This is a genomic window from Pseudomonas sp. CNPSo 3701 (assembly GCF_028674975.1).
Lineage (GTDB): Bacteria > Pseudomonadota > Gammaproteobacteria > Pseudomonadales > Pseudomonadaceae > Aquipseudomonas > Aquipseudomonas straminea.
This window is the reverse complement of record NZ_JAQZSI010000009.1, coordinates 54873-110857: the sequence shown is the minus strand read 5'-3', so window position 1 is coordinate 110857 and position 55985 is coordinate 54873. Positions and strand designations below refer to the sequence as shown.

Here is a 55985-nt window from a genome sequence, read left to right as displayed (position 1 = left end):
AGTACGCGGTCCAGGGTGCGTCGGCACAGGTGTACAGACAGCTGATGCACCAGGCCCTGGGGGCACATTTCGAAGGTTTTTGCCGAGTCCAGCAGGGCGATATCGCCGGGCTGCAACACGAACTGCTGCTGGTCATGGTTGATCGCCATGACGCCCTCGCGCTGCATCACCAGAAAGTAGAACTGATCTTCGCCGCGATCCTGATTGGCGTGTTCGCGGCAGATCGACCGGGCGTTGACGTGGATGTCGGCAACGCTCAGGCCGCCCAGGTCGCGATGGCTGATATCGCCGATGAATTCGCTGTGCGCACGCTGGGTAACGAAACGGCCACACACGGCGCTGACGGCCTGGTTCCAGTGATCGAAATCGTGGGCTTTCTGCACGTTCAAGGTGCACCTCGAGGGCTTCTTCTAATCGTTATAGTGCGTATTGTGCAGAAACTGCACACATTACTAATCACGAGAATATTCAAGCATTTCTCGGGCCAGAAATGGTGTCTGATGCCACCGTGGTTGCGGCTGGAGTGCGCGGCAGAGTACGCGCGCATGGTGAGTGGAGGCGTTGAGCGAGGCGCCTTTCGTGCCGGGTGCAATCAGCTAGGCCAGGCGGAGATTGTCCCGGCCAATCTATTCAGCGGCTCTCCCGCTAGATGCGCTTCGAGGTTGCTGGATGAATGAGAAGCGTGCGTGCAATGCCTCAGTCCCCAGCAAACCTCCAACCTCGCCGGACAGCTATTTGTCCGCTGCCGGCGCCTGGAGCCAGATCCTCAGAGTGGAATGGCGATGTTCAACCAGAACTTGTCACCTTCGGGGCGGTTCTGCACATCGAACTCGTGCTGATAGTGGCTCTGGATATTCACGCCGTTCGCCGCGGTGTAGGTCAGCTGCGGGCCCAGGCCGATGGCGCGGCCCTTGAAGTCGCCGAATACCGTGCCCTCGCCGCTGTCACCGCTGATCTGTTTGTAGGCATAGCCACCCAGGCCCACGCCCCAGTTGCCAAAATGCTTGGCGACGACGAAATCGGCATGCAGCTCATTGCCGGAGCGGTAGTCGGTGTCACGGTTCTCGTAATTGTGGTCGAACATGGTTTTCATCGAGAACTCATAGCCGGCCGCGTTGCGGTAGGTGAAGGCGAACAGCGGTTCGAGGGTGACGTAGTTGCGGCCGATATTGGCCAGCTCGTTTTTGTCGTAACGGCCGGTGGGCAGGTAGATGTCCATGCCGACGATCCAGTGCCAGTTGCCGCTTTGCCAGCCGATGGCGAGCGGGTCGAAGATGAAGTCGCCCATGCCGGCGCGGCTTTGCCGGCCGCCAGCACCCAGGTTGACGTCCACGTCGGCGGCGACCAGAAACGCATGCATCGCCCAGTTGCCACCGAGGATCTGTTTGTCGGTGACGTGGATCGCGCGAAGGATGGTGGCGGCGGTGCTGACCTTGAAGTCGTCGAATGCCGGGTTGTCATTGGCGAATTTATCGGCGCTGTAATAAGTGTTGTAGCTGATCAGATAGGTGCCGGGCGGCGGCAGTGCGCCGGTCATGAAGCCCTCGCTGCCATTGGCGTAGGCGCCACCGCCACCTTCGGTGGCCAGGGCGTTTTGGCCGAGGGCGAGCAGGCTAAAGAGGCCGGGAACGATCAGGTGCTGTTTGGAGAGAATGCGCATGAAAAGGAGTTCCTCGAACTGATGTTCAGGCGAGCGTCAGCCTTGGCGCACGGTTGGCGCCAAAGCTGACGCGGGCAGTCAGGAGCGGCTGGGCTCGGCGAGCGAAGTGCTGTGGGCGCCGAGCAGCTGAGTGAGATCGAGCGTCTGCGCAGCTGGCGCATCGAGTGCCAGGGGCGCCTTGCCGAGAATGAAGTCGGCGCCGCGCTCACCCAGCATGATGGCCGGCGCATTGGTGTTGCCGCTGGCGATCTGCGGGCACACCGAGAGGTCGACCACCCGCAGGTTGGGCACGCCGTGCACGCGCATCTGCAGGTCGACCACCGAGTCGCCTGGCTCGATGCCTAAACGGCAGGTGCCGCCTGGGTGGTAGACGGTCTTGATGGACTTGCGCACGAAGGCTTCGATGCCGGCGGTGTCGCCCCAGTCGATGTTTTCGGGCGCGGTGATCTTCTTGATCAGGCTGCGCAGCGCCGGCTGCTGCATGAGCCTGAGACCTGCCTGCACGGCGCGAATCTGGCCTTGCAGATCCTCCGGATCGCCCAGGTAATTGGGGTCGATCAAGGGCAAATCGGCGGGGTCGGTGCTGCGTAGGCGCACCTCGCCACGGGCCTTCGGGCGCAGGTGGCCGACCTTGACGGTAAAGCCGTGCTCGGCGGCCGGGGCGACTTCGCCCGGGGTGTTGTCGAAGTTGTCCATCACCGGCAGGAACATGAACTGGATGTCCGGGCGGCCAATACCCTGAGTGTCGATGAAGCCGCCGCCTTCGAGAATGTTACTGGTCAGCAGGCCACTGCGAAACGCCAGCCACTGCGCCATGTGCTTGATGCCGCGTAAGCCCTTGTCTTCGCCAAGGATGCTGTTGGGCTCGTGAGTGGTGGCGTTGAGCGACAGGTGCAGGTGATCGTGGAAGTTCTCGCCGACCGGCAGGTCGACGAGCGTCTCGATACCGTGCTCGGCGAGATGCTCCTTGGGGCCGACCCCGGAGAGCATGAGAATCTTCGGGCTGCCGAAGGCGCCGGCGCTGAGGATCACTTCTTCACGCGCTTTGGCGGTGGTGGGTGCGCCGCCTTTCTCGCTGAAGATCACGCCGGTGGCGCGGCCGTGCTCGATCACTACCTTGTGCACCAGGGCGTCGGTCACCACGCGCAGCTTGCTGCTGTCGCGCACCGATTTCAGGTAGGTGCGCGCGGTGCTGGCGCGGGCGCCGTTGCGGGTGGTGGTCTGGTAGAAGCCGACGCCTTCCTGAGACGCGCCGTTGAAGTCGTTGACGTAAGGCAGGCCCATTTCCTGGCCGGCACGCACGAAGGCCATCGTCATCGGGTGCCGATAACGGTTCTCGCTGACCGGCAGCGGGCCGTCCTGGCCGTGGTATTCGCTACCCAGGCTCTCGTTGGCTTCGGCACGCTTGAAGTAGGGCAGTACGTCGCGGTAGCCCCAGCCCGGGCAATTCCAGTCGCTCACCCAGTCGTCGTAATCCTGCTGCTGGCCGCGGATGTAGATCATCCCGTTCACCGAGCTGCCGCCGCCGAGCACCTTGCCCTGGGCGATGATCATCTCGCGGTTGTTGCAGTGCTTTTGCGGCACCGTCATGTACGGCCAGGATTTTTGCTGGAACACCTGCACCACGGTGGCCGGCATGGTGTGGAAGGGGCTGCTGTCCTTGCCGCCTGCCTCCAGCAGCAACACGCTGCCGGCGCTTTCCTGGATCAGCCGGGCGGCCACTACGCAGCCTGCCGAGCCTGCACCGATCACGATGTAGTCATATTCCTTCATGGGCGAATCTCTCTCTGCTGGCCCGCTCAGCGGGTTATGCAGATCATTCAAACTGCTACGGCCAAGTAAAAATTGTTCCTCGCAGTCAGTTTTTTGCACCTGCTTGCCAACCGAAACCCGCCGCGGGTGCAAGGGTTCACCAGGGCAGCGCGCGCTCGGCGCGCAGCTTGCGCACCATGGCGGCGAAGAAGGTGTCGGCGAAGCCGCTGTCGCGGATCAGCATGGCGGTGAGATCTGCGCATTTCTCGGCGACGCCTTCTTCCAGCGGGTGGTCCTCGCCACCCAGGGCGCCGGCGGCGCACTGGTTCTCGGCGGCGCGCTGCACGGTCCAGAGCAGGAAGAAGGTCTTCTCGATGCTGCTCTCGCCCACTGCGATGCCGTGGTTGCGCAGCACCAGAATGTGCTTGTCGCCGAGGCTGTCGATCATCCGCGTCTTCTCGTCATCGAACAGGGTGATGCCTTCGAAGGTGTGATAGCCGATGCGGCCGTAGAGCTGGGCGCCGTAGAAATCATCATGGGTGAAGCCGCGCTTTTTCTGCACCACGGCGGAGATCGGTGTGGTGTGGGTATGGATCACGCACTGGATGTCATCGCGGGCGCCGTGCACGGCGCTGTGCAGGGCGAAGCCGGCCGGGTTGCCATGGTAGTCCGAGGGCTCCAGCTTGTTACCGTGCAGGTCGACCTTGAGCAGGTTGGCCGGGGTGATTTCGCTGTAGTTGAGGCCGAATGGATTGACCAGGTAGTGGTGCGCCGGGCCGGGCAGGCGCGCGGAGATGTGGTTGAAGATGGTCTCGGTCCAGCCGAAGTAATCCACCAGGTGGTAGCAGTGGGTGAGCTTGACGCGCAGCGCCCATTCTTCTTCGTTGCAGTGGGCGGGCTTGCCGGTAGCGTGAGTGGTGTTCATGGGGCGGTCTCTTGAGTCAGTGAGCGATTGGCTGTTCGCCGCGAAAGCGCGCCAGTGTGAGAATGTCCTGGGTGACCGGCATGCCGAGCCCCTGGTAGCCGGCGAGCTCGATTACTGCATCGCCAATGGCGGCCAGCTCCAGTGGGCGACCGTGTCCGTAGTCCTGCAGCATCGAGGTGCGCACCGCGCCCATGTCGGCGCCCAGCTTCATGAAGGTCTCTGGGTCGAAGGCGATGCGCGCGCCGTAGGCGGCGGCGATCAGCAGGGTTTCCTGGATGATCTTGGCGACCACGCCACGCAGGTCGGCGCGGCCATACAACTGTTCCAGGGTCGCGCCGGTGATTACCGACAGCGGGTTGGAACTGAGGTTGGCGATGATCTTGGTCCATAGCGGATCGCGGATATGCTCGCTGGCGCGGGCTTCGATACCGGCCTGCTCGACCAGCGCGCGAACCCAGTGCAGGCGGTCGCTGAGGCGCCCATCCGGCTCGCCGAGAATCATCAAGTGCGGATTGTCCGAACGAGCCACGCCGGGCGCCTCGCTCTCGGCGGTGATGAACACCACACAGCCAAGAATCCGCTGCAGATCGAGTGCCACGCTGAGCGCGCCGTCCGGATCGACGGCCTGCACCTGGCGCCCGGCGAAACGCCCGGGCAGGCCATGGAAGTACCACCAGGGCACGCCGTTGACCACCGGCACCACCACGGTTTCAGGGCCGATCAGCGGCCCGAGCGTGGGCAGCAGGCCGGCCAGTGCTGGCGCTTTGGTGCAGATGAAGATCAGGTCCTGCTCACCCAGTTCGGCGGCGCTGTGGCTGGCGTTCACCGGGCTGTGGTGGCTGCCGTCGAGGTCAGTCAGGCGCACGCCGTTATCACGCAGCGCAGCCAGGTTTTGCCCGCGGGCCAGCACATTGACTGGCTGGCCGCTGGCACCGAGCCGCGCAGCCAGCGTGCAGCCGATGGCGCCGGCGCCGACGATACATACGCGGCGGTTGGTGGGTGATGACATGGCGATTCCCTTTGGCCAGTGTGTTGAAGTGAGTGGCGCCGAGGGTCTGTACGAAAAGTCTCCGAGCGAAGGTCAGGCGAGGCAAAAATCGGTGAGGACGCGGAGTTTACGAGCTGTAAATGAGCAGTCCGAACCGATTTTTAACGAAGCATCACCGAGCGCAGGTACTTTTCGTACAGAGCCTAGCCGGCGAGCATTTCCTGATGTTTGCTGGCCAGGCCCAGGTAGGCCTCGATCACCCGCGGGTCATCGGCCAGTTCGGCGGCCGGGCCCTGCATGGCGATCTGCCCGGTTTCCAGCACGTAGGCGTAGTCGGCCACGCGCAGGGCGGCGCGGGCGTTCTGCTCCACCAGCAAGATCGACACGCCCTGGCGGCGCAGGTCGGCGATGATCCGGAAGATCTCCCGGGTAATCAGCGGCGCCAGGCCCAGGCTCGGTTCGTCGAGCATCAGCAGCTTGGGTTTGGCCATCAGCGCGCGGCCCACGGCGAGCATCTGCCGTTCGCCGCCGGAGAGCGTTGCAGCCAGTTGCCCGCGGCGTTCGTGCAGGCGCGGGAACAGGCCGTATACCTCGCTCAGGGTCTTGCGCCAGTCGCGGTCGCCCTGGCGCACGCGCTGGAAGGCGCCGAGCTGCAGGTTGTCTTCCACGCTCATGCTGTTGAACAACTCGCGCTTTTCCGGCACCAGGCCCAGGCCGCGGCCGACCAGCACCTCGACCTCGGGGACGGCTTCGAGCGACCCGTCGAAACTGACCTGGCCACGCGAGCCGAGCACGCCCATGATCGCCGACAGCAGGGTGGTCTTGCCGGCGCCGTTGGGGCCGATCACGGTGACGATCTGCCCTTCGCCAACGCTCAGGCTGGCATTGCTCAACGCCTCGACCTTGCCGTAGGCCACGCACAAGTCCTTCACGTCGAGCAGGGTGTTACCGGGTTGATTGCTCATGGTCTTCACTCCGCTCCGCCCAGGTAGGCTTCCAGTACCGCCGGGTTTTTCTGCACGTCATCCGGCAGGCCTTCGGCGATCTTCTGGCCGAATTCCATCACCACCACGCGGTCGACCAGGCCCATCACGAAGTCCATGTCGTGCTCCACCAAAAGGATCGCCATGCCTTCGCCGCGCAGCTTGCGCAGCAGGTCGGCGAGCGCCTGTTTCTCCTTGTGGCGCAAGCCGGCGGCGGGCTCGTCGAGCAGCAGCAGGCAAGGGTCGGCGCACAGCGCGCGGGCGATTTCCAGGATGCGTTGCTGGCCCAGCGCCAGGCTGCCGGCTTCCTCGTAGAGGTAGTCGCCGAGGCCGACGCGTTCGAGCTGACGGCGCGCTTCACGCAGCAGCTCGGCTTCCTCGCCGCGCTCGCTGTGCAGCAGTGCCGGCACGATGCCCTTGTCGCCGCGCAGGTGGGCGCCGATGGCGACGTTCTCCAGCACGCTCATGGTCGGCAGCAGTTTCACGTGCTGGAAGGTGCGGCTCATGCCGAGGCGGGCGATGCGCCGCGAGGCGATGCCGTTGATGCGCTGGCCGAGGAACAGCACGTCGCCTTCGGTGGGGGTGTCCACTCCGGAGATCTGGTTGAACAGCGTGCTCTTGCCGGCGCCGTTGGGGCCGATCAGGGTGAGGATTTCGCCAGCGTGGATGCTCAGGTTCATACGGTCGTTGGCCACCAGGCCGCCGAAACGCTTGGTCACCTCACGGGCTTCGAGAATCAGCTCGCCGCTCGCTGGTAACTGCCGCCGCGGCAACTCTGGCGGCTGTTCATCGGCCTTGGGTGCACCGCCGCCCTGGCGCCAGCGGGCTGGAGTCAGGCGTACCAGCAACGGCCACAGGCCACCCGGCGCGCGCTGCATGAGCAGCACGATCAGCAGGCCGAAGACGATGGTTTCGTAGTTGCCCTGGCTGCCCAAAAGCATCGGCAACCAGTCCTGCAGCCACTGCTTGAGCAGGGTCAGGATGCCGGCACCGAGCATGGCGCCCCACACGCTGCCCACGCCGCCGATTAGCGCCATGAACAGGTACTCGATGCCCATGTGCAGGCCGAACGGCGTGGGATTCACGAAGCGCTGGTTGTGGGCGTACAGCCAGCCGGAAAGGGCGGCCAGCAGCGCCGAGATGACGAAGATCACCATCTTGGCGCGGAAGGTATTCACGCCCATCGACTCGGCCATCACTTGGCCGCCCTTGAGCGCGCGGATCGCCCGGCCTTCACGGGAGTTGAGCAGGTTCTGCACCAGCAGCATGGCCAGCAGCAGGATCACCCAGATCAGGTAGAACATCTTCCAGCCCTTATCCAGCACCAGGCCGAACAGCGAGAAGGGCGGCAGGCCGCTCATGCCGGTGTGGCCGCCAAGGCCGTCCAGGGTGCCGAACAGGTAGTAGAGAGAAATGCCCCAGGCGATGGTGCCCAGTGGCAGGTAATGGCCGGACAGCTTCAGGGTCAGGGCGCCGAGCAGCAGCGCCACCGTGGCGGTCAGGGTGATGCCGACCAGCAGCGCCAGCCACGGCGAGCCACCGGCCCACGCCAGCCAGGCGGGCAGCTGCTCGGTGGCGGTCAGGTAGGCGCTGGTGTAGGCACCGAGGCCGACGAACGCCGCCTGGCCGAAGCTGGTCATGCCGCCGACGCCGGTGAGCAGCACCAGCCCGAGCACCACCAGGGTGTACAGGCCGATGTAGTTGAGCAGAGTGATCTGGAAGGTCGGCAGCGCCAGGGGCGCGATGCCGAGCAGCAGGACGAAAACGAACAGCAGGGCGCGCAGGTTCATTCTTCTTCCTCCACGTGACGGCTGGTGAGCGAGCGCCAGAGCAGGAACGGAATGATCAGGGTGAACACGATGATCTCTTTATAAGTACTGGCCCAGAACATCGAGAAGGCTTCGATCAGGCCGACCGCGAGGGCGCCGAGGGCAGCCACCGGGTAGCTGACCAGGCCGCCGATGATGGCGCCGACGAAACCCTTGAGGCTGATGACGAAGCCCGAGTCGAAATACAGGGTGGTGATCGGTGCGATGAGAATCCCCGACAGCGCGCCGATGAAGGTCGCCATGGCGAAAGTCGCCTTGCCCGCCAACGTCGGCGAGATGCCCATCAGCCGTGCGCCCATGCGGTTCACCGCAGTGGCCCGCAGCGCCTTGCCGTAAATGCTGCGCTCGAAGAACAGGAACAGGCCGATGATCAGCGCCAGCGACACGGCGATCACCCACAGCGTCTGGCTGTTGAGGGTCACCGGGCCAAGCTCCAGGCCGGCTTCGGAGAACGGCTGGGTACGTGCGCCTTCCGGGCCGAACAGCAGCAGGCCGACGCCGACCATGGCCACGTGCACGGCGATGGAGACGATCAGCAGCACCAGCGGATGGGCGCCGGCCACTGGCTGGAAGAACAAGCGGTAGATCTGTGGGCCCAGCGGCACCACCAGGGCCAGGGTCAGCAGCGCCTGCAGGGCCATCGGCAGCTCGGCCAGTGGCAGATTGCGCACCAGCAGCACCATGGCCACGGCGTACAGGAGCTTCACCGGCACCCAGCGCGGCAGGCGGAAGGCGTGGCTGCTGCGCAGCGCACCGATCAGGTCGAGGCTGCAGTCGATCAGGGTCAGACCGAGCAGCAGCCACACCAGCGCGGTCGGCTGACCGGCCTGCAGGGCGGCCATGGTCAGCGCGCCGTAGGTCACGTATTCACCCTGGGGGATCAGCAGAATCCGGGTCACGGTGAACACCAGAAGAATGGAGAGCGCCAGCAGCGCGTAGATCGCGCCATTGGTCACGCCATCCTGGCCGAGCAGCAGGGCTATCTGGAAATTCATGGGGGCAACATCCTTCGCATGCAGGGCTGGGCGCGCGCGCGATGAGCCCCGACCCGCAGGCCGGGGGCGCATCTGACGGCGAGCGTGTTACCGGTGCCGGGCACCGGTCGGGGTTACTTGAGCAGTACCCACTTGCCGCCTTTCACGGTGATCAGCTCACGGCCGCGCACGTCGAAGCCGCTGTGATCTTCCGCGCTCATGTTGTACACGCCCTGGGTACCGGCCAGTTCGTGGGTGCTTTCCAGCGCATCGCGCAGGGCGGCGCGAAACTCCGGGGTGCCCGGCTGGCCTTTCTTCAACGCGCTGGGAATGGCGTTTTCCAGCAGCAGGCCAGCGTCATAGACGTTGGCGCCGAAGGTCGCCGGCGCGCTGCCGTTGAGCTTGGTGTAGTCGTCGATGTACTTGCGGGCCACGGCTTTGGACGGGTGATCGTCCGGCACTTCGTCGATCACCAGCATCAGGCTGGCAGCGAGGATGGTGCCCTCGACCTTGCGCCCGCCGAGCTGCAGGAAGGCCGGCAGCGCCGCGCCGTGAGTCTGGTAGACCTGGCCCTTGTAACCCTGATCGACCAAGGTGGTTTGCGGCATCACCGCCGAGCCGCCGGGTGCGGCGATCAGCACGGCGTCCGGGCGCTGGGAAAGCACTTTCAGGCTCTGCCCGGTCACCGAGGTGTCCTGGCGCTGGAAGCGCTCGTTGGCGACGATCTTGATACCGTTCTTGGCGGCCAGGGCGCTCATCACCTTGCCCCAGTTTTCGCCGTAGGGGTCGGCGGTGCCGATCATCCCCAGCGTCTTCACGCCATTGTTGACCATGTGTTCGGTCAGCGCCTCGGCGATCAGCTCATCGTTCTGGGTGGTCTTGAACACCCACTTCTTCTGCTCGTTCATCGGCAGCACCACGGCGGCGGTGCCCACCGGGGCGAGCAGCGGCGTGCCCGACTCGGCGGCGAACTGGATGACGCCCATGGCGTTTGGCGAGCCGCTCGGGCCGATGATGGCGTCGACCTTCTCCTCGTCGAGCAGCTTCTTGAAGGCCTTGACCGTGGCGGTCGGGTCGCTGCCGTCATCGAGCGCGACGTAGCGGATGGCCTCGCCGCCGGCTTCGCTCGGCATCAGCGCGATGCTGTTTTTCTGCGGGATACCGACCAGGGCGATGGGCCCGGTCGAGGAGCTGATAACGCCGATCTTCACGTCGGCCTGAGCCGTCATCGACGCGCAGAGCGCGCCCAGTAGCAGGGTGGACACAGCTTTCTTGAACAGCATGTCGTACTCCGGGGTGCAGGGCTAATAACGGGCTCAACAGCCGTACCGCGGGGGTAGGGGTATCGCCTTCTCGTAATGGGCTCGGTGGTCTCACCGGCATAGCGCAACCGGTGAACAGCCGGCGGTGCAGCTGAGGGCGAAATTGCAGGTTGCATGCCAGAAATTTTCGGGTGGGGTTGGCGCGGGGGCGTTTGGCCTACAGCCAGGGCGGCCTGCAGAAGGAGGATTTGGCGTAGCCGGAAAACCTGACCGAACGCAGCAAAGCCGGGGGCTTGAGCATCCATTTTTCGGGTCTTTTTTGCGTTGAAAAAATGAGCTTTATTCTGTGTTTTTAGGGGCGTAAATTTTTTCTATCAGTGCTGATTTTATGATTTTTATTTTTGATCAAAAAATAGGCAGGTAACACCGTTGGTGTTGCTAATCTTGCTCGTTTTATAAAATAAATTGCTGTTTTTAAAAGATATTTACCATATTTTTCAGAAAATGCTGGTTTTCGAGGCGTTACCGAAATGCACGCACTTGGTGCTTTTTAGTGGAAAAGTGCACCAAATTACTCACCAATTAATTTTGAATATTCAATTGACAATTCACGTAATTCTGACGATTTTAGATTTACGCGAATCGGCAGCGCTGGCTGCCCGACGCAACGTTCAAGTAGGTGAGTGACATGCAGATGGTCATCGAGCAAATGAAGCTGGGCGGCGCCGGACTGACGGTAATGGTCAAGGACACCATCGATATCGCCGGCTACCCGACCCGCGCCTCCAGCCGTGCCCTGCAGGATGCCGCGCCGGCCGAGCAGCATGCGGCGGTGGTCGAGCGCCTGCTGGCTGGCGACTGCCAGATCCTCGGCAAGACCGTGTTGCATGAACTGGCCTACGGCACCACCGGCATCAATGCCTACGCCGGCACCGCAGAAAACCCGCGCTACCCCGGACGCATTCCAGGTGGCTCATCCAGTGGTTCGGCCGCCGCCGTGGCCGCTGGCCTGTGTGATTTCTCCCTGGGCACCGACACCGGTGGTTCGGTACGCATTCCCGCCTGCTGCTGTGGCGTGTTCGGTTTCAAGCCGACCTTCGGCCGTATCGACCGCCGCGGCACCATGCCCGCCCAGACCAGCCTCGACTGCATCGGGCCGTTCGCCCGCAATCTGTCGACGCTGAGCCAAGCCATGGCGGTGATCGACCCGACATTCGGGCCGGCGCCCGAGCTGGGCGACATCACTATTGGCGTAATTTCCGTACAAGCTGCCGGCGACATTCAGGACGCCCTCGATGCGCTGCTCGACGCTAGCGACCTGCCCCTGGGCCGCGTCGAGCTGCCCGACCTGCAGGGCGCCTATGACGCCGGCATGGTGGTGATCAACCGGGAAACCTGGAACGCCTGCGGGCATTTGCTCGCCACCGGCCTGGTCGGCGCCGATATCGCCGGTCGCCTGGAAGCTGCCGGGCAGACCAGTGACGCCGCCCTGGCGACCGCCGAACAGGTGCGCGAGCGCTTCAGCGCCGAAGTGGACGCTGCGCTGGAGCGCTTCACCGTGCTGGCCCTGCCGACCATGCCCGATTACCCGCTGCGCCTCGAGGAAGCCGCCGACACCCGCGCGGTGCTCGGCATGACCGCTTTCGTACGTCCCTTCAACCTGTCTGGCCACCCGGCGCTGAGCATTCCCTTCGAAGGGCAGGCCGGGCTGCCGGTGGGGCTGCAACTGATCGCCGCCAAGGGCGCCGACGAACTGCTGCTGGCAGTCGCTGGCGAGCTGCTGCGGCGTCTCGATTCCAACCTCCTGTGATCCCGGAGCCTGTCATGAATTCGCTCAATCTGGCCGGCAAGCCGCCCGCCGCTCCCATTACCGACAGCCAGGCCTTCAAGGACCTGCTGGCCGATATCAAGCAGCGCGGCCGTGCCGGCGAGTTCGATCGCCTGGGTCATATCGCACCGGACGTGATCGAGTCGTTCAAAGCCGTTGGCGTGTACCGCGCCCTGGTGCCGCGTCGCTTCGGTGGCGACGAGCGTTCGCCTGGCGAGTTCTGTGCCATGGTCGAGGAGATCGCCAAGGCCGACGGCTCCGCCGGCTGGGTTGCCAGCTTCGGCATGAGCCCGGTCTACCTGGCCTCGCTGCCGCTGGAAACCATCGAGCAGGTGTATGCCGATGGCCCGGACGTGGTGTTCGCCGGCGGTATCTTCCCGCCACAGCCGGCTGACCCGGTGGAAGGCGGCTTCAAGGTCAACGGCCGCTGGAAGTATTCCAGCGGCTGCATGGGCGCCTCGCTGGTCGGTGTCGGTATCGCCCCCAAGAACGGCGACAAGCTCGACCTGCCGCGCTTCGCGGTGATGCCGCAGAGCAAGGTACGCATCGACCAGACCTGGGACACCGTCGGCCTGCTGGGTACCGGCAGCCACGACCTGGTGGTCGAGGGCGTGGTGGTGCCCGAGGCCTGGACCTTCGTGCGCGGCGGCCCGGCCAACCTCGACGAGCCGTTCTTCCGCTACCCGTCGCTGTCGTTCGCCACCCAGGTTTTGTCCGTGGTCGGCCTGGGCGTGGCTCGCGCCGCGCTGGACGAGCTGCGTGACATGGCCGCCGGGCGCATCTCGGTGACCGGCGCACCGGCAGTAGCCGACCGTCCGCTGGCCCAGGTCGAGATCGCCAAGGCCGAGGCCGCCCTGCGCGCCGCCCGCTGCTTCTTCTACGAAGCCATCGACGATGTCTGGCAGCTGGTGCTCGCCGGCGAGCCGCTGCCGGCGGAAAAGATCAACCTGCTGCGCCTGTCCTCGACCCACGCCGTGCGCGTTGCCGCGGAAGTGGCGCGTAGCGCGCAGATGCTCTCGGGCATGACCGGCGTCTACAACAGCAGCCCGCTGGCGCGTTTCGTCAACGACGCCCAGGTGGTGACCCAGCATGCCTTCATGGGCGACGTCACCTACCAGAACGCCGGCGCCATCTTCTTCGGCAAGCAACCCTTGCCGGGCTACCTCTGACCTTTCCCGGAGCCAAATCATGAGCGAGAAAAAACCACTGCGCGTGCTGTTCTGCATGGGCATCAACCAGAACTTCTTCGACGCCGCCCGTGACGAGCAGCTGGAAGTCTGGGCCGCATTCAGCGCCATGTGGAACGGCATCCACGACCTGCCGGGCGTGACCGTGTTCGGCAACATGGACGACGACCAGAGCATGGTCGGCCCGAGCAGCGGCTACCCCTGGACCACCTACCTGCTGGCCGACGTGCCGGACCTGGAAACCGTGCACGCCGCTTGCAACCTGTTGCGCACCACCGCCGTGGGCAGCGGCCCGTACAAGCTGTGGCGCTACGTGAAGATCGAGGCCCGTACCGGCCGCGAACTGATCATCCAGCGCGCGTGAATGCCATGTCGACCATCGCCGAACTTCACGCCCGCCTCGCTCGCTTCGAAACCGAGCATGCCGTGCGCGCCTGCATGAACCGCTACATGGTGCTGTGCGACGCCCTGGATGCCAGCACGCCGCTGGACGAACTGGCCGGCCTGTTCACCCGCGAGGCCGTGTGGGAAGGCAAGGGCGCCAAGTACGCCGCGAGCTTCGGCGGCTACCGCGGCCGTGAAGCGATTCGCGCGATGTTCGCCACCTACATGAAAACCCCGGCGCACTTCGCCCTCAACGTGCACTTCCTGACCAGCGAGCTGATCGAGGTGCAGGGCGAGGGCGCGACCGGCAGCTGGGTGATGTTGCAGACCTCGACCTTCGCCAGCGGCGCTTCGCACCTGAATGCGGCGCGTCTGACCGTGCGCTTCGCCGAGGAAGAGGGGCAATGGCGCATGGCGCATTTCCAGACCGAGAACCTGTTCAGTCGCCCTGTCAGCGCCTGGAACAGCGAGGCGCAGCTGCCGGTGCCGAACAAAGCGGCCGAATGACCCGAGACTTTTTTGCAGTCGGCCAGATAAGCCGACCAGGAGCCAACCGTGAATAACATGATCGATGTCGTGAATCTCGAATGCGACCCCGCCGAACTGGTCAAGGCCGACCGCGTGCACACCTCGCTGTACACCGACGCCAAGCTTTTCGACGCCGAGATGGAAAAGATCTTCTATAGCACCTGGGTGTGGGTCGCCCACGAGAGCGAGATCCCGGACGCCGGCAGCTACAAGAGCACCTTCATCGGCAAGCAGCCGGTGATCGCCGTGCGTGACCGCAAGAAGCAGGTTCACGTGCTGCTCAACCGCTGCCGTCACCGTGGCGCCACCGTGTGCGAACACAAGAAGGGCAAGACCAACAGCTTCGTCTGCCCGTACCACGGCTGGGGCTACGCCCTGGACGGTTCGCTGCGCGGCATTCCGCACCCGGACAGCTACGGCGAGTGCCTGGACAAGAGCGAGCTGCCGCTGGTCAGCCTGCGTACCGAAAGCTACGCCGGGATGATCTTCGCCACCTTCAAGGACGACATCGAGCCGCTGGTCGACTTCCTCGGCCCGGCCAAGAAGTGGATGGACCTGTTCATGAAGCAGGGCGCCGGCTACGGCATCAAGGTGCCGGGCGAACACCGCTTCCGCTTCCCGGGCAACTGGAAGATCCAGCTGGAAAACACCACCGACGCCTACCACTTCCCGCTGGTGCACAAGTCGTTCCTGCACTCGGTCGATCAGCAGACCATGGACATGCTCGACTTCGTCGACGGTTCCGGCTACGTCGAAGACCTTGGCAATGGCCACAGCGTGATGGTGATGATCCCCGATCTGATCGACCTGGAAGCCAACCTCGACGCACCGATCCCCACCCGCTTCGAGAGCCTGGCGCAGGAGCTGCGTGACGAAGGCATCGAGGAGCAGCAGGTGCGCCGCGTCGTGCGTGCGGTCGGCGGCTCGGGTTTCAATCTCAACCTGTTCCCCAACGTCGCCTGCTCGATGGCGTTCTTCCGGGTGCTGCAGCCGATCTCGGTCAACGAAACGGAAATCCATCACTCGGTGATCACCATGGACGGCGGCCCGGCCGTGGCCAACCGATACCGCCTGCGTCTGCACGAACACTTCCAGGGCCCGATGGGCTTCGGTACCCCGGACGATTCCGAGGCCTGGGAGCGTGTGCAGAAGGGCGCCAGCGCTGGCGAAGACCTGTGGATCATGCTCAACCGCGGCCTGCCCGGCGAGAAACCCAGTGAAGACGGCCTGGTCAGCGACGTATCCGCTGAAACCGGCATGCGCGCTGCCTACCAGCAGTGGAAAAAGATGATGTCGGCCTGAGCGACGGAGAACTGAAAATGAATCTGCAATTGCTGCAAGAAGTCACCGCTTTCATCTGGGCCGAAGGCGACATGCTCGACCACAACGAGTACGACACCTGGCTGGCGCTGTGGGCCGACAAGGGCACCTACATCATCCCTATCGACCCCAAGGAAGAAGACTTCGAGAACACCCTCAACTACGCCTACGACGACGCCCACATGCGCCAGTTGCGGGTGCAGCGGTTGATCGGTGGCGAGTCGATTTCCACCAGCCCGCAGCCACGCACCGTGCGCTCGGCGTCGAACTTCCGGGTGCTTGCCGAAGACGGCGACCAGGTGCGGGTACGTTGCTCCCAGCACCTGCGCGATTTCCGCAAGGACTCGCTCAAGCACTACAGCGCCGACCTGACCTATGACCTGGTGCGCAGCGGCGACAGCTTCAAGATCCAGCGCAAGCTGATCCGCCTGATCAACTCCGACGATACCCTCGCGGGCATCGGCTACATCCTCTGAGGGCCTGACCATGACGCAGATCGCACTGGTCACCGGCGCCGCTCAGGGTTTGGGTCTTGCCATCGCCAGCCGGCTGTTCGCCGCCGGCTATGCGGTGGTGATCACCGACCTGTCACCCGAGCGCGCCCAGGCGGCAGCCCAGGGCCTGGACGCCAGTGGCGAGCGGGTGCTGGCGCTCAAGCTCGACGTTGGCAGCAAGGCTGATTTCGAGGCCGCGCTGGCCGCCACCCTGGCCCGCTTCGGCGCCCTGCACGTGGTGGTCAACAACGCCGCGATGACCATGGCCACGCCGGTCATGCAGATCAGCCCGGAAGAGTTCGATCGCGTCATGAGCCTCAACACCCGCAGCGTGTTCGTCGGCTGCCAGGTGTTCGGCGCGCACATGGCCAAGGCCGGCTACGGGCGCATCGTCAACATGGCCTCGCTGGCCGGGCAGAACGGTGGCACCGCCACCGGCGCGCATTACGCCGCGTCGAAGGGCGCCATCGTCACCCTGACCAAGATCTTCGCCAAGGAACTGGTCGCCGGCGGCGTGACCGTCAATGCCATCGCGCCGGGGCCGATCAACTCGCCCATGGTGCACTCGGTGGTATCGGCCGAACGCATGCCGGGCATGCTCGCCAACATCCCGGTAGGGCGTCTGGGCGATGCGGATTTTCTCGGCGACCTGATCGTGCAACTGGCACGTCCGGAAGCCTATTTCACCACCGGGGCGACCTGGGACGTGAACGGCGGCTTATTCATGCGCTAAGCGCTGGACCAACCCATACGACGGCCGAACCAACGACCGCCTTTTACCTTGACGTGCAATGCGGGTGAACCCGAGATGACTGAACAACTCCTGACGGTGCAAGTGCACAAGCGCCAGCTGCAGGGCGACGGCGTCGTCGTCCTCGATCTGATTCCGGTGGGCGGCGGCACGCTGCCGGCGTTCGACGCCGGTGCCCATGTGGATATCCACATCGCCCCTGGCCTGGTGCGCCAGTATTCGCTTTGCAGCGACCCGGCCGACCACGCCGTCTACCGTCTCGGGGTACTCAAGGACCCCGCTTCGCGCGGTGGCTCGGTAGGCGTGCACAACACCTTGCTCGAAGGCTCCGAGGTGCAGATCAGCGCGCCGCGCAACCTGTTCCCACTGGCCAAGGCCGCCAGGCGTTCGATCCTGCTCGGCGGCGGCATCGGCATCACCCCGATGATCGCCATGGCCTACGCCCTGCACGCCAGGGGCGAGGATTTCGAGCTGCACTACTGCGGCCGTTCGCGCAGCCGCAGCGCCTTCCTCGAGCAGCTGCAGAGCGTCGCCTTCGCCGACCGGGTATTCACCCACTTCGATGACGAAGCGCCCGAGCAGAAGCTCGATATGGACGCCGTGCTCGGCCAGGCCGAAAGCGGTGTGCACATCTACACCTGCGGGCCGACCGGGTTCATGGAGTGGGTGATCGGCGACGCGCTCAAGCGCGGTTACGCGGACGATCACATCCACCGCGAATACTTCCAGGTGGAGGTCGACAACAGCGGCGGCAGCTTCGAAGTGGTCGCCGCCCGCAGCGGCAAGAGCGTGCAGGTGGCCGAAGGGCAAAGCATTCTCGAAGCCCTGGCGGATGTCGGCATCAAGATCGAGATTTCCTGCGAGCAGGGTATCTGCGGCACCTGCCTGTGCGACGTGCTCGAAGGCGAACCGGACCACCGCGACGTGTACCTCACCGACGACGAGAAAGCGGCCAACGATCAGATCCTGGTTTGCTGCTCGCGCGCCAAATCCCCAAAACTGGTTCTGGACATCTAGGAGAACGGAGATGGTCGACGTAACCGGATTCCGCAATGCCATGGCCCGTCTCGGCGGCGCCGTTTCTGTGATCACCACCGACGGCCCGCACGGGCGCTTCGGCTTCACCGCCTCGGCGGTGTGCAGCGTCACCGATTCACCGCCCACCCTGCTGGTGTGCATGAATCGCGCGTCCACTTCCAACGCGCACTTCAAGAACAACGGCGTGCTCTGCGTGAACGTGCTCAGCGCCGCGCTGCAGGATATTTCCGGGGTGTTCTCCAACCGCGAGATGAACTCCGAGCAGCGTTTCGCCGCCACCTCGTGGACGACCCTGGAAAGTGGCTCGCCGGTGCTGGAAGAGGCGCTGGTCAACTTCGATTGCCGCATCGCCCAGGTCCATGAAGTCGGTTCGCACAGCATCTTCTACTGCGAGGTGCTGCACATCAAACAGGGCGACGCCGAAGAAGGCCTGATGTACTTCAACCGCGCCTACCACCGCCTCTGCGAGTCTTCCAAGGCCGCGTTCTAAACCGTTTCAAGCCTACAAAAAGCCCGGCGCTACGGCGCCGGGCACGGGCCTTCTCACGCCCGTTTTGCGGATAACCGCGCCGTTCAGAGCGCCCGCAAATTCACTGCCACTGTTGATCTGCTCATACCTACAAGACCCCGGCTCGCCGGAAACAAAGGAGCATCACATGCACCCCAGCACTTCCCCGCTTGCGCGCGCACTGAAAAAAGTCGGCCTGATGGGCGCCGTTCTCGCCCCGATAACCGCCCAGGCGGATCTGGTCGACGACAGCCACCTCAAGGTGGACATGCGAAATTTCTACCTCAACCGCGACTTCACCAACAGCGACGCGCCGGCCTCCAAGGTCGGCAGCTGGTCCCAGGGTTTCGACCTGCAGTTCGCCTCCGGCTACACCGACACGCCGATCCAGTTCGGTGTCGACGTCAATGCCCAGTACGCCATCCGCCTGGACTCCCACGGCGATGACGGCACCCTGCCGATGGATTCGAGCAGCGGCCGTACCGCCAGGGACTACAGCCGCGCCGGCGCCACGCTGAAGATGAAGTACTCCAAGACCGAGCTGAAGGTCGGCGACATGCGCCCCGAGCTGCCGGTGGCCTGGCACGACCCGAGCCGCCAGCTGGACACCATCTACCAGGGCGCCGTGGTGGAATCCAAGGAAATCAGCGGGCTGACCCTGACCGGCGGGCGCTTCTGGTCGGCGGTTACCCGCGAGTCGTCCAACCACGAGAAATTCTACAAGTTCGGCTCCACCGACAACCTCGACAGCGACCGTGGCATGGACTTCGGTGGCGCCACCTGGGACATCACCAATAACTTCCAGGCCAGCTACTTCCACGCCGTGGTGCACGATATCTACCGCCAGCACTACGTCGGCTTCGCCCACACCGCCGACCTGGGCGGCGGCTTCGGCCTGCGCACCGACGCACGCTATTTCGATAACAAGGAAAACGGCGACGCCCTGAACGGCGAGATCGACAACCGCGCCTTCTCCGGCGGTTTCACCCTGACCAAGGGCGGCCACAAGGCGAGCATTGTCTACCAGCGCATGTTCGGCGACAGCATGTTCCCGACCCTCAACGGCTACATCCCGCAGTTCTACCTGCTGAACTGGGCCAACCAGCCGTTCATGCGCCCGCAGGAGCGTTCCTGGGGCATCGGCTATGGCTACAACTTCGCCGAGCTGGGCCTGCCGGGCCTGACCTTCAGCAGCCGCTTCATCAAGGGCAGCGACATCGACCTGGGTCGCGGCGTGAAGGGCGCCGAGAACGAGCGCGACCTGGCCCTCAAGTACGTGGTGCAGAGCGGCGCGCTCAAAGGCGTGGGCATCGAGTGGAAGAACTACCTGGTGCAGCAGCACGACTTCGGTAACGACTTCAACGAGAACCGCCTGTACGTGACCTACACCTGGAACGTTTTCTGAGGCCCCACGGCGCGGCGCCCGCCTGGGCGCCGCGCAGGTAACGATTGAGCCCCGCTGTAGCGGGGCGACAGGAGTGTGTATGTCCAGTACGACGCAAAAGGGCGGCCTCAGGCGCATCGTCGCCGCATCGGTGATCGGCAACGCCCTAGAATGGTATGACTTCTTTCTGTACGGCACCGCCGCTGCGCTGGTGTTCGGCCCGCTGTTCTTTCCGGCTGGCACCGACCCGGTAGTCGGCACCCTCGGCGCCTTCGCCGGTTTTGCCGTGGGCTTCGTCGCCCGGCCTTTGGGCGGTATCGTCTTCGGCCATATCGGCGACCGCCACGGGCGCAAGCTGGCGCTGGTTATAACTCTTTCGTTGATGGGTTTCGCGACCTTTCTGATGGGTCTGCTGCCGACCTTCGAGCAGGCCGGCTATCTGGCGCCGATCAGCCTGGTGATCCTGCGCATCGTGCAGGGCATCGCCTCGGGCGGCGAGTGGGGCGGCGGCGTGCTGATGCTCAGCGAAAACGCGCCATCGAGCCGCACCGGTTTCTATGCCTCGTGGAGCCAGCTGGGCGTGACCGGCGGCTTTCTGCTGTCTGCCGGGGCGTTCTATCTGGTGCAGCTGCTGCCAGACGACGACTTCATGAGCTGGGGCTGGCGCATTCCGTTCGTGGCCAGCATCGTGATTTTCGGCGTCGGCCTGTACATCCGCCGCAGCCTGCCGGAAAGCCGCGACTTCCAGCAGGACGTCGAAGCCAAGGCAGCGGCCAAGCACCTGCCGGCCATGCAGGTGCTGCGCGAGCATCCCAAGGCGGTGCTGCAGGCCATGGGCCTGCGCCTGGCGGAAAACGGCGGGGCGTACATCTTCCTGTCCTTCGCCATGGCCTATGCGAAGTTCACCGGCCTGGCGACCCAGACCGTGCTGATCGGGGTGATGATCGCCATGACTCTGGAGGCGTTCATGATCCTGTTCTGGGGTTGGCTGTCGGACGTCATCGGCCGGCGCACGGTGTACGCCATCGGTTCGGTGGGGCTGGTGGTCTTTGCCTTCCCGTTCTTCTGGCTGTTCGACACCCACGACACGCTGCTGGTCTACCTGGCGCTGATTCTTGGCCTGCCGCTCAGCCATGCGGCGATGATCGGCACCCAGCCGGCGCTGATGGGCGAGCTGTTTCCCACCCACGTGCGCTACACCGGGCTGGCCATGGGGCATGAGATCGCCTCGATCTTCGCCGGCGGTTTCGCGCCGCTGATCGCCACCGCGCTGTTCGCCCACTTCCAGTCGGCCTGGCCGGTTTCGGTGATGCTGGCGCTGTTCGGCCTCGTCACCACCATCACCCTGCTGACCATCCGCCAGGCGCCGTATCGCACCGGCACGCCGTGACCACCTTTCTCTCGTAACCCTCTTGCCCGTGCTTGCGCGGGCTTTTTTATCGCCGACTTTTTATCAACGACTAACCGGGAGCCGATATGACCCTTTATGAATTGATCACCTTCACCGTGCGTGTACGCACCCCGGCCGAGGCCATGCGCCGCCTGCAGGCGAGCCTGCAGATTCACCAGCCGGGCGTGGTGCTGGCTGGTTGCTGGGTGTCGGAGATCGGCCCGCAGAACCAGATCGCCATGCTGCGCGGCTTCCCGGATGCCGAGACCCGTGTGCAGGAGCGCGCCCGCTACCTGCAGGCGGCGGACGCCTTTGGCATCGCCGACCTGCTGCTGGAGATTCAGGTGGCCGATTACAGCCTGTTCCCGTTTCTCGAACCGCTGGCGCCCGGCGCCCACGGGCCGTTCTACGAGCTGCGCGAATACAACCTGATTCCCTCCGGCCTGGCGCCGACCCTGGCGGGCTGGGAGAAGGCCGTCGGGCCACGCACCGGGCCGCAGTACTCGGCGGTTTACGCAGCGTTCTACGCCACCTCCGGGCAGCTGCCGCGCTACCTGCATATCTGGCCCTACGCGAGCCTCGAACAGCGCCTGGATGTGCGCACTCGCGCGGTGGCTGATGGCGTGTGGCCGCCGGAAAACTCCGGCCCACAGTTGCAAAAGATGAATTCCACCGTGTACCTGCCGGCCAGCTTCTCGCCGCTGTGCTGAGCCGCAAAGGGCAAGACGGCACGCTCGGACAGATTGCTGGCCGGCATCGACAAGCTTTACCGCGCGGCCTGGCTAGGATGGCTGCATAACGACATGCCGAGTGCTGCCCCAGGCGCGCTCCTTTCCAATGCCTACATGCGAGGGTACTGCCATGACCAACGTTTCAATCACGCCGGCTGTTCAGCAATTTCTGCAGCGCCGGCACGGCTCATACATCGCCGGCCGTGCGGTGCACGACGAAAGTGGCGCGGCCATCGAGGTCATCAACCCGGCAACCGGTGAGGCGATTGCCGCCGTTACCGGCGCCAGCGCTGCGCAGGTGGAGGAGGCCGTGGCGTCCGCCCGTGCGGCGTTCGAAGGCAGCTGGGCACAAACCTCGCCGTACCAGCGTGGCGTGCTGCTCAATCGCCTGGCTGACCTGATCGAGCAGCACACGGAAGAGCTGGCGCAGCTCGAGAGCCTCTGCTCCGGCAAGGCGATCAACCTGGCGCGCGGTCTGGAAGTGGCGCAGAGCGCGGTGTTCCTGCGTTACTTCGCCGGCTGGGCGACCAAGATCAATGGCGAAACCATGACCCCGTCGCTGCCCTCCATGGCCGGCGAGCAGTACATGGCCTTCACCCGCCGCGAGCCGATTGGCGTGGTGGCCGGCATCGTGCCGTGGAATTTCCCGATCATGATCGGTATCTGGAAGATCGCCTCGGCGCTGACCACCGGCTGCACCGTGGTCGTCAAACCCAGCGAATTCACCCCGCTGACCCTGCTGCGCGTCGCGGAGCTGGCCATCGAAGCTGGCATTCCGGCAGGTGTTATCAACGTCGTCAACGGCCTGGGCTCGGTCGGCCAGCAGCTGATCGACCACCCGCGCATCAGCAAGGTGTCGTTCACCGGCTCGGTGCCGACCGGCATCGCCGTCGGCAAGGCGGCCATGGAAGCCAAGCTGACCCGCGCCACCCTGGAGCTGGGCGGCAAGAACCCGGCGGCGATGCTCGCCGACGTGGACATCCAGAGCGCCGTGCAGGGCATCGTCATGGCTGCGTTTTCCCACCAGGGGCAGATTTGCGCCTCGCCCGAGCGCCTGTACGTGCACCGCTCGATCGCCGACGACTTCGCCAAGGCTCTCGGCCAGGCGCTGCAGACCCTGAAAATCGGCTCGCCCATGGACGAGACCGTGCACTTCGGCCCGCTCGCCAACAAGCCGCATTACGACAAGATGCTGGCCTTCTTCGCCCGCGCCCAAGCCTCCAACACCGTTATCTGCGGCGCCAGGGCCCATGGCGACAAAGGCTACTTCGTCGAGCCGACGGTGATCCTCGCCAACGGCGCGGACGACCCCTTCCTGCACGAAGAAACCTTCGGCCCGATCATCTGCATCCTGCCGTTCGACGATGAGCAGCACCTGGTCGAACTGATGAACGACAGCCCCTACGGCCTCGGTGCCAGCATCTGGACCAACAACCTGTCCAAGGCACTGAGCCTGATTCCCAAACTGGAATTCGGCACCGTGTGGGTCAACATGCACACCTTCCTCGACCCGGCCGTGCCCTTCGGCGGCACCAAGGCCTCGGGCTTGGGCCGCGAGTTCGGCTCGGCGTTCATCGAGGATTACACCGAGCTGAAGTCGGTGATGATTCGGTATTGACTCAGTGGCTGGATTGCTGGCGCTTTGGTTTCAGTTGGGGTCAGGGATCGAATCGAAAAAAGGGGCAGACCTAGATCTGCCCCTTTTTCGTTGTAAACGTCTGCCCTCACTTCACCGAAAACTTGAACACCGTGTTCTGCGTATAGGTCTGCCCCGGATCAAGCCGTGTGGACGCGAATTTCGGCTGGTTCGGTGCGTCCGGGAAGTGTTGGGTTTCCAGGGTGAAGGCGCTCCAGTGGGCGTAGGTCTTGCCGGCTTTGCCTTTTACAGAGCCGTCCAGGAAGTTGCTGGTGTAGAACTGCACGCCCGGCTCGGTGGTGTAGAGCTGCAGGAGGCGGCCGGAGGCGGGGTCGTGGACTTCCGCGGCGAGTTGCTTGATGTCGCCTTTAGTATCCAGTGCCCAGTTGAAGTCGAAGCCGCCCTGTTTGGCCTCGGCGAATTTGAGCTGCTCGTGGTCAGCCTTGATGTGCTGGCCGATGGGCGTCGGTTTGCTGAAGTCCATCGGCGTGCCTTTGACCGGTGCCAGTTCGCCGGTGGGGATGAGCGTCTTGTTGACCGGTGTGTAGTGGCTGGCGTGCAGGGTGGCGACCTGTTTGAGGATGTCGCCGTTGCCGGCCCCGGCGAGGTTGAAGTAGCTGTGGTTGGTGAGGTTGACCACGGTGGGCTTGTCGGTGGTGGCCTTGTAGTCGATGTGCAGTTCGTTGTTGTCGGTGAGGCGGTAGGTGACTTCGGTTTTCAGGTTGCCAGGAAAGCCCATCTCGCCGTCCTTGGACAGGTAGGTGAGGGTTACGCCGACCGAATCCTTATCCTTCACCGGCTTGGCTTCCCAGACCTTCTTGTCGAAGCCCTCGGCACCGCCATGCAGGGCGTTCGGCCCGTCGTTGAGCGGAACCTGGAAGCGCTTGCCATCTAGCTCGAAGGCGCCGCCGGCCAGGCGATTGCCGAAACGGCCGATGGTGGCACCGAAGAATGCAGTGCCGCCTTCGTAGCCCTGCACATCATCGAAACCCAGCACCACGTCTTCGACCTTGCCGTTCTTGTCCGGCACTTCCAGGGCCTGCAGCACGCCGCCGTAGGTGATGATGGTGGCCTGCATGCCATGGCTGTTGCGCAACTGATACTGCTCGACGGGCGTGCCGTCACGGGTCTTGCCGAATGGCTTGTGTTCACTGGTCAGCCCTGCCGCGTTGGCGCCGGTGCTGGCGATCGCCAGGGAGAGGGCCAGGCCGGATAGCAGGTGATGAGGGTGGGTCATGGTCGAACTTCCTTTTATTGTTGTGGGAGTCGTTCTAACGCAAGCGGCCTTTGCTGCGGAGGCGGGCCGGAATAATCTTGATACGAAAAATCAGGTTAGCTGTTATCTGACAACCAGCTAGTCCGTTCGTCCCGGCATGGCCGATCAGATAGCTGGTTCAGCGCGAACTAACCCGCCGAGCGCGGCACTAAGGGGAAATCATGTCAGGCGCCGAGACTGGCATTGCTGCAGACAGGGAGAAGACTGAGTCATGAGCGACAGTGCATTGGAAACCGGGCCACGGACGGTGGTAATCCAGCTGCAGCCCGAGGATCTGGCCCTGGCCCAGCGCCTGCACTTCTGGCAGCACGTGCGCAGCCGTGGCGGGCTGATTCGCTTGGCTATTGTCTGGGTTGTGGCCACGACGGTCTTTGCCGGCCTGCTGCGGCTGATGGGAGACAAGGCCGTGATGCCGGTTGTGATCTTCGCCCTCATCGCGCCGGTCGCGGTGCTGGCCTTTCCGTACCTGATCACCCATCTGCTGGGCGGGGTCGCGGCACGCCGAACCTTCAGGCAGCAAAAAACCTTACATAAACCTGCCAAGTTGACCTGGAACGAGCAGGGCGTGCTGATGCAGAGCGAGTACGGCGATGCCCGCATACCTTGGGCGGATCTTCGCAAGGCGCGCGAAGATCAGCGGGTGATTCTGCTCTACGAGTCCGACCGCCTGTATCGGTTGATCCCCAAACGCTGCCTGTCCGCCACGCAACTGGCTGATCTTCAGTCCTGCCTGGTGGCCGCTCCGCCGGGCTGATACTGATGCTGCGGCTGCCACTGGCGGATCGCCTCTAACACCTGATCCTGATAGCCGTGCAGTTTGCGCGCCTTGTACGGTGAGTGGCTGATTGCCACGATCGGTGCGCTGTAGTGGATGGCTTCGGCCAGGCGATTCAGATAGGCGTGGCCGTTTTCTCGATATTTGGCCAGCTCCTCGTCATTCAGGCGGATCAGCACGCGGCAGCTCACGGCGCCGTGGTGGCACTCCACGTCGAGCAGCAGGCCGCTGTCGTCTTCGAGCAGGAGCCAGGCGTGGGGTTGGTGGTCGATGACTTTCATGGCCCGTCAGCCCTTGCCGATTGTCTGCTGGGAAAACAGCGTGCGGATCGCCTCGCGGTATTCGCGGCTGCCGGTGCGCATGCTGTTGTTGTGGTTGCCGCCGTCGATCAGCAGCAGGCGTTTGGGCTGGTTGGCCGCCTGGTAAAGGCTTTCGCTGAAGCGCGCCGGCACGTAGCGGTCGCCGGTGCCGTGGGCGATCAGCACCGGCACCTTAATGTCGCCGATCTTGCTCAGGGAATCGAATTTCTGCGACAGCAGCCAGCGCACCGGCAGCGAGGTGTATTCGGCGGCCACGGCGGTGGCGGCATCAGCCAGGTTGGTGAAGGTCGATTCGATGATCAGCCCGGCCAGCGGCGGCGTATGGCGATCACGGCCCAGGGAGTCGGCGAGGTTGACCGCCACCGCGCCGCCAAGGGAATGCCCGTAGATAAAGCGTTTGGCAGGATCCGGCTGCAGCTCGGTCAGGCGTTGCCAGGCGATTTCGGCGTCTTCGTAGAGGGTGCGTTCGGAAGGCAGGTCGCCGCGGCTCTCGCCGAAGCCGCGGTAGTCGATGGCCAGTACCGCGAAGCCCATGGCGTGCAGTTGCTCGATGCGAAACAGCTGGCCGGTGAGGTTCCAACGCGAGCCGTGCAGGTACAAGAGGGTCGGTGCGTTCGCCTTGCGGGCCGGCCACCACCAGGCATGGATGCTCTGATTGTCGCCGAACTCCGGCACGCTGAGGGTCATGTCTTTCACGCCGGCCGGCAGGCCGTGGAACCAGCTGGCGGTGCCCGGCTCGATGCGAAACACCAGTTCGCGCTCTTTCTCTTCCAGCTTGGTGCAGCCGACCGGCAGGCCGACGGCCAGGCACAGCAGCAAGCCGATGCTGAACCAGCGACGACGCAGGGTGTGGATAAGTGTGGTGGCCATGGCTCTCCGCGGAGTTTGCAAACGTAACGCGCGCCGCGCTTCGCTCACGGGCGGCGCAGGGGCGGGGGGAAGTGATAGGCGAATAGACCGAAACGCCACGCCGGCGTTCGCCTGCGTCGCTACTTTCGGGTATCGAGTTGTAACCGCAGCATGCCAGGGCTGCTGGCGCTTTCAAGCCTACGTTATGCTGCGCCGCTGAATTCCTGCGGACGCCACCATGACGCCCACTCCTGCCGATTTGCGCCGCCCGGCCGGTGCCACCCTGGTGCTGCTGGCCTCACTGTATTGCGCCCAGGGTCTGCCGTCGGGGCTGATCGCCCATGCGCTGCCGGTGCTGCTGCGTCAGCATGGCGTGGACCTGGCGGTGATCGGGCTGCTCAAGCTGCTGGCGTTGCCCTGGCTGCTCAAGGTGCTATGGGCGCCGTGGGTGGACCGCCTGTCGTCGCGGCGCCTGGGCCATCACCGTGGCTGGATTCTGCCGCTGCAGGGCGCGGTGGTGGCGATCCTGCTGATCCTGGCGCTGCTCTCACCGGACTCGCTGTTCGGCGCGCACTTGCCGCTGCTGCTTGGCCTGCTGGTGCTGGTCAACCTGGCAGCGGCGACCCAGGACATCGCCACCGACGGCCTGACCGTGCGCCTGTTGCCCGAGCGCTGGCGCGGGCTGGGTAACAGCCTGCAGGTCGGCGGCTACAAGGTCGGGATGATCGTCAGTGGTAGTGGCCTGCTCTTGGTGATCGACCGCGTGGGCTGGAACCTGTCGCTGCTGGCGCTGACCCTGCTGGTGGCCCTGATGCTGCTGCCGGTGTGGCGCTTCGCCGAAGCGCGGCAGCTGCCGCCGGTCGCTACGGCAGCCGAGCCAATGGGCGTTGGCCTGCTATGGCGCCACTACCGCGGCCTGTTAGCGCTGCCGGGTATGGGCCTGTGGCTGGCGGTGGTGCTGACCTTCAAGCTGGGCGACGCCTTGGGCTCGCCGATGATCAAGCCGATGCTGGTCGACCAGGGCTGGAGCAACGCCGAGCTGGGCCAGCTGACGTTGATCAGCAGCCTGGTCGGCATCGGCGGGGCGTTGCTGGGCGGCCTGTTATATGCGCGCCTGGGTGTGCTGCGCGCGCTGCTGATCTTTGGCACCTTGCAGGCGCTGAGCCTGGCCGCGTTGGCGCTGCTGGTCAGTCGTGGCGGCGATGCATCGCTGGTGTATGCGCTGACGCTTTGCGAGCAAGCGGCCGACGGGTTGTCCACAGTCGCGCTGTTCGCCGCGATGATGCGCCAGTGCCGCCCGGGCCACGAAGGGGCGGACTTTACCCTGCAGGCTTCCACGCAGACTCTGCTCGGCGGCTTCGTCGGTGCGGCCAGCGGTGTGCTGGCCAAGGCGCTGGGCTATGACGGGTTGTTCGTCTGTGCCGGAGTACTCGGGCTGGCGGCATTGCTGCTGGTGGCTCGCTACTTTCGTCGACACGGTTGGCGGTAGCCTGCGGATCGTTCGTGGTCCGGGTCGGGCGTAGCGACACCCGGGGATTCCTGGGTATCGCTGCGCTCAACGCCAGGCTACGGGCTCAATCCTCGAACTGCACCGGGCAGGTGGCGCCTTCGAGTTTCTGGATTTCCTCGATCACATGGGGGCGGGCGTGGCGCAACACTAACTGGCGGTTCTGCGCCATCAGGCGGCGCGCCTCCAGATGAAGCATCTCTACGCCGGCGTAATCGATGAAGTTGATGTGCCGGGCGTCGACCACCACCCGTTCGCCGTGACTCAGTTGCAGGATTTGCTGCACGTAGTGGCAGGCACCAAAGAAGATCGAGCCTTCCAGGCGCAGCAGTTCGTCGTCGCCGTCGCGGGTGTATTTGAAGCGCGGCTGCGAGGTGCGCTTGAGGTAGAAGAACAGCGAAGCCAGCACGCCGGCGTAGATCGCTGTTTGCAACTCCAGCACCAGGGTGGCGAGCAGGGTCAGCAGCATCACCACAAACTCCGCGCGGCTGACCCGCAACAACGCGCGCACGCCTTCGATATCCACCAGGCCCCAGCAGATCAGCAGGATCGCCGCGCCCATGCTGGGCAGGGCGATATGGGCGATCAAAGGCGCGCAGAACAGCGCGAAGGCCGCCACCAGCAGCGCCGAGAACACCCCGGCCATTGGCGAGGTGGCGCCGCTCTGCAGGTTCAGCGCCGAGCGGGTGAAGGAGCCGGCCGACAGCGAGCCGGAGAACCACGGGCCGAACATATTGGAAAGGCCCTGGGCGCGCACTTCCTGGTTGGCGTCCAGCAACTGCTGGGATTTCGCTGCCAGCGAGCGGGCGATGGACAGGCTGGTGACCAGCCCGAGCATGCCGCAGGCGATGGCGGCGGGCAGCAGGCCAAGCAGGCTGTTGACCTCGAAGTGCAGCAGGGTGAGTGGCGGCAGCGAACCCTCGAAGGCATCGACCAGGCGGATGCCGGCGAAGAAGCCGGGCAGGGCGGCAACCAGCAGGCTGCCGGCGACCACACCGATCAGCAGCGCTGGCAGGCGCGGCCACAGGCGCCGGCAGACTAGGCTGACCGCCAGGGTGGAGGCCGCGACCAGCATGGCGTGCCAGTCGGCCTGGCCCAGATGCTGGCCGAGGTCGAGCAGAGTCGCCACGGCGGTGCGCTGGCTTTCCAGTTCCAGGCCCAGCAGGTTGGGCAACTGGCCGAGGGCGATCACCAACGCGGCGCCCAGGGTGAAGCCGAGGATCACCGATGGTGAGACGAAGTTGACCAGGTTGCCGAAGCGCAGCAGCCCGAGCAACCACTGGAACAGCCCGGCGAGGAAGGTCAGCACCAGCACCAGGGCGACGAACTCGTCGCTACCTGGCCTGGCCATGGGGCTGACGCTGGTGAATAGCACGATGGAAATGGCTGCCGTCGGCCCGCCGATCAGGTGCCACGACGAGCCCCACAGGCAGGCGATGATCACCGGCACGATGGCCGCATACAGGCCGTACTCGGCGGGTAGCCCGGCGATCAGCGCGTAGGCGATCGATTGCGGCAGGGCGAGGATAGCGCCGCTCAGCCCGACCAGCAGATCCGTGCCCAGCGTGCGCCGGGTGACGGTCGGCCACCAGAGCAGGAAGGGGAACAGGCTGTAACGGCTGGGTAGGCGCATGCGGTTTTTCGTTAAGTGATCCGGTTGGTGGGCAGGGTAGCAGAGGTGTTGGTCATCACGTCTGCGGCTTGAGAAAGGCGAAAGCAGACTTTCAGCAACCTTGTGGGAGCGGGCCATGCCCGCGAACTGCGGATTTCGCGGGCATGAACTAGGCGTCCCCCGCCCGCTCCCACATTCGATCTCGCCGCAAACAGGCTTACAGCTTGGCCTTCACCGCCGCGACCGCATCGCCGCCCTCGCGGGTGGTGACGCCCTTGAGCCAGCTGTCGATCACCTCGGGGTTGGCCTTGAGCCAGTCTTTCACGGCCTGGTCGTTGCTGGCCTGTTTGCTCAGCACCTTGTCCATGATGGCGTTCTCCATGTCCTGGGTGAACTTCAGGTTGCTCAGCAGCTTGCCGACGTTCGGGCACTGCGCCGCATAGCCCTTGCGGGCCAGGGTGTTGACGCTGCCGCTGTCGCCAAAGTACTTCTCGCCGCCCTTGAGGTACTTCATGTCGTACTGCACGTTCATCGGGTGCGGGGTCCAGCCGAGGAACACCACGAACTCGTCGCGCTTCACCGCACGGCCGACCTGCACCAGCATGGCCTGCTCGCTGGACTCGACCAGCTTCCAGTCCTTCAGGCCGAATTCGTTGGCGGCAATGATCTCCTTGATCGACTCGTTGGCCGGCGCGCCGGAGGCGATGCCGTAGATCTTGTGGCCGAACTTGTCGGCGTGTTTGTTCAGGTCGGCGAAGGTCTTCACGCCGGCGTCATAGGCGTAGGTCGGCACCGCCAGGGTGTATTCGGTGCCGCTGAGGTTCTCGGTGACTTTATCCACAGCCCCATTGGCGACGAACTTGTCGTAGTTGGCCTGCTGGGCCGGCATCCAGTTGCCGAGGAACACGTCTACCTGACCTTTCTGCAGGCCGGCGAAGATGATCGGCACGCCCAGGGTCTGGGTCTTCACCTCATAGCCCAGGCCATCGAGCACCAGGCTGGCAATGCCGTTGGTCACCGCGATATCGCTCCATCCGGGATCGCCGAGGGTAACGGTGGCGCAGCTGGCATCTTCGGCGTGGGCTTGGCTAGCCAGGGTGACGGCCAGGAGCAAGCTACCCGCGACGGTTTTCTTGAGTGTCTTCATGCCTATTTCCTTATGCTGGTTTTCTGTTGGGCAGGCTATGCGACGCAAGCGAGCGCACCGGGTTCCTGCTTTCTGGCGGGTCACCCGGCGTGCGACGTCACGGTTGGGGGAAGCGGGCGCGGCGCTCCAGATCGTCGAGGTCGATGTGGTTGCGCATGTATTGCTCGCTGGCATCGACCATCGGCTGGTGGTCCCAGCTCTTCAATTTGCCCCGGGTCAAGGCCTCGGCGACCAGGCGGCGACGGCGCTGGCTAGCCAGGGTGGCACTGTGGATGGCGGCCATGTCCCAGCGGCTGCGCGCCTCGGCGAGAAACGCCGCGAGCTGCTCGCGGTGATCCGGCGAGGTCGCCAGGTTCTCGCGTTCCTGGGGATCGTTGGCGACATTGAACAGCAGCAGTGGGTCTTCTTCGCTGTAGACGAATTTCCACTCGCCGCGGCGAATCATCATCAGCGGGCTGGTGGTGCCTTCGGCCATGTATTCGCCGAGCACTTCATCGTGGCCGCCGTTGCCCTGCAGGTGCGGCAGCAACGAGCGGCCGTCCAGGGCCAGGCCGGCATCGACCTCGCCCCCGGCCAGCTCCACCAGCGTCGGCAAAAGGTCGACGGTGGACACCGACTGCTTCACCCGATGCGCCGCGAAACGCGCTGGCGCATGCACCAGCAGCGGCACCCGGGCGGCCATCTCGAACCAGTGCATCTTGTACCAGAGGCCGCGCTCGCCAAGCATGTCGCCGTGGTCGCCGGAGAACACGATGATGGTGTCGTCGGCCAGCTTGCAGTCCTTCAGCGTCTTGAGCAGTTTGCCGATGTTGTCGTCGATGTAGCTGCAGGCGCCGAAGTAGGCGCGCCGCGCGTCGCGGATCTTGTTCTCGGGCAACGGCTTATCCCACAGGTCGATGACCTTGAGCAGGCGCTGGGAATGCGGGTCCTGTTCGGCCTGGTCGATCACCTGCTGCGGCAGGGGGATGTCGTCATCGCTGTAGCGATTCCAGTATTCCTCGGGGATGGTGTACGGGTCGTGGGGGTGGGTCATCGACACGGTCAGGCAGAACGGCTGGTCAGGCGTCACCCGCACATGGTCGTAAAGGTACTGCTGGGCCTTGAACACCACCTCTTCGTCGAAGTCGAGCTGGTTGGTGCGCACGCAGGGGCCGGCCTGCAGCACCGAGGACATGTTGTGGTACCAGCTGGCACGTACGTCGGGCTCGTCCCAGTTCACCGCCCAGCCGTAGTCGGCGGGGTAGATGTCGCTGGTCAGGCGTTCCTCGTAGCCGTGCAACTGGTCCGGGCCGCAGAAGTGCATCTTGCCGGACAGCGCTGTGCGGTAGCCGAGGCGTCGCAGGTAATGGGCGTATGTCGGCACGTCGGCTGGGAAGTCGGCCGCGTTGTCATAGGCGCCGATCTGGCTGGGCAACTGGCCGCTGACCAGGGTGAAGCGCGACGGCGCGCACAGCGGGCTGTTGCAGTAGGCGGAGTCGAACAGCACGCCCTCGGCGGCCAGGCGCTGCAGGTTCGGCACCTTGATCGGCGAGTTGGCGTCGTGCAGCGGCAGCAGCGGTGCGGCCATCTGGTCGGCCATGATGAAGAGAATGTTGGGGCGTTTCATGGCGGCGTATTCCATATCGTTGTTTTATGCGAAATTGATTAGCCGATGATCAAGGCTCGATGAACAGGGGTAAACCCGGATGCAGCACATAGCTCGGATAAGCAGCGCTTATGTTTGAAGCGCTCGAAGGCATATCGCTTGATACGCTGCGGGTGTTCGAATCGGCGGCGCGCCACCTGAGTTTTACCGCCGCTGCAGCGGAGCTCGGCAGCAGCCAGCCGGCAATCAGCCAGCAGATCAAACGGCTGGAGGCGCAATTGGCGACCCGCCTGTTCGACCGCGTATATCGCGGAATCGTGCTGACCGATGCCGGCGAGGCGCTGCTACTGCCGGTGCAGGAGGGTCTGGCGGCCATGGACGCCGGGCTGGCGACGGTCGCCGGCCGTCAGCAGCACGAGGTGCTGCAGGTCGCGACCGATTTCGCCTTCGCCGCCTATTGGCTGATGCCGCGGCTGCAGCGTTTTCACCAGCGTTACCCGGACGTGGACGTCAGTCTGATCACCAGCGAGCGCGACCTGGCCAGCCTGCCGGCGGAGATCGACGTGGCCATCTCCTTTGGTGACGGGCGCTTCAAGCACGGCGAGCAGCACCTGCTGTTCAGCGAGGAGGTGTTCGCCGTCTGCAGCCCGCTGCTGCTCAAGGATGTCGAGCCCTCTGCGGGTGAGCTGCTGGCGCGCCTGCCCTTGCTGCACCTGCGTCCGGAAAGCCGCTCGCGCTGGTTCGACTGGAGCGGCCTGTTCCGCGCCCTGGGCATCGCCGAGATGCCCAGCCCCGGCAGCCTGCGTTTCGACAACTACACGCTGCTGATCCAGGCGGCCATCGCCGGGCGCGGCGTGGCCATCGGCTGGCGGCATCTGGTCGACGAACTGATCGGCCAGGGCCTGCTGGTGCGGCTCGACTCGCGCTCGGCCACCTCGCGCTTCGGCTATTACGTGGTGCTGCCGGCGCGCAAACGGCGCATTCGCCTGGTGGAACATTTCGTCGTCTGGCTGCAGGATGAACTGCAGCGCGAACCCCTGCCGGATCGGCCGGGTGGTATCGACCCCAAAGGACTTGCCCTATGAGCGAAACCAGAATCCGCGGCTACCACGCCCATGTGTATTTCGACGCCAGCAGCATCGCGCAGGCTCGGGCGCTGTGCGAAGCGGCGGCCGCACGTTTCGCGCTGAAGATGGGGCGCATGCATGAAAAACCGGTCGGCCCGCACCCGCAGTGGAGTTGCCAACTGGCGATGCGCGCCGAGCTGTTCGGCGAGGTGATTCCCTGGCTGATGCTCCACCGCGGCGCGCTGGTGGTGCTGGTGCACCCGATCACCGGCAACGACCTGATCGACCACCGCGACCATGCCTTCTGGCTGGGGGCCCCTCAGCCACTGGATCTGTCGACCTTGTCGGGTGGGCCGTTGACCTTCGAGCTCTGACGCGCAAAGCAAGGCAAGGTATGATCCGCGGCTGATTTTCCGAGAGCCCGCGCCATGCCTTACCTGCTCGCTGTCACCGTCCTCTGGGCGTTTTCCTTCAGCCTGATCGGCGAATACCTGGCTGGCCGGGTGGACAGCGACTTCGCCGTGCTGGCGCGGGTGGCGGTGGCGGCGCTGGTGTTTCTGCCGTTCACCCTGTGGCGCGGTTTGCCGCGGCGTTTGCTGGGCGGCTTCTGGCTGGCCGGGGCGCTGCAATTCGGTGTCACCTACCTGTGCCTGTACCGCAGCTTCCAGGTGCTGACGGTGCCCGAGGTACTGCTGTTCACCGTGCTCACGCCGATCTACGTGACCCTGCTCGACGATGCCCTGGCGCGGCGCTTCAGCCCCTGGGCACTGGTGGCCGCGCTGGTGGCGGTCGGCGGCGGCGTGGTGATCCGCTTCGAGCGCCTGGAAGGCGAGTACCTGATCGGCTTCCTGCTGCTGCAACTCGCCAACCTGACCTTCGCCGCGGGCCAGGTGCTGTGCCGTCAGTTGCTCCTGCGCTACCCGACCGAGCAGCCGTTGCACCGCTTCTTCGGGCATTTCTTCCTCGGTGCGCTGGTACTGGTGGTGCCTTCGTTCCTGCTGTTCGGCAACCCGGACAAACTGCCAAGCACCGCGCTGCAGTGGGGCATCCTGCTGTGGATGGGGCTGTTCGCCACGGCACTGGGGCTGTTCTGGTGGGTCAAGGGCAGCGTCAAGGTGGATGCCGGCACCCTGGCAGTGATGAACGAGCTGCACGTGCCGGCCGGCCTGGTGGTGAACCTGCTGATCTGGAACCGCGACGCCGACCTGCCGCGCCTGGCTCTGGGGGGCGCGATCATCCTCGCCTCGCTGTGGCTCAATCGCCTTGGCAGGCGGCGTTTGGCGACGGCCTGATCCATTTATCGGACGATAGGAACCGGCCTTGACGGGTGCTAACATCGCACCTTCAATTGCCGATGCAATTAGCTGTTTTTCAAACCCTATTTCTGGGGCTCATATGAGCGTTGTCGAGCGAAGATCTGCGCGGCGCTTTTATTGAGGCTCAAGGGTCATGGACGAAGTTCCTTCACCGGCACGGAGCGCCTTTTCAGCCATCTCTTGCCCAGTGAATCCATCGTGAATATTCGACGCCCCTTCGCCAGCCTGGCCCTGGCCTGCCTGTTCATCGTTTCTCCGCTGGTGGCCTCCGCCGCCACTGCGCCTGCCAAGCAAGAACTCGCCTCCGGCAGTGCCCTGCTGGTCGACCTGAATACCAACAAGGTCTTGTACTCCAGCAACCCGGACATGATGGTGCCGATCGCCTCGGTGACCAAGCTGATGACCGCCATGGTCACCCTGGATGCCAAGCTGCCGCTCAACGAGGAGCTGCCGGTGATCATCCGTGACGTGCACGAGATGCGCGGTGTGTATTCCCGGGTGCGCATCGGCAGCGAGATCAGCCGCCGCGAGATGCTCCTGCTGACCCTGATGTCGTCCGAGAACCGCGCGGCCTCCAGCCTGGCCCATCACTACCCGGGCGGCGTCACTGCCTTCGTCGCGGCCATGAACGCCAAGGCCCGCGCCCTGGGCATGACCCACACCCGTTACGTGGAGCCGACCGGCCTGTCCGAGCACAACGTTTCCACCGCCAACGATCTGGTGAAGCTGCTCAAGGCGACACGCAGCTACCCGCTGATCGGCGAGCTCAGCTCCACCCCGGAAAAGACTGTGGCCTTCCACAAGCCCAACTACACCCTGGGTTTTCGCAACACCAACGGGCTGACCCGCAAGCAAGGCTGGGACGTGCAGCTGACCAAGACCGGTTTCACCAACAGCGCCGGCCACTGCCTGGTGATGCGCACCACCATGGCCGGCAAGCCGGTGGCCTTCGTGGTGCTCGACGCCTTCGGTAAGTACACCCACATGGCCGACGCCAGCCGCCTGCGCAAATGGGTGGAAACCGGCAAGGTTACTCCAGTGGCGCCCGCCGCCCTGGCCTACAAACAGCAACGCGCTTCGCAGCGCCAGCTGCAGGCGTCGCAGTAAGCGCTAACGCGCCTGCCAAAGCGGATCGGCTGCCAGCCGCTCGGCGATGAAATCCAGCAGCGTACGCAGCGCCGGCAGCATTTGCCGGCGCGATGCGTAGATGGCGTGAATACCCAGGGACTGCGGCTGCCAGCCTGGCAGCACACGCAGCAATCGCCCTGCTTCCAGTAGCGGCGCCGCGGCATACAGTGGCTGCATGCAGATGCCGCCGCCGCTTACCGCCGCCTCCAGCAGCACCGCCGTGTCGTTGCTACTCAGGTTGCCCGTCACCGGCACCTGCATTTCCCCTTGCTCACCCGTGAAGTGCCACAGGTTGCGACCGAAATAGCTGTAGGTCAGGCAATTGTGCGCGGTCAGTTCTTCCGGCTGGCGCGGTGTACCGGCACGCGCAAGGTAGCTCGGCGCCGCGCACACCACCGAATGGCAGTCGCCCAGATGACGGGCGATCTGGTTGGGTTCCAGCTGATTGGTGATGCGCAGCGCCAGGTCGATGCGTTCCTCGACCAGGTTCACCGCCTGGCTGCCGATCAGCACATCCACCGAGGTCTTCGGGTAGCGCGCCAGATAATCCACCAGCACCGGGCTCAGCCAGGTTTGCGCAAATGACTGGCTGGTGGCGATGCGCAAGTTGCCGCTTGGCCCGTCGCTAGCCTTGAGGCCGGTGGCCTGCATCATCTCGGCGGTATGCAGCATTTCCCGGCAGTGCGGCAGCAGCTCGTGACCGACTTGGGTGAGGCTCAGCTTGCGCGTGGTGCGGTGCAAAAGGCGTGCGCCGACCCAGCCTTCCAATTCGGCCAGGTAGCGCGAGACCATCGCCCGCGACAGATCCAGATGCTCGGCAGCGGCCGTCTGGCTGCCGCGATCCACCACCTCGACGAAGACGCGGGTTGCCGTGAGTCTGTCCATGATTTGCTCGTTTCATGCAACGGTGTAGCGGCGATTATGCGGCTTTTTGAGGCGTTGCACGCGGGTAAGCTTACGCCTCGTCCATCGGTGCGCTGCAGTGCCTGCCGATGCCTCCTTGCCCGTCACTGTGGAGCCTCACATGAAAGTCGTCATTCTGGGTATCAGTGGTCGCGTCGGCTCGCGTCTGCGTCATGAACTGCTGCAGCGTGGTCATCAGGTTACCGGGATCGCCCGCGACGTAAGCAACGTGCCGGCCCAATCCGGTCTTACCCTGGCCAGCGCCGATGTGGCCGATGTCGAGCGCCTGGTGCCGTTACTCAAGGGGCACGATGCGGTGGTCAGTACCACACGCTTCGTTGGCAGCGATGCCTCAAGCCTGATCGCTGCGGTGAAGGCCGCTGGCGTACCGCGTCTGCTGGTGGTTGGCGGCGCGGGCAGCTTGGAAGTGGCGCCTGGTGTCGCGCTGATCGACACGCCGCAATTTCCGGCGGCCTACAAGGAGGAAGCGAGCGCGGGGCGGGATTTCCTCAACGTGCTGCGTGGCGAGCAGGCGCTGGACTGGACCTTCCTGTCGCCCTCGGCACTGTTCGAGCCGGGCCAGCGCACCGGGCGTTTCCGCCTCGGCAGCGACAGCCTGCTGGTCGATGCCGACGGCAACAGCGCGATCTCCATGGAGGATTACGCCATCGCCCTGGTCGATGAGCTGGAACAGGCCAAGCATTCGCGCAAGCGCTTTACCGTCGGTTATTGAAAGCCAATTGTCGTCAATGCGCGGCTTGGACCAAGCCGCGCGTTTACCTCAACCTGAGCTATTCAGGTGCTTCTCCATTGGCTGGTAAACCAGCCCCGCGAATTCGCCCACCGCGCCACTGCATACGAAACCAAAGCGTTCATAAGCCGTTACCGAAGAAAGCGATGCCCTGACCGTAATAACATCGCTTCTTGCATATTCAAGCGCTGTGCTCAGTAATTGCCTGCCAATACCACGCCGCTGGCAGGCGGGGTCGATGAACAGCATGGCAACATGGCGGCCTTCCTTGAGTTCGATTACGCCTTGTATCGCGGCTGCGTCGGTAAATACCAGCATCAGATTGTCGCCATGCATACGGCTGGCGAAGCTGTCCGCTGCAGCAACGTTGGTGAAGGTCTCTACGCCTTGCTCTGATAACCCGGGCGCGACCGCTTCACTGAATGCTCTGAGGCAAATCGCACTGACGAACTCCAGATCATCGCGTTCGATCTTTCGTATGGGCATAGACCATTCCTTGGTGTTGGTGAATGACCGGCACTTAACGCCACGACCATCGAACATACGTCAGGAGAGGCAGGTTTAGAACCGTTGCTTGGGCGGGACCGCCGGTCCACCTTACGTGCAGATAATAAAAAACCGCTGCACCCGACTCGGGGCAGCGGTTTTTTGTTTTGGCGCAGGGTGCTTAGCGGCGGGCGCTGCGCACACCTTCGGCCAGTTGGCTGCACAGCTCGAGCACGCCGTCGATGGCCTGCTGATCATTGCCGGCCGCCTTGGCGATCTGGTCGATCAGCGCCGAGCCGACCACCACACCGTCGGCCAGGCGGGCGATGGTCGCCGCATGTTCCGGGGTGCGGATGCCGAAGCCGATGCTGATCGGCAGGTCGGTGTGGCGGCGCAGGCGGGTGACCGCTTCCTGCACGTGTTCCACGGTTGCCGAACCTGCACCGGTAACGCCGGCCACCGACACGTAGTAGACGAAGCCCGAGCTGCCGGCGAGTACGGTCGGCAGGCGCTTGTCGTCGGTGGTCGGGGTGGTCAGGCGGATGAAGTCGATACCCGCGGCCTGGGCCGGGTCGCACAGGTCGCGGTTATGCTCCGGCGGCAGGTCGACCACGATCAGGCCGTCGACGCCGGCCTCTTGAGCATCGGCGATGAAGCCCTCGACGCCGTACTTGTGGATCGGGTTGAAGTAACCCATCAGCACCAACGGCGTGGTGCTGTCGTCCTGGCGGAACTCACGGACCATCTGCAGCGTCTTGGCCAGGTTCTGCTTGGCGGCAAGCGCGCGGATATTGGCCAGCTGGATCGCCGGGCCGTCGGCCATCGGGTCGGTGAACGGCATGCCCAGCTCAATCACATCGGCGCCGGCTTTCGGCAGGCCCTTGAGGATCTTCAGCGAGGCGTCGTAGTTCGGGTCGCCAGCGGTGACGAAGGTCACCAGGGCGGCGCGGTTCTGTTCTTTCAGCTCGGCGAAGCGCGTCTGCAGGCGGCTCATATGTGTTCTTCCTGTTCGTCGAAGTGGTGCATGACGGTCTGCATGTCCTTGTCGCCGCGGCCCGAGAGGTTGAGCACCATCAGGTGATCCTTGGGCAGGGTCGGGGCGCGCTTGAAGACTTCAGCCAGGGCGTGGGACGACTCCAGCGCCGGGATGATGCCTTCCAGGCGGCAGCACTGGTGGAAGGCGGCGAGCGCCTCCTTGTCGGTGATCGAGGTGTACTCGACGCGGCCGATGTCGAACAACCAGGCGTGCTCAGGACCAATGCCGGGATAGTCGAGGCCGGCGGAAATCGAGTGGGCGTCGATGATCTGGCCGTCGTCGTCCTGCAGCAGGAAGGTGCGGTTGCCGTGCAGCACGCCCGGTACCCCGCCGTTCAGGCTGGCGGCATGCTTGCCGGTTTCCACGCCGTGGCCGGCCGCCTCGACGCCGATGATCTGCACCGACTTGTCGTCGAGGAACGGGTGGAACAGGCCCATGGCATTGGAACCACCACCGATACAGGCGACTAGCGAATCCGGCAGGCGGCCTTCCTGCTCCTGCAACTGGTCGCGGGTTTCCTTGCCGATCACAGCCTGGAAGTCGCGCACCATCGCTGGATACGGGTGCGGGCCGGCCACGGTGCCGATGATGTAGAAGGTGCTGTCGACGTTGGTCACCCAGTCGCGCAGGGCTTCGTTCATCGCGTCCTTCAGGGTGCCGGTGCCGGCGGTGACCGGAATCACCTCGGCGCCGAGCAGCTTCATGCGGAAGACGTTGGCCTGCTGGCGATCGATATCGGTGGTGCCCATGTAGATCACGCACTGCAGGCCGAAGCGCGCGGCGACGGTGGCGGTGGCCACGCCATGCATGCCGGCGCCGGTCTCGGCGATGATGCGCTGCTTGCCCATGCGCTTGGCCAGCAGGATCTGGCCGATGCAGTTGTTGATCTTGTGCGCGCCGGTGTGATTGAGCTCCTCACGCTTTAGGTAGATCTTCGCGCCGCCGCAGAACTCGGTCAGCCGCTCGGCGAAGTACAGCGGGCTTGGGCGGCCCACGTAGTCGCGCTGGAAGTAGGCCAGCTCCTTGGCGAACTCGGGATCGGCCTTGGCCTTTTCGTACTCGGCAGCGAGGTCGTGGATCAGCGGCATCAGCGTCTCGGCGACGTATTGTCCGCCGAAGCTGCCGAACAGGCCGGTAGCGTCGGGGCCGTTGCGAAGTGAAGTCATGGGAGTCTCCTGTGAATTCAGCGGCCGTGGTCGGCCTGCCAGCCAGATGGCTTGGCGTCGATGGTGGCCAGACTAACGCTGCCGCGCTGCTCGGAAAAGCGATTAGTTTTAAGGGATAGGTGAGTAAATATCACATATCTATGGTTCTGTTGTTGATGGTCAGCTGTGCGAGGTGTCGCAATTATCGAGGCTGTAAGGCCTGACCATTGGCGTTCTCAGCGGGTTGGCCGATAATCCCTCAATCATGATTTTTACGCACAGGTAGGGAACGCCCATGAAAACAGCTTGGTTGTGGATATTTCCCGGGATCGGCGCGCTGATGCTGGCCGGGGCGGTCGGCATTCAGGTGGCGCGCTTCAGCGATCAGGCGCAGATGACGCGCGGCGAGGGTTCGGTGGTGGATATCGAGGGCGGTTGCCCGACGGTGTCGTTCACCAGCCTCGATGGCACCCTGGGCGAGTACCACAGTGGCACTTGCAGCACGCCGCCGTCGTTCGATATCGGCGAACGGGTGACGGTGTATTACGACCCGCAGAACCTCGAGCGGGCGCGGATCGACAGCTTCGAGCAGAACTGGATTGGCAGCCTGATCCTCGGCGGTATCGGCGCGGTATTTCTGACGCTTGGCCTGCTGTTCGTGTTGCCGCCGCTGCTTGGCAAGCGCCGCGCTGCCGAATTGCTGGTCACCGGTACACCGGTTCAGGCCGAGGTGGTGGATGTCGAACTCAATGGCGGACTGAGCATCAATGGCCGTAACCCGTACCGCATCGTCGCCCAGTGGCTGAACCCGCAGACCAACAAGCTGCATGTGTTTCGCAGTGAAAACCTGTGGTTCGATCCGGGCCCCTATATCAGCGAGTCGCTGGTCACGGTGATGATCGACCCGGCCAACCCCAAGCGCTACAGCATGGACACGCGCTTCCTGCCTGAGCTGGCAGACTGACGTGGCTCAGGATCTGCCGTCACTCAATGCCCTGCACGCCTTCGAGGCGGCGGCGCGGCTGGGCAGCGTCAGCCGGGCAGCGGTCGAACTGCACGTCACCCATGGCGCGGTGAGCCGGCAGATCCGCACCCTGGAGGAGCAGCTTGGCGTGTCGCTTTTCACCAAGGACGGGCGCGGTCTGAAGCTGACCGATGCCGGCATACGCCTGCGGGACGTGAGCGGCGAGACCTTCGCCCGGCTGCGCCAGGTCTGCGGCGAGCTACGCCAGCGCGAGGCGGACATGCCCTTCGTGCTCGGTTGCCCGGGCAGCCTGCTGGCGCGCTGGTTCATTCCGCGCCTGGATCGGCTCAACGGTGCGCTGCCGGATCTGCATTTGCAGCTGTCCACCAGCCAGGGCGAGCTGGACCCGCGCAGCCCTCAGGTCGACGCCACGCTGCTGTACGCAGAGCCGCCCTGGCCGGCGGACATGCAGGTTTTCGAGCTGGCGCGCGAGTCCATCGGCCCGGTGCTCAGCCCGCAACACCCGCGGTTCGCCGACCTGAGCGCGGCTGCGCCGGGCGCCTTGCTGCATGAAGCCCTGCTGCACACCACCTCGCGGCCCCAGGCCTGGCCGCAGTGGCTGGCGGCGATCAACCTCGACCCAGCGGTGATGCGCCTGGGCCAGGGCTTCGAGCACCTTTACTACCTGCTCGAAGCGGCGGGAGCCGGCCTTGGCGTGGCCATCGCGCCGCTGCAACTGGTGGCCGATGACCTCAAGGCGCGGCGGCTGGTGGCACCCTGGGGCTTCGTCGAGACTGACGCGCGCCTGGCGCTATGGGTGCCCGAGCGACGTAGCGGCGGGCGCGCCGAGCGGCTGGCCGACTGGTTGCGAAGTGAGTTGCAAATCGCGCAGTGAGGTGCTGGCTGCCGCGAACCATCGCTGGTCGGCATCGGTCATAACGTCGGCACCGCGATCTGCTTCGGGCCATGACCGAGAGAGGGATTTGTCGATGAACCGTATGCAAAAGCTGGGCGGCCTGCTGGCCGGTATGGCGTTAACCGCGCTGGCGCAGGCCGAGCCACTGAATATCGAGGGAATTGGCCTGTCGCGCGATATCTCCTGCAAAGGCCAGGACGTGAATATCTCCGGCAACGCCAACGTAATTCAACTCAAGGGCGATTGCGGCGCGGTGGAGGTTTCCGGCTCGGAACACAAAGTGACACTGGGCACGGCCAAGTCCCTCAGCGTTTCTGGTGCCGAGCATGAAGTGGTGGCCGAGCGCGTCAATGCGCTGGGTGTCGATACCCTTAACAATCAGGTGCGTACCGCGGTCGTCGCGGGTGAGCAGTCGACACCGATAACGGTTGCGGGTACTGGGCATAAGCTGGATCTGCGCCTCGAGGGCGAGACCAGACTGGACGTCAGTGGGATCGAACAGCAGGTGCGCTGGAGTGGCGATGAGCCGCAGGTGCAGCTATCGGGCGCCGACAACAAGGTCGAGCGCCAATAGAAACGGGCGCCCCGGAGAGGGGCGCCGCGGTATTTACTCCACGTCGGTGAACTGGATGATTTCCACCCAGTAGCCGTCCGGGTCCTTGATAAAGGCGATGTTGCGCATGCGACCGTCGGTGAGGCGCTTCTGGAAGTCCACACCGAGGTCTTCGAAGCGCTGGCAGGCAGCCTTGATATCCGGCACCGCCACGCACAGGTGACCAAAGCCGCGCGGGTCGCTGTTGCCGCTGTGGTAGGAAAACTCCGGATCCTTCTCGGTGCCGTAGTTGTAGGTCAGCTCCAGCACGCCGGGAATGGATTTGCGCCACTCGTGACGGGCTTTCGGGTCGGCCGGGATCTGCGACTTGTCGGCAATCAGCGCCAGGAAGTACAGGCTGAATTCGGCATCCGGGAAATCGCTCTTCTCCAGCAGCGTGAAGCCCAGCACGCGGGTGTAGAAGTCCAGGGACTTCTCGAGATCCTTCACGCGGATCATGGTGTGGTTGTAGACGAAGTCCGCGGTGGCGACGTCGGGCTTGCCGGTCACGCCGGGCAGTTTGTTGAGTTCGTCGAGGGTCATGGGCGTCTCCAGTCAGGTGAGTGGACGATTCAAAAAGTCATGAGGTCAGTAGATGGCCTCGTGGGGTGTGTTTTTCAAGGTGGTGGCTAGAGCAACTGTTTGGATTACCTTGTGGGAGCGGGCCATGCCCGCGATTCCTTTCGCGGGCATGGCCCGCTCCCACAGGTACTGCATCAAACCTCCAAAGTAATCAGTTCAGCCCGCACCCCGCCGTCATCGATATGCAGCAGGGCCACCCCAATCGGCAACTTGAACCGCCGCGGGCCGGCGCTACCGGGGTTGAGGTAGAGCACGCCATCGCGCACCTCATGCAGCGGCTTGTGCGAATGCCCGGCGATCACCACGTCGATACCTTCGGCTTTGGGGTCGATGGCCAGCTGCTTGAGGTCGTGCAGTACATACAGAATGATCGCGCCAAAGCGCAGTGTCAGGTGCTCGGGAATGCCGTCGGCCCAGGCGTCGCCATCGTTATTGCCACGCACCACCGAGAGCGGCGCGATGCGTTCGAGCTCGGCAAGGATCTGCGGCCCGCCGATATCGCCGGCGTGAATCAGGTGGTCGACGCCCTCAAGCGCCGTCAGCGCCTGGGGCCGCAACAGGCCGTGGGTGTCGGCGATCAGGCCAATCTTCATGGGTTCTCCTGCATGGTCTTTCTAGGAGCCGGCCCGCCGCGATGCGTTCCGTAAAACCGTAGACCGGGTCGAGCGAAGCGACACCCGGGGCTCTGCCCCAGAAACAGAAAACCCGGCACAAGGCCGGGTTTCCATTTACAGCGCGACAGGGATCAGTCGTCCAGCATCGCCTTGTTGCGTACCGCGCCCTTGTCGGCGCTGGTGGCGAGCAGGGCGTAAGCCTTCAGGGCGGTGGTCACCTTGCGCGGGCGTTGCTCCGTCGGCTTCCAGCCCTTCTTGTCCTGCTCGATGCGACGGTGCGCCAGCTCTTCATCGCTGACCAGCAGGTTGATCGAGCGGTTGGGGATGTCGATCAGCACCTTGTCGCCGTCCTTCACCAGGCCGATGGCGCCGCCGGCAGCCGCTTCCGGCGAGGCGTGGCCGATGGACAGGCCCGAGGTGCCGCCGGAGAAACGGCCGTCGGTGAGCAGGGCGCAAGCTTTGCCCAGGCCCTTGGATTTCAGGTACGAGGTCGGGTAGAGCATTTCCTGCATGCCCGGGCCGCCTTTCGGGCCTTCGTAGCGGATGATGACGATGTCGCCTTCCTTCACTTCGTCATTGAGGATGCCGCGCACCGCGCTGTCCTGACTTTCGAAGATCTTGGCGTTGCCCTCGAACACGTGGATCGACTCGTCGACGCCGGCGGTCTTCACTACGCAGCCGTCCAGGGCGATGTTGCCGTACAGCACGGCCAGGCCGCCTTCTTTCGAGTAGGCATGCTCGAAGCTGCGGATGCAGCCGTTCTCGCGGTCGTCGTCGAGGGTTTCCCAGCGGGTGCTCTGACTGAACGCAGTCTGGGTCGGGATGCCCGCCGGACCGGCCTTGAAGAAGTGGTGCACGGCTTCGTCATCGGTCTGGGTGATGTCCCACTGGGCGATGGCTTCGGCCATGCTGCGGCTGTGCACGGTCGGCAGGTCCGTGTGCAGCAGGCCGCCACGGGCCAGCGAGCCGAGAATGGAGAAGATGCCGCCGGCGCGGTGCACGTCTTCCATGTGGTACTTCTGGATGTTCGGCGCCACCTTGCACAGCTGCGGCACCAGACGCGACAGGCGATCAATGTCGCGCAGGTCGAAGTCCACCTCGGCTTCCTGGGCCGCGGCCAGCAGGTGCAGGATGGTGTTGGTCGAACCGCCCATGGCGATGTCGAGCATCATGGCGTTCTCGAACGCCTTGAAGTTGGCGATGTTGCGCGGCAGCACCGCGTCGTCGCCTTCGCCGTAGTAACGTTTGCACAGCTCGACGATGGTGCGGCCAGCCTTGAGGAACAGCTGCTCACGGTCGCTGTGGGTGGCCAGGGTCGAGCCGTTGCCCGGCAGGGCCAGGCCCAGCGCTTCGGTCAGGCAGTTCATCGAGTTGGCGGTGAACATGCCGGAGCACGAACCGCAGGTCGGGCAGGCGCTGCGCTCGTATTCGGCGACTTTCTCGTCCGAGGCAGTGCTGTCGGCGGCGATCACCATGGCGTCGACCAGGTCCAGGCCGTGGCTGGCCAGCTTGGTCTTGCCGGCTTCCATCGGGCCGCCGGAGACGAAGATCACCGGGATGTTCAGGCGCAGGGCGGCCATCAGCATGCCCGGGGTGATCTTGTCGCAGTTGGAGATGCAGACGATGGCGTCGGCGCAGTGGGCGTTGACCATGTATTCCACGGAGTCGGCGATGATCTCGCGGCTCGGCAGCGAATAGAGCATGCCGTCGTGGCCCATGGCGATGCCGTCGTCCACCGCGATGGTGTTGAATTCCTTGGCCACGCCGCCGGCTTTCTCGATCTCGCGGGCGACCAGTTGGCCCAGATCCTTCAGGTGCACGTGGCCGGGCACGAACTGGGTGAAGGAGTTGGCGATGGCGATGATCGGTTTCTTGAAGTCTTCGTCCTTCATCCCGGTGGCGCGCCACAGGGCGCGGGCGCCGGCCATGTTGCGGCCGTGGGTGGAGGTCTTCGAGCGGTAATCAGGCATGACGGATTCCTGCGGCTAATCAGGTAGGCATTGAGAGATGGGTGAGCGGATCAGCGGCAGGTGACCGCGAAGCAAGGTGGCATGGCGCACAACGGGATCTCCGTCTGCCTGCCTGGGCTCACAGCCCGCCGAAGGGTGGCTGGCGGGAAATGCCCTGATTCTACGCCGCCCCAGTCGCCAAGGGAAAGGCTGGCACCGGCCCAAAGCCCGGGGCTCCGCCAAGCGGAGCCCCGGCGGTTACCAGTCGTTGGCCGGCTGTTCGAGCGGCTGGCGCTCCAGGCGCCGTTGCCACGCCGTGCTTTCTTCAAGGATCTGCTGGTACTCGGCGGCCACTTCCCGGCCATCCAGGGCTTGGTCTACGTCGAAGATCTGCAGACCCTGGCGAGTGCTCAGGTAGAAGCGGCCACCGGCCAGGTATTGAAGAGCAAAGATGTCACTCGGCGGCACGTTCAGCGGATAGGCACGCAGCACCTGGCCGGTCTGCGCCGAACTGGCGAGGATGAACCCCTCGCTCAGGTGCAGGATCAGCGGGCTATGGCCGTCAGGGTCGATGAGGGCCATCCAGCCTGGCATCCCGGCCGCGGTCAGGTGGAACGGGACGCGCTCGCGCTGCGCCTGTTCCTGCGGGTAGAGCACGCCGTCCTCGTAGAGCAGCCAGATACGCCCCTGGGCATCGCGGCCCATCTGCTGCGCGCCGTCCTCACCGATCTCGCTGAGTTGCTGGCTGGCTAGGTCCAGGCGCATCGGCTGCGTCGAGCTTGGCAGCAGGTAGAGCGCGTCGCCCTGGCTGGAGAGCAGCAGGGTTTCGCCTGTCGGTATGTAGGTGTTCTCATAGCCCGCTGCGGGCAGTTGCAGGCGTTCGATCCGTTTGCCGCTTTCGGCCTCGAGGATCGTCAGGCTGTTGTCGGCGCGATCCATCACGTACAGATGCCCCTCATGCAGCAGCACACGACTGGGAAACCGTGCGGGCTCGTCGCTGACCGGCACGCTGTATTCGATCGCACCACTGGCCAGGTCGATACGGCTCACGGCGCCTTTGACCAGGCCGGTGGCGTAGGCCTTGCCAGCGCATTCGTCGAGTGCAAGGTCGGTCAGCGCGACGCCCTGGCACTCCGGGCCCGGGCAGCCCCACAGCTGGCCGCGTGCGTAAGGTTGGGTCAGCAGGGTCCGCAGGGGCTGCTGGGTCGCCAGGTCGTACTCGATGATCTGCATGTCGGCGTCGTTCTTCAGCAGGTAGACCCGCGAGGGATCGCTGCTTGGCACGATCCGCGCGACCACTGGCAGGTCGATGGCGAACCCCTGGGCCTGTTCGGCATCGATCCATTTTCGGGGTGCCTGGCGTTCCGCTTCGATGCGTGCCTTGAGGGTGTCGATGCGCCGGGTTTCCTGAACTTCATGCAGCGCCATCTGACGCAGTTCGTCCACGCGCGGGTTGGCGAACACCGGGTTGAGCAGGTTAAAGGTACCCAGCGCCAGTGCCAGCAGGGCGCCAACGGCAATACCGAGGCGCGCCGGCAGGCTGGTGCCCAGGCACAGCGGCAGGGTGGCCAGCAGGCCGAACAGGAAACCGCCAAGGTGGGCGGCGTTGTCGGTGCCCTGATCTATCAGGCCGTAAACCAGTGCCAGCAGCGGCACCAGCAGGGCGTTACGCAGCAGGCTGTCGCCCGCCTCGCCGGTGCCGCGCAGCTTGACGCCCAGGGCGATGGCCAGCTCGGCGCCGGCCAGGCTCATGATTGCCCCGGAGGCGCCGACGCTGACGAAGATCACCTGGGTGACCTGGCCGAAGAACGAGACCTGCTGCTGGTCGAAGTGCACTGCCGCCGAGACCAGGCTGGCAAATAAGCCGCCGAGCAGGTACAGCAGCAGCCATTGCCAGCGCGCCAGCAGGCTTTCCAGGGTGGCGCCGATCAGCAGCAGGGCGAGCATGTTCTGCCCCAGGTGAGCCAGCGAGGCGTGCAGGAACAGGTTGCTTAGCAGGCGCCCGTATTCGCCCGTCAACGTCAGGATGGCGACGTTGGAGCCCAGGGACATCAGCGCATCTTCCCCGAACGGGCCGTAGCCGCCGAGCTGGCGCGCCTGCCAGAGGTACGCGGCGATATTGACGAGGATCAGACTCAGGGTCAGCCAGGGGAAGCGCCAGCGTTTGAGGGATTCCATGGACGATGCAGTTCCTGTGCGAGGTCGGCGAACGCTGCGCGATTGTGCCGATTCCCGTGGGAAACGTCATCTGGATGTCCGGCGTATCGGCGGGGTCTCGCGAGGCGCAGCGCTAACCGCGCAGGATGGCGGCCGGAATCTGCTCCAGGGGAATTTCCTTGCCGACCGCACCGAGTTTCATGGCTTCCTTGGGCATCCCGTAGACCACGCAGCTGGCTTCGTCCTGGCCGAGGGTCAGGGCGCCGGCGTCGTACATCTCGCGCAGGCCGCGGGCGCCGTCGTCGCCCATGCCGGTCATGATGATGCCCATGGCGTTGGCGCCGGCGGCGCGGGCGGTGGAGCGGAACAGTACGTCCACCGAGGGCTTGTGGCGGCTGACCGGTGGGCCGTCGACTACGTCGACCACATATTGGGCACCGCTGCGTTTGAGCAGCAGGTGGCGACCGCCCGGGGCGATCAGTGCGCGGCCGGGCACCACACGGTCGCCATTGCGGGCTTCGAGAATCTCCAGTTCGCACAGCGCGTTGAGGCGCTCGGCAAAGGCGGCTGTGAAGCGCTCGGGCATGTGCTGGACGATGACGATCGCCGGGCAGACTCGTGGTAGGCGGGTGAGGATGTATTCCAGCGCCTGGGTACCTCCGGTGGAGGTGCCGATGGCGACGATGCGCTCGGTAGTGCGCGCCATGGCAGTGCTGGCAGGCGGCAGGATGGCGTCGGCGCTGAGTTTGGCCTGGGGCGCGGGCGCAGCCGCCTTGTTGCTCAGCCGTTTGACGTTGGCACGGGCGGCGGCCTTGACCGCGTTGACCAGGTCATCGCTGGCGTTGACCAGGAATTTGCTCAGGCTGGCTTGGGGCTTGGTGACGATGCTAACCGCGCCGGCCGACAGCGCCTGCATGGTGGTGGTGGCGCCCTTTTCGGTCAGTGTCGAGCAGATCACCACCGGCGTCGGGTGTTCGGCCATCAGCTTGCGCAGGAAGGTGATGCCGTCCATGCGTGGCATCTCGACGTCGAGCACGATCACGTCCGGCCACTGGCGCTGCATCTTGTCGAGGGCGAACAGCGGGTCTGCGGCGGTGCCGATGACCTCGATCGCCGGGTCGGCTGCCAGCACCTGGGAGAGCACCTGGCGCACCACGGCGGAGTCGTCGACGATCATCACTTTGATGCTTTTCATTGCGGTCGCTTTCCGGCAGGAGGTTCTTGGGCGGCGAGGGGCTGAGTCTGCTTCAGCGCGATCTGGCCGCTCCAGATATCGAAGATTAGATTGCGGTGGCCGAAGCCGCCGACATGTTCGCCGTGGCAGCCGATTTTCTTTTCGGCGAGCAGGCGGCGTGCGGCATCGATGTTCTGCTGGCCGACATGATTGCGACGGGCTTTCGCGAGCCCTGGGAACATGTGGCCGCCGCCAAATATACGCGCCTGGTACTCGGTCAGCTTGGTACCGCTCTGGGCGATGGCTTCGCACAGCAGGCTCATCACTTCATCGGCGTAACGGCCATCGCGTTGCTTGGCCGGGCGGCCGCGGGTGGGCAGCATGAAATGGCATATGCCGCCCAGGCGCGCATGGGGATGCCAGAGCACGATCGACACGCAGGAGCCCAGCAGCGTGCGCACGCGGGTGTAAGGCCCGCCGAAGTGGTAGTCGCCGGGGTTAAGATAGACCTCGGCGATGGAGGGGCGATTAGGCATCTGGCTTGCGATAGATCGAGGGTTTGACGACCTTGAGCGTATCGTTGACGCCGTTCAGGCTTTCCGAATGGCTGATGATGAAGTGCCCGCCCGGGCGCAGATGTTTTATCAGACGATCGACCACCTGACGCTTGGTCTCGGCGTTAAAGTAGATCATCACGTTGCGCAGGAAGATCACCTCGAACAGGCCCACATCCGGCAGCGTATTGTTGAGGTTGATCTGGGTGAAGCGCACGCGCTGGCGCAGCGATGGCGTTATCATCATCCGCCCCTGGTTCTCGTCGACGCCGCGTAGGCAGTGTTTGACCAGCAAATGGCGGGGGATGTTCTCGCTGTCGGCGAGCTCGTACACGCCACTGCGCGCCTGGTCGAGAATGCGCTGGCTGATGTCCGAGGCGAGGATCTCCCACGGCCTTTCACCGAGACGTTCGGCCAGCAGCAGGGCCAGGGTGTAGGGCTCCTCGCCACTGGAGCAGGCGCCGCTCCAGATCCGCAGCGGACGACCGCTGGGAATCGCACCGGGCTTTTGCAACAGCTCGCGCAGGAAGTCGAAGTGCTTGGGCTCGCGGAAGAAGTAGGTTTCGTTGGTGGTCAGCAGATCCACGCAGGTCTGCAGTTCCGTCTTGTCCTTGCCGACCAGACGAAAGTACTCGCCATAGGTAGCCATGCCAAGGGAGCGCAGGCGCTTGTTGAGGCGCCCGGCCACCAGCGGCTTCTTGGCGTCGGACAGGTGAATGCCGGCGATGTCGTGGATCAGCTGGCGGAACTGGTGGAACTCGATATCGGAGAGGGTGGCCTGGCTCGAGTCGCGCATCAGTTGCCGGCACCCTGTTGCTGCGCCTGGCTCAGCGCGACGTACTCCTCGGCCGAGATCACCCGGCCGATGTCGAGCATCACCACCAGGCGATCATCGAGTTTGCCCATGCCGCGGATGAAGTCGGCGCGGATACTGCCTCCGAAGGCCGGTGTCGGCTCGATGTGCTCGGCGCCCAGCTCGCGCACTTCGTTGACCGCATCGACCACGATGCCGATCACCTGGGTGTGTTCAGGGCCGGCGATTTCCAGAATCACGATGCAGGTGCGCGGGCCGATGCGGGTAGGTTGGCCGCCAAAACGCTGGCCAAGGTCCACCACCGGCACCACGGCGCCGCGCAGGTTGATCACGCCGAGGATGCTTGGCGGCATCATCGGCACTGTGGTCAGCCGACCGTAGCCGATGATCTCGCGCACGGCACGGATCTCGACAGCGAACAGCTCCTGCGCCAATGTGAAGGTCAGGTACTGGCCCGACCCCGCCGTGGCGTTGTCGAGCAGCCGTGGCTCGGAACTCATGGCTTACTCCTGAAAGCGCACGTAGCCGGCCGGCAGACCGCCGCTGTGGCCGTCGTCCTCACGCGGCTGGCGCGTCGGGCCATTACCGCGGGCCGGTTGCTGACGGTTGCGCGGCGGGTTGGCGACGGTGATGCGCTCGCCCGTGCCGTTGAGGCGGAAGAAGTCCATCAGCTGTTGCAGCTGCTCGGCCTGACCGCTCATTTCCTCGGCGGTGGCCGCCAGCTCTTCGGAGGCCGATGCGTTCTGCTGGGTCAGCTCGCTGAGCTGGTTCATCGCCGTGCTGATCTGGCCGACGCCGCTGCTCTGCTCGTCGGAGGCCGCCGCGATTTCCTGCACCAGATCGGAAGTCTTGGCGATGGATGGCACGATCTCGTCGAGCAGGGTGCCGGCGCGTTCGGCCAGGGCCACGCTGTTCTTCGCCACTTCGCCGATTTCCTGAGCGGCCACCTGGCTGCGTTCGGCCAGCTTGCGTACTTCAGCAGCGACCACCGCGAAGCCCTTGCCGTGCTCGCCGGCGCGGGCCGCTTCGATGGCGGCGTTCAGAGCCAGCAGGTTGGTCTGGTAGGCGATGTCGTCGACGATGCCGATCTTGTCGGCGATGGTCTTCATGGCGCGTACGGTGTCTTTCACCGCTTGACCACCTTCGCCGGCTTCGTTGGCGGCCTTGCTGGCCATGCCGTCGGTAACCCGGGCATTCTCGGTGTTCTGCGCAATGGACGCCGACATCTGTTCCATCGACGCGCTGGTTTCTTCCACCGAGGCAGCCTGCTCGGAGGCTGCCTGGCTCATACTCTGGGCGGTGGAAGAGATCTCTTCCGAAGCGCTGGATAGCGAGTCGGCGGAGCTGCGCACTTCGGCGATGATCTGCGTCAGGCGGGCGGACATGTTGCTGATCGAGGCCAGCATGCTGGTGGTGTCGTTGGGCTTGACCACCACCTGGGTGCGCAGGTCGCCCTCGGCGATGCGGGTCACCACTTCGGCGGCATAGGCCGGCTCGCCGCCCAGTTGCTTGAGCAGGCTGCGGGTGATCAGCCAGCCGAGCAGGATGGAGATGAAGATGGCGACACCGCCGATCAGCGAGAGCTGTAGACGCGATTCCTGATAGAGCTGGGCAGCGCCTTCGGCATCCTGGTCCATCAGCTCGCTTTGATATTTGATCAGCGCGTCAGCCGATGCGAGCAGGTCGTTGTTGGCCGGAATGATGTCGCTGTACAGGTAGGCTTCCGCGCGATCCTGATCGACCAGAAGCTTGAAGAACTCCTCGTAGCGCTTGCCCAGCACGTCGCGAGCCGCGTTGACTCGCGCCAGGACCTCTCTGCCCTGGGGCGAGGTGATGGTACGGTCCAGCTCCTCGCTTGCTGCCTTGCGACGCTCGCGGCTGCTGTCGATCAACGCGAGATTCTTGCGGTCGGCCTCATCGTCGTCATTGAGGATGATGTCGCGCACGTAGCGGGCTTGGTTCAGCGTCTCTTCCTTGATGACATTGGCCTCGCGGATCTTCACGTAGCGATCCTTGATGATCGTGTCATTGGAGTCGTTGATCGCGCTCATGCGGGTCAGGCCCAGCGTCAGAGCGATCAGCAGCAGCACGATCACCGTGCCGAAGCCAAGGCCGAGCTTTGTGGACACACGTAGGTCTTTGAACATGGTTGCTTCCCTCTGTGATGCTTGGCTGCCCGATCAGGCGGACAATGCGTTGTTGCCGTCTGGCAGAGCCGCAATCTCGGCAACCGCAAGGGCGTTCTCGATGGCCAGCAGGATGATGAAATCATCCTCGCGGTGAACCATCGCCTGAATGAAATCGCTGCGAATCGCGTTGCCGAAGGCCGGCACCGGATTCATCTCCGCCGGGGCGACCTCCAGCACCTCGCTGACCGCGTCGACGAGGATGCCGAGAATCTGCGGGGCTTCGGGCTGGGGTACTTCGACGATGATGATGCAGGTGCGGCGGTCGATCTGCGTCCTGGCGTGGTTGAAGCGCAGGCTCAGATCGATGACCGGCACCACGGCGCCGCGCAGGTTGATCACGCCATGTACGCAGCGGTTGGCCATCGGCACCTTGGTGGTGCGCTGGTACTCGATGATTTCCCGCACGCATAGCCCGTCCAGGGCGTAACGCCGCTCGTGCAGGATGAAGCTCAGGTACTGGTGCACCAGCTCCTCGTCCGCACTGGCTGTCGCAGTGCTTGCGGTGGTTACGGCGAGTTCACTCATGGGCATACACCTGAGCCGGTTCGAGAGTGGTGGTGTGGCGGGCCGTGGCCAACTGGTTGAGCAGGCGGGGAATGTCGAGAATCAGTGCGACGGTGCCATCACCGAGAATGGTGAAACCGCCAAGTTCGCTGCAGCCGGCGAAGATCTTGCCCAGGGGCTTGATCACCGTCTGGAACTCGCCGGCCAGCTGGTCGACCACCAGGCCTGCGCGCAGCCCTGCCTGGCGCACCACCACCACGCTTTCTCGGCGCGGCGGCTGGCTTTCGTCCTCGAACAGGTCACGCAGGCGCACGATGGGCAGCATCTGCCCGCGCAGCTCTAGGTGGCCGCGCTTGAACGAGGTGTCGGCGGGCAGCTCGATGCATTCTTCTACCAGTTCCAAGGGAATCACGTAGCCGGCCTGGCCGACACTGACCAGGAAACCGTCGATGATCGCCAGGGTCAGTGGCAGGCGGATGCGAATGCGCGTGCCCTGGCCGAGGGTGCTGTCCAGGTCGATGGTGCCGCGCAGAGCGGCTATGTTGCGCTTGACCACGTCCATGCCGACGCCGCGGCCTGACAGGTTGCTCACCTGCTCGGCGGTGGAGAAACCTGGCTCGAAAATCAGTGCGAAAGTTTCCTTTTCCGACAGGGTCTGGCCTTCGCCGATCAGGCCGCGCTCGCGGGCCTTGGCGATAATTCGCTGAGCATCCAGGCCGCCGCCGTCGTCACTGACTTCCAGCACGATGCTGCCGGCGTCGTGGTAGGCATTCAGCGATACCTTGCCCTGGGCCGGCTTGCCGCGCGCCAGGCGTGTTTCTACCGACTCGATGCCATGGTCCATGGCGTTGCGCACCAAGTGCGTGAGTGGGTCGGTGATCCGCTCGACCACGGTCTTGTCGAGCTCGGTTTCGCCGCCGCTGATGGACAGGGCGATGTCCTTGCCGATCTCGCCAGCGACGTCACGCACCACCCGCTGAAAGCGGTTGAAGGTGCTGCCGATCTGCACCATGCGCAACGGCAGGGCCGAGTCGCGGACTTCCTCGACCAGCCGCGAGAGCAGCTCGGTGGCTTCGAGCATTTCCGGGTGGCCGCAGTTCTGGGCGGTCATTCGCGCGCCGGCACCGGCGATAATCAGTTCGCCGACCAGGTCGATGAGCTTGTCCAGCTTGCCGGCATCGACGCGGATCAGGCTGTTCTCGTTGCTGCGGTTTTCCTTGATCTGTTGCTGCTTCTGCAGCGCGGCGGCCACTACGGGCGGTTGCACCAGGCTTTCCTCGACCAGCACTCGACCGATCGGGCGTGGCTCGTCGCGCTCCTGACCCTGCACCTGGGTGTGCAGCACCTCCTGCAGTTCGTTGGCGGTCAGGGTGCCGCAGCGCATGAGAATTTCGCCCAGGCGCATGTCTTCTTCCGGCAGCGCGCGGATCAGCTCCAGGTACTGCTCGGACTTGCTGTTGGGCGGCAGGATGCGGATCAGGCTGTCTTCGCGCACGAATTCGAAGGCGCCTTCGATGGTGGCCTTGTCGGCGTCGCTGACGAAGGCCATTTCAAAACCCAGGTAGCAGGTTTCCGGGTCCATTTCGGCGGCGACCGGAATGCGGTCGAGCAGCGGCACGATGCTGACGATCTTGCCGAAGGTGCTCAGGTAGCGGAACAGGCCCAGCGGGTCCATGCCATTACGCAAGGTGTCTGGGCCGAAACGCAGGGACAGGTGCCAGTGGTCGGCGCCGACACCCTCACCATGGCCTCGCTCGATACGGGTAGCGGTGGCCGGCATCGGCTCGGCGGCCGGTGCTGGATCCAGATAACCGGACAGCTGTTCGGCCAGCTGCTGGTGGACGATCTGCGTGTCCTCCTCCAGCGTCTCCAGATCGACGCCGTTGTCGACCAGAGCTACCAGGCGCGCCAGGTGGTCGCCGACCTGCAGAAACAGCGCGGTCATGTCCTTGTCGAAGCGCAGCTCGCCGTTGCGCACGCGGTCCAGCACGCTTTCGGCGATATGGGTGAAGGCGACGATCACGTCGAGGCCGAACAGGCCGGCCGAGCCCTTGATGGTGTGGGCGGCGCGGAAAACCGCATTGATGGTGTCGGCGTCGTCGGGATCGTTTTCCAGCTGCAACAGGGCTTCTTCCATCTGCTGCAGCAGTTCCTGGCTTTCGGCGATGAAGACCTGCAGCACTTCGTCCATGTTCATGGTGATTACTCGCTCGCCGGCTTGATCAGGATGGGATCGCCGAAAAAGGTGCCCAGCCCGCTCAATTCGAAGGCCTCGATCACCGCCGGGCTGTGGTTGGTCAGGCGCAGGTCGCAGTTCATGCGCGCCGCTTCCTGCTTGGCCAGGATCAGCAGTTGAAGGCCGGCGCAGTCCAGCTCGTCGACGGCGCCGAGGTCGAGCTCCACTTCCACATCGCTGGCCAGCGCCTGCGTCAGCAGCTGCATGTGCTCGGTGGCGCTGTAAATGGTCAGGCCGCCTTCCAGTGGCAGGATGCGGTAGAGACTCTCCGCCGGCGCGTCGGTC

The 55985-nt window shown here is 64.5% G+C and carries 55 protein-coding genes (3 of these 55 running past the window's edge); 23 read left to right on the top strand and 32 right to left on the bottom strand.

The window, feature by feature from the left end:
- From feaR to PVA39_RS22225, 9 genes are all read right to left on the bottom strand, one after another.
- A protein-coding gene (gene feaR, locus PVA39_RS22265; RefSeq protein ID WP_147176140.1) for a transcriptional regulator FeaR crosses the window boundary here: on the bottom strand, positions 1-389 show its beginning. It extends 517 nt beyond the left edge of the window; the window shows 389 of its 906 coding nt (coding positions 1-389); the start codon lies at positions 387-389; its stop codon lies off the left edge, out of view.
- A gap of 377 nt (positions 390-766) precedes the next feature.
- Positions 767-1660, bottom strand: a complete 894-nt coding sequence (locus PVA39_RS22260; protein ID WP_274125911.1) for a SphA family protein — start codon at positions 1658-1660, stop codon at positions 767-769.
- A gap of 78 nt (positions 1661-1738) precedes the next feature.
- A complete protein-coding gene (locus tag PVA39_RS22255) occupies positions 1739-3433 on the bottom strand; it encodes a GMC family oxidoreductase (protein ID WP_274125910.1) in 1695 nt (564 codons plus the stop codon).
- Positions 3434-3569: 136 nt separating this feature from the next.
- Positions 3570-4337 carry a class II aldolase/adducin family protein gene (locus tag PVA39_RS22250; protein ID WP_274125909.1) on the bottom strand — a complete coding sequence of 256 codons (768 nt, stop codon included), beginning with the start codon at positions 4335-4337 and terminating at the stop codon, positions 3570-3572.
- 16 nt (positions 4338-4353) lie between these two features.
- The gene (locus PVA39_RS22245) at positions 4354-5346 is read right to left on the bottom strand and encodes a ketopantoate reductase family protein (protein ID WP_274125908.1); all 993 of its coding nucleotides are present in this window, start codon (positions 5344-5346) and stop codon (positions 4354-4356) included.
- Between the two features lie 182 nt (positions 5347-5528).
- On the bottom strand, positions 5529-6290 hold the full coding sequence (locus PVA39_RS22240; RefSeq protein WP_274125907.1) for an ABC transporter ATP-binding protein: 762 nt from the start codon (positions 6288-6290) through the stop codon (positions 5529-5531).
- 5 nt (positions 6291-6295) lie between these two features.
- Entirely contained in the window at positions 6296-8098 is a 1803-nt protein-coding gene (locus tag PVA39_RS22235; protein WP_274125906.1) for a branched-chain amino acid ABC transporter ATP-binding protein/permease, read from the bottom strand.
- On the bottom strand, positions 8095-9132 hold the full coding sequence (locus PVA39_RS22230; RefSeq protein ID WP_147176133.1) for a branched-chain amino acid ABC transporter permease: 1038 nt from the start codon (positions 9130-9132) through the stop codon (positions 8095-8097). The genes PVA39_RS22235 and PVA39_RS22230 overlap by 4 nt, the downstream gene beginning before the upstream one ends.
- A 113-nt stretch (positions 9133-9245) precedes the next feature.
- The gene (locus tag PVA39_RS22225; RefSeq protein WP_274125905.1) at positions 9246-10394 is read right to left on the bottom strand and encodes an ABC transporter substrate-binding protein; all 1149 of its coding nucleotides are present in this window, start codon (positions 10392-10394) and stop codon (positions 9246-9248) included.
- A 667-nt stretch (positions 10395-11061) separates the two neighbouring features.
- Between PVA39_RS22225 and PVA39_RS22220 the strand changes: the two genes are divergently transcribed.
- From PVA39_RS22220 to PVA39_RS22160, 13 genes are all read left to right on the top strand, one after another.
- A complete protein-coding gene (locus PVA39_RS22220; RefSeq protein ID WP_274125904.1) occupies positions 11062-12183 on the top strand; it encodes an amidase in 1122 nt (373 codons plus the stop codon).
- Between the two features lie 14 nt (positions 12184-12197).
- Positions 12198-13370, top strand: coding sequence for an indole-3-acetate monooxygenase (gene iacA / locus PVA39_RS22215; protein ID WP_274125903.1), 1173 nt, complete (start codon positions 12198-12200; stop codon positions 13368-13370).
- 19 nt (positions 13371-13389) lie between these two features.
- Complete coding sequence (locus PVA39_RS22210) at positions 13390-13752, top strand: IacB protein (RefSeq protein ID WP_093506612.1); 363 nt, start codon at positions 13390-13392, stop codon at positions 13750-13752.
- A gap of 5 nt (positions 13753-13757) precedes the next feature.
- A complete protein-coding gene (locus PVA39_RS22205) occupies positions 13758-14279 on the top strand; it encodes a nuclear transport factor 2 family protein (RefSeq protein ID WP_274125901.1) in 522 nt (173 codons plus the stop codon).
- A 57-nt stretch (positions 14280-14336) separates the two neighbouring features.
- Entirely contained in the window at positions 14337-15602 is a 1266-nt protein-coding gene (locus PVA39_RS22200) for an aromatic ring-hydroxylating oxygenase subunit alpha (protein WP_443201003.1), read from the top strand.
- Between the two features lie 17 nt (positions 15603-15619).
- On the top strand, positions 15620-16096 hold the full coding sequence (locus PVA39_RS22195) for an aromatic-ring-hydroxylating dioxygenase subunit beta (protein WP_274125899.1): 477 nt from the start codon (positions 15620-15622) through the stop codon (positions 16094-16096).
- Between the two features lie 10 nt (positions 16097-16106).
- Positions 16107-16847, top strand: coding sequence for an SDR family NAD(P)-dependent oxidoreductase (locus tag PVA39_RS22190; RefSeq protein WP_274125898.1), 741 nt, complete (start codon positions 16107-16109; stop codon positions 16845-16847).
- Between the two features lie 75 nt (positions 16848-16922).
- The gene (locus tag PVA39_RS22185) at positions 16923-17882 is read left to right on the top strand and encodes a PDR/VanB family oxidoreductase (RefSeq protein WP_274125896.1); all 960 of its coding nucleotides are present in this window, start codon (positions 16923-16925) and stop codon (positions 17880-17882) included.
- A 10-nt stretch (positions 17883-17892) separates the two neighbouring features.
- Positions 17893-18393, top strand: coding sequence for a flavin reductase (locus PVA39_RS22180; RefSeq protein ID WP_093506624.1), 501 nt, complete (start codon positions 17893-17895; stop codon positions 18391-18393).
- 166 nt (positions 18394-18559) lie between these two features.
- Positions 18560-19816: an OprD family porin gene (locus tag PVA39_RS22175; RefSeq protein WP_274125893.1), complete on the top strand. Its 1257-nt coding sequence runs from the start codon at positions 18560-18562 to the stop codon at positions 19814-19816.
- A gap of 79 nt (positions 19817-19895) precedes the next feature.
- Positions 19896-21185 (top strand): MFS transporter, encoded by a 1290-nt coding sequence (locus tag PVA39_RS22170; RefSeq protein ID WP_274125891.1) that lies wholly within the window; start codon positions 19896-19898, stop codon positions 21183-21185.
- Positions 21186-21271: 86 nt separating this feature from the next.
- The gene (locus tag PVA39_RS22165) at positions 21272-21895 is read left to right on the top strand and encodes an NIPSNAP family protein (protein WP_274125889.1); all 624 of its coding nucleotides are present in this window, start codon (positions 21272-21274) and stop codon (positions 21893-21895) included.
- A gap of 151 nt (positions 21896-22046) precedes the next feature.
- Positions 22047-23534 (top strand): aldehyde dehydrogenase family protein, encoded by a 1488-nt coding sequence (locus PVA39_RS22160; protein WP_274125887.1) that lies wholly within the window; start codon positions 22047-22049, stop codon positions 23532-23534.
- A 106-nt stretch (positions 23535-23640) separates the two neighbouring features.
- Here PVA39_RS22160 and PVA39_RS22155 read toward each other — a convergent pair whose 3' ends face one another.
- Entirely contained in the window at positions 23641-24789 is a 1149-nt protein-coding gene (locus tag PVA39_RS22155; RefSeq protein WP_274125886.1) for an aldose epimerase family protein, read from the bottom strand.
- Between the two features lie 250 nt (positions 24790-25039).
- Here PVA39_RS22155 and PVA39_RS22150 point away from each other — a divergent pair, with 250 nt between their 5' ends.
- Positions 25040-25582 (top strand): YcxB family protein, encoded by a 543-nt coding sequence (locus tag PVA39_RS22150; protein WP_274125884.1) that lies wholly within the window; start codon positions 25040-25042, stop codon positions 25580-25582.
- Here PVA39_RS22150 and PVA39_RS22145 read toward each other — a convergent pair.
- Complete coding sequence (locus PVA39_RS22145; protein WP_274125883.1) at positions 25549-25884, bottom strand: hypothetical protein; 336 nt, start codon at positions 25882-25884, stop codon at positions 25549-25551. The two genes, PVA39_RS22150 and PVA39_RS22145, sit on opposite strands and share 34 nt — an antisense overlap.
- 6 nt (positions 25885-25890) lie before the next feature.
- The gene (locus PVA39_RS22140) at positions 25891-26793 is read right to left on the bottom strand and encodes an alpha/beta hydrolase (protein WP_274125882.1); all 903 of its coding nucleotides are present in this window, start codon (positions 26791-26793) and stop codon (positions 25891-25893) included.
- Between the two features lie 217 nt (positions 26794-27010).
- On the opposite strand from PVA39_RS22140, the gene PVA39_RS22135 reads away from it, so the two are divergent.
- A complete protein-coding gene (locus PVA39_RS22135; RefSeq protein WP_274125880.1) occupies positions 27011-28261 on the top strand; it encodes an MFS transporter in 1251 nt (416 codons plus the stop codon).
- An 85-nt stretch (positions 28262-28346) separates the two neighbouring features.
- Here PVA39_RS22135 and PVA39_RS22130 read toward each other — a convergent pair whose 3' ends face one another.
- The 3 genes from PVA39_RS22130 to betC form a co-directional block, all read right to left on the bottom strand.
- Positions 28347-29912 (bottom strand): SulP family inorganic anion transporter, encoded by a 1566-nt coding sequence (locus PVA39_RS22130; protein ID WP_274125879.1) that lies wholly within the window; start codon positions 29910-29912, stop codon positions 28347-28349.
- Positions 29913-30108: 196 nt separating this feature from the next.
- Positions 30109-31038, bottom strand: coding sequence for a choline ABC transporter substrate-binding protein (gene choX / locus PVA39_RS22125; protein WP_274125878.1), 930 nt, complete (start codon positions 31036-31038; stop codon positions 30109-30111).
- A gap of 97 nt (positions 31039-31135) precedes the next feature.
- Positions 31136-32644 (bottom strand): choline-sulfatase, encoded by a 1509-nt coding sequence (gene betC, locus PVA39_RS22120; protein ID WP_274125877.1) that lies wholly within the window; start codon positions 32642-32644, stop codon positions 31136-31138.
- Between the two features lie 110 nt (positions 32645-32754).
- Here betC and PVA39_RS22115 point away from each other — a divergent pair, with 110 nt between their 5' ends.
- From PVA39_RS22115 to pbpG, 4 genes are all read left to right on the top strand, one after another.
- Entirely contained in the window at positions 32755-33708 is a 954-nt protein-coding gene (locus PVA39_RS22115) for a choline sulfate utilization transcriptional regulator (protein ID WP_274125876.1), read from the top strand.
- Positions 33705-34064 carry a DOPA 4,5-dioxygenase family protein gene (locus PVA39_RS22110; RefSeq protein WP_274125875.1) on the top strand — a complete coding sequence of 120 codons (360 nt, stop codon included), beginning with the start codon at positions 33705-33707 and terminating at the stop codon, positions 34062-34064. The genes PVA39_RS22115 and PVA39_RS22110 overlap by 4 nt, the downstream gene beginning before the upstream one ends.
- Before the next feature lie 54 nt (positions 34065-34118).
- Entirely contained in the window at positions 34119-34982 is an 864-nt protein-coding gene (locus tag PVA39_RS22105) for a carboxylate/amino acid/amine transporter (RefSeq protein WP_093506651.1), read from the top strand.
- A gap of 222 nt (positions 34983-35204) precedes the next feature.
- Positions 35205-36113, top strand: coding sequence for a D-alanyl-D-alanine endopeptidase (gene pbpG, locus PVA39_RS22100; protein WP_093506780.1), 909 nt, complete (start codon positions 35205-35207; stop codon positions 36111-36113).
- A gap of 3 nt (positions 36114-36116) precedes the next feature.
- On the opposite strand, the gene PVA39_RS22095 is transcribed toward pbpG, so the two are convergent.
- Entirely contained in the window at positions 36117-37019 is a 903-nt protein-coding gene (locus tag PVA39_RS22095) for a LysR family transcriptional regulator (RefSeq protein ID WP_093506653.1), read from the bottom strand.
- 139 nt (positions 37020-37158) lie between these two features.
- Between PVA39_RS22095 and PVA39_RS22090 the strand changes: the two genes are divergently transcribed.
- Positions 37159-37770, top strand: coding sequence for an NAD(P)-dependent oxidoreductase (locus tag PVA39_RS22090; protein WP_274125874.1), 612 nt, complete (start codon positions 37159-37161; stop codon positions 37768-37770).
- A 48-nt stretch (positions 37771-37818) separates the two neighbouring features.
- Here the strand turns inward: PVA39_RS22090 and PVA39_RS22085 are convergent, their stop codons facing one another.
- The 3 genes from PVA39_RS22085 to trpB all read right to left on the bottom strand — a co-directional run bounded on the left by PVA39_RS22085 (position 37819) and on the right by trpB (position 40476).
- The gene (locus tag PVA39_RS22085; RefSeq protein ID WP_274125873.1) at positions 37819-38274 is read right to left on the bottom strand and encodes a GNAT family N-acetyltransferase; all 456 of its coding nucleotides are present in this window, start codon (positions 38272-38274) and stop codon (positions 37819-37821) included.
- A gap of 181 nt (positions 38275-38455) precedes the next feature.
- Positions 38456-39268: a tryptophan synthase subunit alpha gene (gene trpA, locus PVA39_RS22080; protein ID WP_093506659.1), complete on the bottom strand. Its 813-nt coding sequence runs from the start codon at positions 39266-39268 to the stop codon at positions 38456-38458.
- On the bottom strand, positions 39265-40476 hold the full coding sequence (gene trpB / locus PVA39_RS22075) for a tryptophan synthase subunit beta (protein ID WP_147177828.1): 1212 nt from the start codon (positions 40474-40476) through the stop codon (positions 39265-39267). The genes trpA and trpB overlap by 4 nt, the downstream gene beginning before the upstream one ends.
- Before the next feature lie 274 nt (positions 40477-40750).
- On the opposite strand from trpB, the gene PVA39_RS22070 reads away from it, so the two are divergent.
- The 3 genes from PVA39_RS22070 to PVA39_RS22060 all read left to right on the top strand — a co-directional run bounded on the left by PVA39_RS22070 (position 40751) and on the right by PVA39_RS22060 (position 42909).
- Entirely contained in the window at positions 40751-41419 is a 669-nt protein-coding gene (locus tag PVA39_RS22070; protein ID WP_274125872.1) for a DUF3592 domain-containing protein, read from the top strand.
- Between the two features lies 1 nt (position 41420).
- A complete protein-coding gene (locus tag PVA39_RS22065; protein WP_274125870.1) occupies positions 41421-42314 on the top strand; it encodes a LysR family transcriptional regulator in 894 nt (297 codons plus the stop codon).
- Positions 42315-42408: 94 nt separating this feature from the next.
- Positions 42409-42909: a DUF3060 domain-containing protein gene (locus PVA39_RS22060; RefSeq protein ID WP_274125869.1), complete on the top strand. Its 501-nt coding sequence runs from the start codon at positions 42409-42411 to the stop codon at positions 42907-42909.
- A gap of 33 nt (positions 42910-42942) precedes the next feature.
- On the opposite strand, the gene gloA is transcribed toward PVA39_RS22060, so the two are convergent.
- Entirely contained in the window at positions 42943-43470 is a 528-nt protein-coding gene (gloA, locus tag PVA39_RS22055; protein ID WP_027903157.1) for a lactoylglutathione lyase, read from the bottom strand.
- 173 nt (positions 43471-43643) lie between these two features.
- The gene (locus PVA39_RS22050; RefSeq protein WP_274125867.1) at positions 43644-44102 is read right to left on the bottom strand and encodes a metallophosphoesterase family protein; all 459 of its coding nucleotides are present in this window, start codon (positions 44100-44102) and stop codon (positions 43644-43646) included.
- Between the two features lie 152 nt (positions 44103-44254).
- Positions 44255-46093 carry a dihydroxy-acid dehydratase gene (ilvD, locus tag PVA39_RS22045; RefSeq protein WP_274125866.1) on the bottom strand — a complete coding sequence of 613 codons (1839 nt, stop codon included), beginning with the start codon at positions 46091-46093 and terminating at the stop codon, positions 44255-44257.
- Positions 46094-46330: 237 nt separating this feature from the next.
- Complete coding sequence (locus PVA39_RS22040; protein ID WP_274125865.1) at positions 46331-48250, bottom strand: rhomboid family intramembrane serine protease; 1920 nt, start codon at positions 48248-48250, stop codon at positions 46331-46333.
- Between the two features lie 112 nt (positions 48251-48362).
- Positions 48363-49424: a protein-glutamate methylesterase/protein-glutamine glutaminase gene (locus PVA39_RS22035; protein ID WP_274125864.1), complete on the bottom strand. Its 1062-nt coding sequence runs from the start codon at positions 49422-49424 to the stop codon at positions 48363-48365.
- Positions 49421-49939 carry a chemotaxis protein CheD gene (locus tag PVA39_RS22030; RefSeq protein ID WP_274125863.1) on the bottom strand — a complete coding sequence of 173 codons (519 nt, stop codon included), beginning with the start codon at positions 49937-49939 and terminating at the stop codon, positions 49421-49423. Before PVA39_RS22030 ends, PVA39_RS22035 begins: the two co-directional genes overlap by 4 nt.
- Positions 49932-50753 carry a CheR family methyltransferase gene (locus tag PVA39_RS22025; protein WP_274125862.1) on the bottom strand — a complete coding sequence of 274 codons (822 nt, stop codon included), beginning with the start codon at positions 50751-50753 and terminating at the stop codon, positions 49932-49934. Before PVA39_RS22025 ends, PVA39_RS22030 begins: the two co-directional genes overlap by 8 nt.
- On the bottom strand, positions 50753-51271 hold the full coding sequence (locus tag PVA39_RS22020) for a chemotaxis protein CheW (protein WP_027903163.1): 519 nt from the start codon (positions 51269-51271) through the stop codon (positions 50753-50755). The genes PVA39_RS22025 and PVA39_RS22020 overlap by 1 nt, the downstream gene beginning before the upstream one ends.
- A 3-nt stretch (positions 51272-51274) precedes the next feature.
- Positions 51275-52918 (bottom strand): methyl-accepting chemotaxis protein, encoded by a 1644-nt coding sequence (locus PVA39_RS22015; RefSeq protein ID WP_274125861.1) that lies wholly within the window; start codon positions 52916-52918, stop codon positions 51275-51277.
- Between the two features lie 33 nt (positions 52919-52951).
- A complete protein-coding gene (locus PVA39_RS22010; protein WP_274125860.1) occupies positions 52952-53485 on the bottom strand; it encodes a chemotaxis protein CheW in 534 nt (177 codons plus the stop codon).
- Positions 53478-55661, bottom strand: coding sequence for a chemotaxis protein CheA (locus PVA39_RS22005; RefSeq protein ID WP_274125859.1), 2184 nt, complete (start codon positions 55659-55661; stop codon positions 53478-53480). The genes PVA39_RS22010 and PVA39_RS22005 overlap by 8 nt, the downstream gene beginning before the upstream one ends.
- Positions 55662-55666: 5 nt before the next feature.
- Positions 55667-55985 carry the 3' portion of an STAS domain-containing protein gene (locus PVA39_RS22000; protein WP_274125858.1) on the bottom strand. Its footprint extends 2 nt past the window's final position, so 319 of the gene's 321 nt are visible here — the last part of the coding sequence; its start codon straddles the right edge of the window (only 1 of its three bases is visible, at position 55985); the stop codon is at positions 55667-55669.
- A protein-coding gene (locus PVA39_RS21995) for a response regulator (RefSeq protein ID WP_093506688.1) crosses the window boundary here: on the bottom strand, positions 55984-55985 show a 2-nt sliver of it. The gene runs 367 nt beyond the window's last position; just 2 of its 369 coding nucleotides fall inside the window; its start codon lies off the right edge, out of view; the stop codon is cut by the window's right edge — 2 of its three bases fall inside, at positions 55984-55985. Before PVA39_RS21995 ends, PVA39_RS22000 begins: the two co-directional genes overlap by 4 nt.

Bases quoted from the DNA above. Each gene is read 5' to 3' on its own strand.
- PVA39_RS22260 (WP_274125911.1), bottom strand. From the start codon at position 1,660: ATGCGCATTCTCTCCAAACAGCACCTGATCGTTCCCGGCCTCTTTAGC.
- PVA39_RS22255 (WP_274125910.1), bottom strand. From the start codon at position 3,433: ATGAAGGAATATGACTACATCGTGATCGGTGCAGGCTCGGCAGGCTGC.
- PVA39_RS22250 (WP_274125909.1), bottom strand. From the start codon at position 4,337: ATGAACACCACTCACGCTACCGGCAAGCCCGCCCACTGCAACGAAGAA.
- PVA39_RS22245 (WP_274125908.1), bottom strand. From the start codon at position 5,346: ATGTCATCACCCACCAACCGCCGCGTATGTATCGTCGGCGCCGGCGCC.
- PVA39_RS22240 (WP_274125907.1), bottom strand. From the start codon at position 6,290: ATGAGCAATCAACCCGGTAACACCCTGCTCGACGTGAAGGACTTGTGC.
- PVA39_RS22235 (WP_274125906.1), bottom strand. From the start codon at position 8,098: ATGAACCTGCGCGCCCTGCTGTTCGTTTTCGTCCTGCTGCTCGGCATC.
- PVA39_RS22230 (WP_147176133.1), bottom strand. From the start codon at position 9,132: ATGAATTTCCAGATAGCCCTGCTGCTCGGCCAGGATGGCGTGACCAAT.
- PVA39_RS22225 (WP_274125905.1), bottom strand. From the start codon at position 10,394: ATGCTGTTCAAGAAAGCTGTGTCCACCCTGCTACTGGGCGCGCTCTGC.
- PVA39_RS22220 (WP_274125904.1), top strand. From the start codon at position 11,062: ATGCAGATGGTCATCGAGCAAATGAAGCTGGGCGGCGCCGGACTGACG.
- iacA (WP_274125903.1), top strand. From the start codon at position 12,198: ATGAATTCGCTCAATCTGGCCGGCAAGCCGCCCGCCGCTCCCATTACC.
- PVA39_RS22210 (WP_093506612.1), top strand. From the start codon at position 13,390: ATGAGCGAGAAAAAACCACTGCGCGTGCTGTTCTGCATGGGCATCAAC.
- PVA39_RS22205 (WP_274125901.1), top strand. From the start codon at position 13,758: ATGTCGACCATCGCCGAACTTCACGCCCGCCTCGCTCGCTTCGAAACC.
- PVA39_RS22200 (WP_443201003.1), top strand. From the start codon at position 14,337: ATGATCGATGTCGTGAATCTCGAATGCGACCCCGCCGAACTGGTCAAG.
- PVA39_RS22195 (WP_274125899.1), top strand. From the start codon at position 15,620: ATGAATCTGCAATTGCTGCAAGAAGTCACCGCTTTCATCTGGGCCGAA.
- PVA39_RS22190 (WP_274125898.1), top strand. From the start codon at position 16,107: ATGACGCAGATCGCACTGGTCACCGGCGCCGCTCAGGGTTTGGGTCTT.
- PVA39_RS22185 (WP_274125896.1), top strand. From the start codon at position 16,923: ATGACTGAACAACTCCTGACGGTGCAAGTGCACAAGCGCCAGCTGCAG.
- PVA39_RS22180 (WP_093506624.1), top strand. From the start codon at position 17,893: ATGGTCGACGTAACCGGATTCCGCAATGCCATGGCCCGTCTCGGCGGC.
- PVA39_RS22175 (WP_274125893.1), top strand. From the start codon at position 18,560: ATGCACCCCAGCACTTCCCCGCTTGCGCGCGCACTGAAAAAAGTCGGC.
- PVA39_RS22170 (WP_274125891.1), top strand. From the start codon at position 19,896: ATGTCCAGTACGACGCAAAAGGGCGGCCTCAGGCGCATCGTCGCCGCA.
- PVA39_RS22165 (WP_274125889.1), top strand. From the start codon at position 21,272: ATGACCCTTTATGAATTGATCACCTTCACCGTGCGTGTACGCACCCCG.
- PVA39_RS22160 (WP_274125887.1), top strand. From the start codon at position 22,047: ATGACCAACGTTTCAATCACGCCGGCTGTTCAGCAATTTCTGCAGCGC.
- PVA39_RS22155 (WP_274125886.1), bottom strand. From the start codon at position 24,789: ATGACCCACCCTCATCACCTGCTATCCGGCCTGGCCCTCTCCCTGGCG.
- PVA39_RS22150 (WP_274125884.1), top strand. From the start codon at position 25,040: ATGAGCGACAGTGCATTGGAAACCGGGCCACGGACGGTGGTAATCCAG.
- PVA39_RS22145 (WP_274125883.1), bottom strand. From the start codon at position 25,884: ATGAAAGTCATCGACCACCAACCCCACGCCTGGCTCCTGCTCGAAGAC.
- PVA39_RS22140 (WP_274125882.1), bottom strand. From the start codon at position 26,793: ATGGCCACCACACTTATCCACACCCTGCGTCGTCGCTGGTTCAGCATC.
- PVA39_RS22135 (WP_274125880.1), top strand. From the start codon at position 27,011: ATGACGCCCACTCCTGCCGATTTGCGCCGCCCGGCCGGTGCCACCCTG.
- PVA39_RS22130 (WP_274125879.1), bottom strand. From the start codon at position 29,912: ATGCGCCTACCCAGCCGTTACAGCCTGTTCCCCTTCCTGCTCTGGTGG.
- choX (WP_274125878.1), bottom strand. From the start codon at position 31,038: ATGAAGACACTCAAGAAAACCGTCGCGGGTAGCTTGCTCCTGGCCGTC.
- betC (WP_274125877.1), bottom strand. From the start codon at position 32,644: ATGAAACGCCCCAACATTCTCTTCATCATGGCCGACCAGATGGCCGCA.
- PVA39_RS22115 (WP_274125876.1), top strand. From the start codon at position 32,755: ATGTTTGAAGCGCTCGAAGGCATATCGCTTGATACGCTGCGGGTGTTC.
- PVA39_RS22110 (WP_274125875.1), top strand. From the start codon at position 33,705: ATGAGCGAAACCAGAATCCGCGGCTACCACGCCCATGTGTATTTCGAC.
- PVA39_RS22105 (WP_093506651.1), top strand. From the start codon at position 34,119: ATGCCTTACCTGCTCGCTGTCACCGTCCTCTGGGCGTTTTCCTTCAGC.
- PVA39_RS22095 (WP_093506653.1), bottom strand. From the start codon at position 37,019: ATGGACAGACTCACGGCAACCCGCGTCTTCGTCGAGGTGGTGGATCGC.
- PVA39_RS22090 (WP_274125874.1), top strand. From the start codon at position 37,159: ATGAAAGTCGTCATTCTGGGTATCAGTGGTCGCGTCGGCTCGCGTCTG.
- PVA39_RS22085 (WP_274125873.1), bottom strand. From the start codon at position 38,274: ATGCCCATACGAAAGATCGAACGCGATGATCTGGAGTTCGTCAGTGCG.
- trpA (WP_093506659.1), bottom strand. From the start codon at position 39,268: ATGAGCCGCCTGCAGACGCGCTTCGCCGAGCTGAAAGAACAGAACCGC.
- trpB (WP_147177828.1), bottom strand. From the start codon at position 40,476: ATGACTTCACTTCGCAACGGCCCCGACGCTACCGGCCTGTTCGGCAGC.
- PVA39_RS22070 (WP_274125872.1), top strand. From the start codon at position 40,751: ATGAAAACAGCTTGGTTGTGGATATTTCCCGGGATCGGCGCGCTGATG.
- PVA39_RS22060 (WP_274125869.1), top strand. From the start codon at position 42,409: ATGAACCGTATGCAAAAGCTGGGCGGCCTGCTGGCCGGTATGGCGTTA.
- gloA (WP_027903157.1), bottom strand. From the start codon at position 43,470: ATGACCCTCGACGAACTCAACAAACTGCCCGGCGTGACCGGCAAGCCC.
- PVA39_RS22050 (WP_274125867.1), bottom strand. From the start codon at position 44,102: ATGAAGATTGGCCTGATCGCCGACACCCACGGCCTGTTGCGGCCCCAG.
- ilvD (WP_274125866.1), bottom strand. From the start codon at position 46,093: ATGCCTGATTACCGCTCGAAGACCTCCACCCACGGCCGCAACATGGCC.
- PVA39_RS22040 (WP_274125865.1), bottom strand. From the start codon at position 48,250: ATGGAATCCCTCAAACGCTGGCGCTTCCCCTGGCTGACCCTGAGTCTG.
- PVA39_RS22035 (WP_274125864.1), bottom strand. From the start codon at position 49,424: ATGAAAAGCATCAAAGTGATGATCGTCGACGACTCCGCCGTGGTGCGC.
- PVA39_RS22030 (WP_274125863.1), bottom strand. From the start codon at position 49,939: ATGCCTAATCGCCCCTCCATCGCCGAGGTCTATCTTAACCCCGGCGAC.
- PVA39_RS22025 (WP_274125862.1), bottom strand. From the start codon at position 50,753: ATGCGCGACTCGAGCCAGGCCACCCTCTCCGATATCGAGTTCCACCAG.
- PVA39_RS22020 (WP_027903163.1), bottom strand. From the start codon at position 51,271: ATGAGTTCCGAGCCACGGCTGCTCGACAACGCCACGGCGGGGTCGGGC.
- PVA39_RS22015 (WP_274125861.1), bottom strand. From the start codon at position 52,918: ATGTTCAAAGACCTACGTGTGTCCACAAAGCTCGGCCTTGGCTTCGGC.
- PVA39_RS22010 (WP_274125860.1), bottom strand. From the start codon at position 53,485: ATGAGTGAACTCGCCGTAACCACCGCAAGCACTGCGACAGCCAGTGCG.
- PVA39_RS22005 (WP_274125859.1), bottom strand. From the start codon at position 55,661: ATGAACATGGACGAAGTGCTGCAGGTCTTCATCGCCGAAAGCCAGGAA.